Here is a 54,016-nt window from a genome sequence, read left to right on the forward strand (position 1 = left end):
TTTACCCACTGTTGCTACTGTGCCAACTAGTCATGAAAAATGCTGTATTTAGAGCAGAAATGTTGAAAGCTTCAATAAAACTTTACAATTCAAGAGACGAGAATCTCTGGTTGCCAATCAAAGCTCCAATGAACGACCGAGCAATGACGGCTCAGTTCGAGTTGCAAATAACGTAGCTTATCTAACATTGTTCGAGCATATAAAATTGGTACATCTATTAACTCCAAAATTAAGTATGCAATCAGAATCATATAAATTTGCGTGTTGACTCCGTTGAGATTCTTAGTGATGAGTTGTTCTAACGATAAATGCATCTTCTGCGAACGAGCTTTGCCCTATAGTAATTTCCATAGATTTTCAATTCCCCAGCGATGCCGATACAATTCACTAATTTCTTCATTCTCAGGTTTGAAATATTCGTAGCCAGACGAAACTCGGCATCATTGTAAATATCATAGAATCGAATGACTCGATAGCAATTGTGATTTAGTTCCGTCTTCATATTGTTTTTAATTCGCACTAGAAATAGATGCTTTAGATGACTCAATTCATCCAGAAATTTCTAATCTGCAAACCCTCTATCCATTATGGTAACTATGTTTTTCGGAATCATCGTCAGGATTTGCTCGATAAATTTAATATCATTTTCTTGACCGAAGTTAATCACACAGTCACTCCTGACATTTTGAGTCAGGTTAAATCCATTCAGGAGCTTGACTTGATGATATCCTTGCGACCAAAAGAGTTGACTGGTTAGAGTAACTACGGTTGAGTCAATCGGGAATAACATCCACTTTGAATGTGAGTTTTTTCGCCTAACTCGCTGTATTAGTTGAGCATAAATTCGCCGAAATAGGCCATCATCACGAGTTTTATTTGCTTTTGAAAAGGTGGATATATCAACCTCAATTCCTGATTTATTTAAACGGTAAAATAAGGCTCGCATACTTGTTAAGCTTTGGTCTAAGATGTAGGTTAACCAGATTTTGAAAAATAGTTGAGAGTTGAGAACGGGGTAATCGTGACCGCTGAGTTGCTTGAGAATCGATTTGACAATGTTTGTAAATGATGCCATGATGAACTCACTATTTTTTGTTTATCTAAAGGGATAATACTTGATTTCTGCCCCTTTTTTTGTACTTTACTAACTTTCAACACTTCTGCCGGCCGCTATATCTCGCTCAATCTCACTGGCTTTAATTTGGACTATGCCCCTGCCAATTGCATCATCCCGAACGCCTAAAGATAGAGTGTGACGCTTACCAGAATGATGCCACCGTAACCGTAATAAACCTCGGTGATGCTCAATCGTAACTTTACTCATGGGAAACCTACGGGGGTAAAAATGGGGGTAAACTCAACGCCCAAATAACCCTTAAAAACCTTCTTTCGTTGGCTTATTGACAATGAAAAGTAGCCTTCAGAAGTGTCTTAAAACTCCCAAAAGCCTTATCTGTTATAGGTTCCCCAACCTATCGGGATGACAGGATTTGAACCTGCGACCCCTTCGTCCCGAACGAAGAGACATTAATTGCTAGAACCAATACCAGATAAGACTTATGAGCATTTTCAATAAAGCATCGGGGTAAATTTCGGGGTAAATCTTCAATCCCTACTGAACAATGTGGGTTTATTTCCAGGCCGGCCTGGAGGTATCAACTAAATCAGTTGTCGCACCCATAACAATCGAGCCAGGCCCGTCAACAGACTGCCACCTAGTAATGTCACCAGGCCAGCGACAAAGACCCATAACCTCCCATCAGTAGAGCGTTGCTGAGTCCGAAGCTCGTTAAGGTCATCTCGCAATCCTTTCAATTCCGCTTGCATCACCTTGACCTCTACGGTTAATGACTGAACATCAGACTTAACCGACTTCATATCGCCTTGGACTTCCTTCAGAACATCAAGAATCTGTCTGGCTTCACTGGCTGTTATCGGTTCACTCATTAGCCTTCTCCCTTGGGTTTTCGCCCGCGCTTAGGTTTTGTCTCAACATCCCCAGGCCCGCTAGTTGCTCCCAAATTGAGAACATCATCACCAGACCCATTAGTGGTATCCAGGCCAGGAGTCGGTGACACCACGCTAGTGGCCTGGGGAGCATTGCCCATCAATTCCCGCTGTGCAGCTTCAGCGATGACACGCCGTACCCACGGAACGCGTTCTTTAGGCGGAAGATTGAACACCGCTTTATCAATGTCTATAGGGAGCTTAACCCCCAGTACCCTACTGGATAGAGGTTGAGACACTTCCCCAAACGCCTTAAACTGCTTTGCCTTAAATTCTGGGGTCTGAACCGGATTAGGATTACCCTTCATTCTTCCCTGTTAACTCTACATCTTAAAACTATATCACGGGGTTAACTGGGATAAGAGAAACTTATTAAGGTTCACGGTTAACTGGGTATATTAAAATCATAGAGGGAGGGCACTACCGCCAAGTCTCACCTTCCCAGGCGTTGGATAATAGGGGGATGAACTGTCCAGATTGCAAATCCACCCAAATCAGTAAATGCCTTAACTGTGGCCGTCAGTTTATCGACTCCTACTCTCCCAAAGGCTATCCCAATACTGTTAAAGAACACCGCTTAAAACTCTATGTCAATGGTCTGGGGTTTCGAGCAATTGAGTGATGCACCGGTGTCAATCATAATACTGTCATTGATTGGGTGAGAACGCTGGGACAAATCCTTCCTAACGCACCGGAGAGTGAGGACTGTCCAGTCATTGCCCAAGTAGATGAATTAGAAACATTTGTGGGTTCAAAAAAAACAAAATTTGGCTATGGACGGCAGTAAATGCCGATGAAGCTGGGATTTTGGCCCGGGTCTTAGCTCGTCTTAATGCTGAGACGTTTTGGAAATTATGGTTAGTACTCCGGTGTTGGCAGTGTTTCTTATACATTACCGATCGGTATCCCGTTCATCCTGGTAGTGGGTCAGTTTGAATGTAACGAATTATTGCAATCAAGCCAGAGTGCTTATGATAATCTGGCAATATGCCAAAACGCTCAAGCAACCCTCGTGACTTAAATCAATTAGCTGCCTACATCGTAGAGCAAGCTACATCCGATACTGCCCCAGAATTGCCACAAACAGAACAGCCACAAGAATCAGATAAGAATCCTGCTGCTGTAGCACTGGGTCGGCTGGGTGGTCTAAAAGGTGGCAAAGCCAGGGCAGAAAAGCTTAATCCAGAAGAAAGAAGTGCAATTGCGAAAAAAGCTGCTGAGGCTAGGTGGAACAAAAGCAAGGAATAGCAATTTATGTCTTTTGTGCAAATGCATCTAAAAAGCTATAAACATTAGTCTTTCTGTTTGATACATTTTTTGTTTCTTCGTAATCAAAATCAACCGGATCATCTATGTCAATAGTATTCCTGGTTTTGAATTCATCTTTCAGATCGATTACTTTTGATTTCTCTTGTTCAAAAGAACTTAAATACCCATCAGGCAGCCCTGCAATCTGTTCAATATCAGAAAAATGTAAGCAAAAGTTATTGTAAACATCTTGTGGAGACTGAGTTCTTGTTTCTAAGACAATTTTGAACGCATCCTTGATTAAGCGCGGCTCTTCACAGATAAGTTCATTATCAAGAGGCTCATTTTTTCTCCATCCATTTCGACTAATAGTTCTTTGTAGAGGAGCCATTTCTACTACACCAGCAATGTCTGGTTTGCTTGCCCTTTGCACTTGAGAAGCAACTGAAACCTTCCATTTTCTCTTAAGATTAATAAATTCGCCAATGCTATATCTCTTTACTTCATTTTTAAATGCAGGCGTAGGGAACAAAAATTCAAAAGCAAACTGATTTGCTTGATATTCGAGCAAGCCATGAAAAACTTCACTTTTAACAATTTCTTTAGGTATCTTCCTATGAAGAACAATATGCCCTAATTCATGAGCAGCATCAAATCTTTGCCTAACAGCAGAGCCTTTGTCCGACCCTATGATGATTTGAAAATAACGCCCTTCAATATTTTGAGAAAAAGCGTCTAATTTATCGCAACCAAAAGGGAATTTTCCTACAAATATTCCATTGTTTTCTAACAAATAAATGACATTACTAATTGGGCCTAAATTCAGTCCCCAATATTTTCTAGTTTTTTGAGAAATTTCCTCTATTTGCTTTTCATCTATTTCTGTCGGATCTGATGGAACGTCAAATAATGGAATATTTGAGGGAGGAAAACTAACAAAACGATCAAGATAAAAAACCATAGAAGAAAAAATTCTATGCTTTTCCTCTGCTGCTTCACGAGCCATCTTTAACTTAGAAAAATAAGATCGATAAAATAATGGACTGTTCGATTTAGGTAAATATATTGAGTTGTTAACAAAAAAGCTCAAAGGCAAATTTAATACTTGGCATATTTGTCCCATAATCTCAGGGCTAGGCGATCTTAAATTCTTTTCATATGCAGAAATTGATGACCTAGTAACTCCTATTTCATTCGCCAAGGTAATAGGCTTAATTCTTCTCAATCTTAGTGCTTGTGAAAGCTTCTCCCCCATGAATCCTGGCGTTCCTTTACTCATAATGCCCCCTTGCAATACATTGATTTTTAGCTGCTTTCACTAATATTATCGTCTTCTTTCTTTTCTTGTATTTCTGCTTTTATTATCTCATTTGTGTTGTCTTTCTTCAATATGATTTGTGTTGGATCGATAGTATTTTCTGAATACAAGTTTATTGATATATCTTTTGACTCAGAAACCCTGATATCTAGAAATTCACATTCAAATATAAAACCGGAATACATTAAATCAGGTAAAATAAGTTTTGTTTGATTTCTGAGGTTTAAAAAGCGAGGTATGCATAACGTCGCATAAAGTCTTTTATCAACAAAAGTACTATCTGGAAAGAGACTTGGTAATCCAATATCAATGTCTCTAAATAAACTTCCTTGACAAATCAGTTCCGTGATGTTCTTCGATGATTTATATTTATACATGGGATTCGATTTGGAGTAAAACTGTTTGTATTGAGTAAATCGGGACATTTCTCCATCTCTATCTCCAAAAGTATGCACAGTAAGAATTAAATTATCTGTAGATATTTTCATGTGATGGGAACCACCCTTTGTTTTGAATATTCCTGTCTTTAATCCTAGGTTTTGAGCAAGTGAAAAAATATCTGCTTCAATCAAGATTCTGCTGAGATTCCCTTGGGTAGCATTAATAACAAACTCCCGCCTTAAGCCAAGATTCTTCATAACGTCACTCCATCTTGATTTAGATGAATCAAGAATCCTTTTGACCCCTAGATCAAACTCAACTGGAAGTGACTGTTTATAAATTTCTAAAAACTGAGATGCCTCATCAATACTTTCTTCTTGTCCATTATTCTCAAACATAGTCATAAGCTAATCCCATATCCGCAAAGTATTGCCTACAACGCGCACCCAAAAACTACTGTTGACAAACCAAGTATGGTTGACTGCGCTATATGTCAACTATATTGGTACTTATTTAAGATTTTGTCAACTATGTACTTGACTTTACTTAACCAGTCAAGCAAAATGGTCAGTATGAATCAATTAGATACTAAGAAACGAGTTCAAGTGATTGCCTGTTTGGTAGAAGGCAACTCAATCCGTTCAACTGTTCGGATGACCGGAGTAGCAAAGAATACAGTAACTAAGTTGCTTGTAGATATTGGCAAGGTTTGTGCAGAGTACCAAGATGCCAATGTGAGACACCTAACCTGCAAACGTATTCGGTGTGATGAGATTTGGGCATTTGTTTATTCAAAGCAGAAAAACGTCCCAGAGGATAAGAAGGGTGAATTTGGCTATGGCGATGTTTATACCTGGACAGGTTTAGATGCTGATACAAAATTGATGGTTAGCTGGCTTGTCGGAAAGCGTGATGCCGCCTATGGAGAAGTTTTTATGCACGATTTGGCAGACCGTTTAACTCATAAAGTCCAACTCACTACAGATGGACATAAAGCTTATCTGGAAGCGGTAGAAAGTGCCTTTGGTGGCTCAATTGATTACGCCATGCTAATTAAGCTTTTTGGAACGCCGACAGAGGGTGATGTACGGTATAGCCCTAGTGTCTGCACAGGCACAAGAACTCAAGTGATTGTTGGACAGCCTGATGCCAAGTATATTGGCACTTCTTATGTAGAACGGCAAAATCTAACTATGAGAATGGGAATGCGGCGATTTACCCGCCTTACCAATGCTTTTTCAAAGAAAGTAGAAAATCTCGAACACGCTGTAGCTTTACACTTTATGTATTACAACTTTGTGCGGGTTCATCAAACCCTTAAGACAACTCCCGCTGTGGCGGCTGGTATCGCAGATTATGTCTGGTCAATCGCAGAGATTGTCTCTCTCCTTGAGAAATAGTCAAACTGACCCACTACCTTCATCCTTGCTGTATTGACGATTGTGACCATTTAGTGAGCAAAACCGCAATGACACGAGTGGAGGGAGAAAATAGTCGTTTAAGACATGACTTAGCCCGATTTCACCGCAAGACATTTTGTTACTCCAAGTCAGAAACACTACTAAAAGCATCTATCAGACTTTTACTTCACTACCTCAAGTTTGGCAGGATTCCAATATTCGGTTCCATCATCCCATGATTGTGCAACGCCGACTTTAAGCAGTTAGCCTCAGAAATAACATGAGCAAACAAGTTGATGAGTATCAAGATAGCATCTTACTTTATAAAGATGTACTTATCGTGCGGCATTTTAACCATGGGAAAAAACAACCTTGCACCTGTCTCCAATGCACATATAGCAATCCGTCTTCATTTGTGAGACTATGTGATCATCACTGCCCTTGATAAGGAGTAGCCCTTCTTTAAGCCTAGGGATAATTCAAAATTTATCAGACGCAAATAATCTTGGGCTAATCTCACGAATCATTACTGTTTACTATATAACCCGAAGGTCATGGGAAGCAGAATGTTCTCGAGCAGTCATTAAACCAACTTAACTCAGTTCAAAAATGTGTCGACAATACTCTTCCCGATAGTTCAATACTTATCAAGTAATAATATAATTATCGAGATGGCTCTTGCTTGGTTGAGAGACTATGGTAGTGATTGCTTGGCCGGGGAGGAATCAGAGAACTCCACCCGTTCAATTTTCAACTCCCGGCCTGAGCGAATATCCTCCATTGGTTGCCCACAATTTAGACAGGCATAGCGTTGACCCATTTCAGGAAAATATTCCTCCTGGCAGCGATGACAAAAAGCAATTAAGGGTGTTTCCATAATCACCAACTCAGCCCCAGCCAAGAAGGTATTTTCGGTCTGCACCTTAAAGGCAAATTGCAAACCCACTGGCTCAACACAGGTAAACTGACCCACGGTTAAATGGACTTTTGTAATTTTTGGTTGCCCAGGTTGTGCATCCCACCAATCTTTGACCGTCATGATCAAGGCTTTGGTCATATCTGTTTCATGCATGGGTCAACTATTCCCCGCAATTTGAGCCAGGATTTACGCCCAAGGCACATCCACATTCATATTGGCCTGAGCATAAATATAATCCGGCTTGGCCTGGCGTGGCAATTGTCCTGAAACCACCAAATGGGCCATGGCATCACAAATCACCCGCGTTGCCATCAAGGAGGTCATATCACTAATGTCATAGGGGGGCGAAACTTCGACCACTTCCATCCCACAAACTGGCGCATTCCGAATAATTTTACCCAGCAAATACAGGGCCTCTCGGGGTAATAAACCACCTGGTTCCGGCCAGCCCGTCCCAGGGACAAAACCAGCATCAATGCAATCAATATCAAAGCTAATCCAAACACAATCTGTGCCATCCAAGGCCCGTTCCAAGGCAAAATCGGCGGCGGCATCCAGGCCCATTTCCGTAATATCCGTTACCGTCAGGATATTTGTTGCCCGTTCTCGACAGACCTTGACCCCTTGCCGCGGCACTTGCCACCCGCCAATTCCCAACTGGACGAGATTCTTGGCCGGAGCATTAGCCATATTGGTGGCATGGAACCAAGGACAGGTATGCATCCGTTCATCCAGGTCGGTTTCTTGGGTATCCACATGGCGGTCAAAGTGAATAATGCCAATTTTCTTATCCCCTAAATGCCGACACACACCCCGCACTGTGGGAAAGCCAATGGAGTGATCGCCGCCCAAAATAATCGGAAACGCCCCAGAGGCAAAAATATGGGCGATGCCTTTGGAAATTTGGTCAAAGGATTTTTCATTATTGGCCGGAATTGTAAAAATATCGCCAACATCACAGAGGGTAATTTGCTCCCGCAGGTCAACCCCAAATTCAAAGTTGTAGGGCGTATAAAGGGCAGAAATCCGGCGAATCCCTTGGGGGCCAAACCGTGTTCCCGGCCGGTAGGTGGTGCCAGAATCGTGCGGGACACCCACAATCGCCACATCATAGTTACCAACTTGACGCACATCTTCTAAGTAGGGAGCTTTCAGAAAGGTGTTAATCCCGGCGAAGTGAGGCAGTTCCCCCCGGGAAAAGGTGGAAATGGTTCGGTCTTTAATACTTTCTGCGGCTTCCAGGCCAAACGCTAACCCCTGGGATACTTCCTGCTGCCAACCGGTCAGGGGTAAATGTCGTTCTTTTTCTAGGGCCTGTTGAGCCTCGGTTGGGGGATTAAACAGGGGAGATTCGCTACTCGAAGAAGTCATAGAAAGCAGTTGCCAGATCGAGGATAAGAAATTTTGTCTAGTGTTAAGAGCTACACTAGCAGCAATTTAGCAAATCGTGATTGATTAAGGCCAGACTCTCTTTGAGATTGGTATCTTGTTAGTGAATCTACCCTTTGACCACCCCCTAATTCTATGGCGTTACAGCATATTGTCTATGAAGAGGTCTTAGTCCGCTATACCGACCCTAACCAAGCAACCCATCTTTTGCGGCAATATCGCCCCTACTTGGAAACCATCCCCAGTATGCGCCGGCCAACGGAAAGCCTGATTACGATTCCCTTACCCATCGCCCAAATCCAACGCCAGAACCCCAATCAAAATGGCCAACGCCAGCAAAGTGTCACCGCCGTGCAACTCCCCTGTGAGCTGGTCTTTCTCATGTGTGACCCAGAGTGGCGAGTGAAGACCGATGTTGAGATTTTAATTTTCATCCATCGGCCTGGTGAACATTTTCCCGACCTGCTCAATCGCTGGCGACAAACCCAAGTTCTTTTACAGCGGGGGTATCACTGGGAAATGCCCCAACATCATCAGGATATTTTTAGTGAAGGAGCCGAGCGGCGATTACCCCTGTTTGTCTTGCTAGATTACAGCAGTGGCCGAATGCGGCGGGGAATGCAGGCGGCCCAGTTACCCTATGTTTGTTTACATCTGACCCAGTCCGACTTAGAGCAGGCCAAAAGCAAAGCAACCCAGGGATAGATGCTGCTTAAATCATTATTGTTGAGGTGGGGGATGCGGAACCGGGGACTTGAACCCCGAAGTCCTTTCGGACACTAGAACCTGAATCTAGCGCGTCTACCAATTCCGCCAGTTCCGCATAAGTTCATTGTTTTGCCCAGTCAGACACCAGGCCCCGTTTCATAGGCGGGATTACTATCTTCTCCCAGAAACAGGAACCACGTCAACTGTAAATTTACAGACTCCAGTAAAAACGAACATGACTATGCGGCTCTCAATCTGCTAGAATAAGCTTTGCTCAGTTGGAGAGATGGCTGAGTGGTCGAAAGCGGCAGATTGCTAATCTGTTGTACGGATCGAAAGGCCGTACCGAGGGTTCGAATCCCTCTCTCTCCGTTTTTCAGGGTTATCCGAGGTGGAGGAAATCTCCAAGTGGTGATTTGGGGTGGCGATTTTGGGCGTTGATCTACGGAGTTATGTCTATCTTGATTCCCTCCAATCTCAACACGCTGCCTACTTAGGAACCGTTGCTCAGGGGTATTTGCCGTTGCCAGGCGAAGCTTCATTATGGGTAGAAATTTCCCCAGGAATTGATATTAATCGGTTATTGGACATTGCCTTAAAAGCTGCAGTTGTCCGTCCAGGGGTGCTATTCATCGAACGGTTATATGGCCTGTTGGAAGTTCATGCCAGCAGTCAGGGGGAGGTGAAGGCCGCCGGTCAAGCCATTTTAGATGCCATTGGTGCTAGGCCGAGGGACTCCTTGCGCCCTAGGATCATCTCTAGTCAAGTGATTCGGAATCTTGATGCCCACCACACCCAACTGATTAACCGTTCCCGGCGGGGGAATATGATTCTTTCTGGACAAACTCTCTATGTTTTTGAAGTTGAACCGGCGGCCTATGCGGCCCTGGCGGCCAATGAAGCTGAAAAAGCAGCCCTGATTAATATTTTGCAAGTCTCTGCGGTCGGAAGTTTTGGGCGATTATTTTTAGGTGGGGCAGAACGGGATATTTTAGCGGCACAGCGGGCCGTCCAGGCCGTGATGGAGTCATTACCGGGGCGAGATTTACTATTGCCTGGCCGACAGGAGTAACTATGGCCAATTCAGAACACCTGGCCCTGCTCCAATATGGGGTTAAGGCTTGGCAGGCCTGGCGGGTTCGTTGTCCTCAAGTGATTCCTGATTTGTCTCAGGCCAATCTTCAAGGACTGGATTTGCGGGGGATTGATTTTTCCCAGGCCCAACTACAGCGAACAAAATTTAACCAGGCCAAGTTAATCGGCTGTAATTTTCAGGCAGCCAACCTCAACCAGGCTAGTTTCTATCGGGCCAATCTCCAACAGGCCAACCTGAGTGAAGCGAGACTAACAGGGGCCTATTTCCTCGGGGCTAATTTAACAGAAACCAACCTCACCAAAGCCGATGTATGCCTGGGGGATTTACGGGAGGTGATCGCTGTAGGAGCAGATTTTAGTTGGGCAACCTTAACCCAATGTGATGGCCGCAATGGCAATTTTGATCAGGCGGATTTTAGCCAGGCCCAGGCTCCCCAGGCCAACTTTAGTCACGCTCGATTACTCCATGCCCACCTGAATTATGGGAACTTTAACCAGGCCATCTTGCACCAAACCGAATTGAGTCAGGCCCAACTGTTTCGCTGTAATTTCTACTGTGCTGATTTAACCGCAGCTTCATTGACCAGTGCTTACGGCGCCGAAACAATTTTCGTCAAGGCTAATTTAACAGCAGCAAACTTATCCTGGGGCTATTGGGGTAAGGCTAATTTCTCGGAAGCTAATTTAATGAACACAAATCTGTCCCGGGCTAAACTGCGAGGTGCTAATTTCAACCGGGCCAACCTGACAACAGCGATCCTTGAGCAGGCTTGGCCACCGCCCTAAACGCCCTGTTTTAACCAGCATCATTATAAGTAGCGAATATCTAAGGCTCGCGAGGGAATAGTTAAGTTACACTCTGCGGTGACTGGATATCCCCCTGCATTCACCCCCCGTAAAACTACTGTGGCTCCACCTTTGCCAGAATAGGAATCAACCAGGCCGGTAACTCGGACTCCATAGCGGGCTAATTCTTTTGAGCAAGTCTGGTAAGCATCATCCACAACGGAATAAGCTAACCACGGCTGGTTGCTGCCCAAAGATTTTCTCGGACTCGGGATCAGAGCTTCTGCGCTTGCCATCATCAAGACAGCACCCGTTACAGTTCCAATCGTCAGCATGAACCGAGCCACAATCGTCATCCAAAATCTAGTCCTTTAATATAAATAATTTCAGGAAATAGGGGAAACTGCCTGAATAAGTACACCCTATCTCAGGTGAATCGTCGTTGGGATAGTGGATAAAAAAACTTGGCCTGGGGCGCAAGATGCTTGCAGGAGGCTAGGAAGAAGATTTTCCACATGGTTCACTCCGACAGGATTTTTCCAGGCCTTGACCACTGAACCATCTCGCAGTTTAAAAATTGGCATTGCTCTTTTGAAATCTCGGCTATGAGCTTGAATCATGCCTGGGACACGATTTAAGAACTCTACAACTTGCTCTGAGACCTTTGAGATTTCATTTGATACAGAGGCTGGATTATTCCAATCTTCTACAGAATCGTGAATTTTTGGGTAAATATTGGAGGCCATTCCGGCAAGTTTGGAGACCGCATCAAACGGATCCATAGCTAAAACCTCGTAGATTTTTTTCAAATATACTCAACAGTCCCCAGGCCTGGCCCCTAAAATCTTTAGTTGTTCTAAAGGCTGACAAACTTCTAAAGAATAATATCTAGGATTGTGATGAACCCTCAGCTTTTGGGATGGGATCATGTCCAGCGACTACCTCACGACCCAGGCCCAGCTTGAATCCCTAGCCGACTTTATCTTTGATTTTAATGAATTATTATGATCTCCAGGCCTGGAACAATAACCAAGAAACATGAAAACCCTTTACTATGGCGACAATTTAGAAGTTTTACGGGCCAGCATTGCCGATGAAAGTGTTGATTTAATTTATCTGGATCCACCATTTAATTCCCAGGCCGGGTACAACATCCTTTTCAAATCTCCCAAAGGTGAAGACTCCCAGGCCCAGATCACCGCGTTTGAAGATACTTGGCAATGGGGCGAAGAATCAGTGCGGGCCTTAGAACAACTGAAATTTAAGCGGGGAGAATTGGCTGAACTGCTGGATTTATTAGTCCGTACTTTGGGTCAAAATTCATTATCGGCTTATTTGGTGATGATGGCAATTCGGCTAGTGGAATTACATCGGGTTTTGAAATCAACAGGCAGCCTTTATTTACACTGTGACCCCACCGCCAGCCATTACCTCAAGATGATTCTGGATTTAATCTTTGAACCAAAAAACTTCAGAAATGAGATTATTTGGAAACGTCAATCCGCTCATAGTGATGCAAAAATAAGATTTTCAAACATTTCAGACACTATCCTTTTCTATGCGAAATCACAGGATACAAAATTTCAAGTTAACTTCATAGCACACGACTCTAACTATATTAAACGGTTCAATCTTGATGATAATGACGGGAAAGGACTATATCAAACCCATGATATGACTGCTCCTGAAGGTGGCGGAATGGCTGCAATCAATAAAGAGACTGGTAAACCTAATGGTTGGTATGAGTGGATGAATTTTCCGCCCCCACCTAGAGGCTGGAGATATAAACTAGACACAATGCAGCGTTTAGATGAAGAAGGAAAAATTTGGTATCCAAAACACGCTGATGGAAGTTTTGACTTTAGTAAAAGACCTCGCCTCAAAAAGTATTTATCTGAACACGAAGGTGCGGTAACTACAAATATTTGGACTGATATTCCCCCAATTAACTCCCAGGCCAAAGAACGATTAGGATACCCAACCCAAAAACCCTTAGCCTTGTTAGAGCGAATTATTCAAGCCAGTAGCAACCCCGGCGATTTAGTTTTAGACCCGTTTTGTGGATGTGGGACAGCAGTTCATGCAGCGGAAAAACTCGGCCGAAATTGGATCGGGATTGATATTACCCACCTCGCCATTAGTTTGATTGAAAAGCGGTTAAAAGATGCATTTCCGGGGATTGAATTTACAGTTGAAGGCACACCCCAAGACCTCGCCGCTGCCCAAGACCTTGCCCAACGGGATAAATATCAATTTCAATGGTGGGCCTGTTCCTTAGTGAATGCTCAACCCTACAAAGGCAAAAGGAAAGGGGCTGATGGCGGCATTGATGGGCAAATCTTTTTTACGGATTTTGTCAATGGTAAGCCGGAGATTAGAAAAATTATTGTCTCAGTTAAAGGCGGGGAAAATGTCTCTCTCACGATGCTTAAGGATTTAATTGCCACCGTTGCCAGTAACAAAGCTGAATTAGGACTTTTTATCACCTTAGCTAATCCCACCAAACCGATGCTGAAAGAGGCAGCCAATGCCGGATTTTATCAAGCCGGAAATGGTAAGGCCTATCCTAAAATTCAAGTCCTGACGATTGCCGGTTTATTGGATGGTTCACAACGGGCTGAATATTTTGATCTAACTATGGGTAGCCTCAACTTTAAAAAAGCAACCATCGAAGATACTGGCCTGGCGAGTCAACCATCTTTATTTTAAGAATAATAATGTCTTCATCTGACACACCACCCCAAACAGACAGTGACTCCCCCTGGAAAGAACTGATTGAAGCCTTTTTCCCTGAATTTATCGAATTTTTCCTGCCCGAAGCCTTCCCTGAAATTGACTGGAACCAAGGCTATGAGTTTTTAGATAACGAGCTCCAGCAAATTACCGCCGATGCCGAACTGGGCCGCCGCACCACCGATAAGCTGATTAAAGTTTGGACAATGGCACAGACCGAGGCCTGGGTTTTGGTTCATGTGGAAGTTCAAAGCACATCAAACGCAAACTTTGCCGAGCGGATGTTTGTCTATCGTTATCGAATTTATGATCGTTTTCGGAAACCCGTCGCAAGTGTGGCAATTTTAGCCGATGAAACAGCCAATTGGCGACCGTCTGAATTTCGAGAAACCCTATGGGGCAGTGAAAATTACACTCGTTTTCAAAGTATCAAGCTGCTGGACTATCAATCCCAGGCCAACACACTCCTAACTTCGACTAATCCGTTTGCCATTGCCGTTGTTGCCCATCTCCGGGCCTTAGCCACCAAAAAAGACCGTCTGCTCCGAAAGCAGTGGAAATTAGAACTGGTAAAACTTCTTTATGAGAAAAACTATGACTCAGCCAAAATTATTAACTTATTTCGCTTTATTGATTGGTTACTCAGCTTGCCCCAAGAACTTACGCTAGACTTTTGGCAGGAGTTAGCAGCCCATGAACGGGAGAAACGTATGCCTTATATTACTAGTGTGGAACGCATTGGCTTAGAGAAAGGGTTACAACAAGGCCTACAACAAGGCCTACAACAAGGCTTGGAGCAAGAGGCTTCTCTTATTATTCGACAATTAGGATTACGCGTTGGACATTTATCAGAAGAAAAAATTGCTCAGATTCGTTCACTCCCGCAGCCACAATTAGAAGACCTTGGCCTGGCACTCTTAAACTTTGAAGATATTAATGATTTCCAGGCCTGGTTAGAGTCTCATTCCTAATCAAATTCTGGTCTGTTATGTTGGGATTTACAATCAGTGAATTGAAAGAAAGTCGCTTTTACCAAGAAGCCAAACAAGATGGAGAGCTAGAAATCCTCACGCGGCAGTTGTAACGGCGTTTTGGTGCTTTGTCCCTGTCCCTAGAATCCCAACTTCAGAGCTTATCCCAGGCCCAGCTTGAATCCTTGGCCGAATCTATTTTTGACTTTAATCAGTTATCCGATGTCCAGGCCTGGATCAATCACCTAGAAAACGGCGGTTAGTGATCAATCTTTAACAAGCCCAAGCTGCCTTGAAAGCCCCAGGCCTGGAGTTCAAACGAAGAATACCAAGACCTTATCATCATAAATTTACAGATATAGTAAAAGCTGATGGACGGATTGGATAAGGATTACATTGATGAAACCCTATCCCATCAAGACCGCTTAAGAGTTAGGCTTAGAACCCATCCTTCAGATCGTCCCAGTTATGCAATTATGTTGGAGTGCCAATTCGGTGACGATAGTAGGTGGGTGCAAGTAATTCGGGCTGATGACTGGGATGACGGCCCCCATCTTGATATTTGCTCTCCCGATGGCTCAATTCAAAAGCAATGGTTGGTGGATACAGGCAATAATGCGCAAAACTGTCTTAATTCTCTAAGATGGATGAAAGAGAACTGGGAGGCTCAAAGATTGCGTTATGAAGTTGAACTTAACACCAGATGAGTACCGAGAACTGGTTAACACTAATTTTGACGCAGCCATTTCTCATATTGAATTGCTCATGAACAATCCCCAGGAACTCGAAAAAATTCCTCAAGGGGCGGCTATTATTCACGAAACATCTAATGACTGGGTGAATCAGCAAAACCAAAAAATTGCAGAGTTACTCCAGGCCACGGGGACTCACATTCACACTGCCATTGAACAAACCCAACCCAACGCAACACTGTAAAAGGCAGGGGAGATTATCACCTCAGCAACTCAAACTCACATCAGCACCAAATAAACTTTAGGTAGGTTTTAAGTAAATTTTGCCCGAATTTGCTGAAGGGCCTGGTGTAATCCTTCTGCGTGAATCCAGCCAACAAAACCACCAAAAACCATTTCCCCCTTTTTATTAGCGATGAATACATGATTCACTCCCACCGGATTTTTCCAGGTCTTAAGCACTGAGCCATCTCGCAACGTAAAAATAGGTGTCGCTCTTTTGAAATCTCGGCTATGAGCTTGAGTCATGCCTGGGACACGGTTTAAGAACTCTACAACTTGCTCTGAGACTTTAGAGATGTCATTTGATACAGACGCAGGATTATTCCAATCCTCCACAGAATCATGAATTTTGGGGTAAATATTCGAAGCCATTCCGGCAAGTTTGGAGACTGCATCAAACGGATCCATCGCTACAACCTCGTAGATTTTTTTTCAAATATACCCAACATCAACCCAGGCCTGGCTTCCAAAATCTTTAGTTGTTGTAAAGACTGAGAAACTCCTGAAAAATAATATCTAGGATGGTGGTGAACCCCCAACTTTTGGGATGGCATCATGTCCAGTGAAAACCTCACGACCCAGGCCCCGCTCGATACTGACCCCACGTTAGACCGGGATTGCACCACTCTTTCCCGCCATGTGCTCCAACAGCTTAAAAGCTACGATGCTGCCGCCCAAGACCTGAGCGCGATCATGAATCGGATTGCCTTGGCCGGAAAATTGATTGCGCGGCAGTTAAGTCGGGCCGGGTTAATGGCCAACGTTCTCGGATTTACAGGCGAAACAAATGTCCAGGGTGAAGATGTCAAAAAAATGGATGTCTTTGCCAACGAGGTGTTTATTGCGGTTTTCAAGCAAAGTGGCCTGGTCTGTCGGCTCGCTTCCGAGGAAATGGAAAAGCCCTACTACATTCCTGAGAACTGCCCGATTGGTCGCTATACCCTGCTCTATGACCCGATTGATGGCTCCTCCAATGTGGATATAAACCTGAGTGTGGGGTCAATTTTTTCGATTCGGCAGCAGGAAGGGGATGATCTCGATGGTGAAGCCAAAGATTTACTCCAGGCCGGGCGGAAGCAAGTGGCAGCCGGATACATTCTCTACGGGCCCAGTACGATGCTGGTTTATTCCATTGGGCAGGGGGTGCATGTGTTTACCCTGGATCCGAGCTTAGGGGAATTTATTCTTTCGACTGAGAACCTCCAAATTCCTACCCACGGCCCCGTATATAGTGTCAATGAAGGCAACTTCTGGGAATGGGACGAACCGTTTCGCGAATTTACCCGCTATGTCCATCGCCATCCTGGCTATACAGCCCGGTACAGTGGCGCGCTTGTGGGGGATATGCACCGAATTTTGATGCAGGGCGGTGTGTTTCTCTATCCGGGAACCGTGAACAAACCGGAAGGCAAGCTGAGAGTTTTATACGAATCGGCCCCCCTAGCATTTTTAGTCGAACAGGCCGGGGGAAAAGCCAGTACCGGCAAGGAACCACTTTTAGATGTAACTCCGACTAAACTCCATGCCCGCAGCCCCCTGGTAATTGGCAGTCCGGAAGATGTCGCCCTCGTTGAATCCTTTGTTAACCGCCCTCAGCCCACGCCCCCCCTCGCCCAAGTTTGAAATCAAGAAGGAACGCAAACCATGGTCGCCGTAATGGAAAACCCGCTGCGAGTTGGTCTCCGGCAAGAACGTACCCCTGAACCTTTAATTCTGGTTATTTTTGGGGCTTCGGGAGACTTAACCCAACGCAAATTAATCCCCTCCATTTATCAACTCAAACTCGAGCGGCGATTGCCCCCCGAAATTACGGTGGTTGGAGTGGCCCGGCGGGATTGGAGTCATGAGTTTTTCCGGGAGCACCTCAAGCAAGGCGTGGAAGAATTTGGCGGCGGTATCCAGGCCGAGCCGGTGTGGAATGAATTTGCCCAGGGTTTATATTACTGCTCCGGCAATATGGACGATCCCGCTGCTTACTTAAAGCTGAAAAATTTACTGGATGAATTGGATCAAACTCGGCGAACCAGGGGCAATCGGGTTTTTTATTTGGCCGTCTCACCCAACTTTTTTGTCGAAGCGATTGAACAACTGGGGGGCGCGGGCCTGTTAGCGGATCCCCATAAATCTCGCCTGGTGATTGAAAAACCCTTTGGCCGGGATCTCACCTCAGCCCAATCCCTCAACCAAGTCGTCCAAAAAGTTTGCAAAGAAGAACAGGTCTATCGGATTGATCACTATTTAGGCAAAGAAACTGTTCAGAACTTGATGGTGTTTCGCTTTGCCAATGCCATTTTTGAACCCCTCTGGAACCGGCAATTTGTTGACCACATTCAAATCACCGTGGCGGAAACCGTCGGCGTGGAGGATCGGGCCGGCTATTACGAAAGCTCCGGGGCCTTGCGGGATATGGTCCAAAACCACATTCTCCAACTCCTGGCCCTCACGGCAATGGAACCGCCCAACTCCCTTGATGCCGATAGTTTACGGAATGAAAAAGTCAAAGTCCTCCAGGCCTGTCGCTTGGCCGATCTGAATAATCTGGACAACTGTGCAATTCGGGGCCAATATGCGACTGGGTGGATGAAAGGGCAACAAGTCCCTGGCTATCGGGATGAACCGGGGGTCAGTCCAACAACCTTAACACCCACGTTTGTCGGGATGAAGCTATTGATTGATAACTGGCGCTGGCAAGGGGTTCCTTTCTATTTACGGACAGGCAAGCGACTCCCGAAAAAAGTCACCGAAATCTCGATCCAGTTTCGGGATGTCCCCCTGCTCATTTTCCAATCCGCCGCCCAACAGGCCAACGCTAATGTCTTAACGATGCGGATTCAGCCCAACGAGGGAATTTCGCTCCGGTTTGAAGCCAAAATGCCAGGGCCCGATTTGCGTTCCCGTTCCGTGGATATGGACTTTAGCTATGGGTCGTCCTTTGGAATGGCCACCGCTGATGCCTACACCCGCTTGTTGCTCGATTGTATGTTGGGGGATCAAACCCTATTCACACGGGCCGATGAAGTCGAAGCGGCCTGGCGGGTGGTGATGCCGGCCCTCGCGGCCTGGGAGTCCCCCAGTGACCCAAGTAAAATTCCCACCTATGAAGCCGGCACCTGGCAACCGGAAGCAGCGGAACTGATGCTTAACAACGATGGCCGACGCTGGCGACGACTTTAAGGGCTGTCATATTTTCGTCTTGATGATGCAATTTGGTATTTAGACCTATGGCGACTCAATCTACTTCCCTCGTGTCCCTCCAAGACCCGATTGATGTTTCCCTCAGCGATATTGAATCGGAATTACAAAAAATTTGGCTGGCCCAAAGCCCCAATGGCGATAGTCAGGCCGTGCCTGTAGCCACTCGGGCCGCAACCTTTTCTCTCGTTGTGTATGACTCCGATGACACGCAACAACTCCTGTCTCGGCTGGGATTTTACAGTGGCCCGATTGATGGCATTGCTGGCCCCCGGATGACGGCTGCCTTGAAAGCGGCCCAGGCCCACTATGGCTTACCAGTGACGGGAGAACGGGATGCCGCCACCTTAGACCATCTGCGTCAAGAATATGCCCGCAAACAGGCCGGGGATTTTGAAGGCATTGGGGAACGCTATGCGGCCGATATTCGGAGTGGGGGCGTGGCGGATGTCATTGCTAGCCAAAACCCCTGTCGCGTCATTGCCCTTTGTCCCACCCTTGGCCCCGATACGGGAGTTACGGCCCAAGTGGCTGCCTATTGCCCCATCAAAAAACAAAGCCGGAGTTCACTCATCTGCTGTGAGTACATCACTCTCCAGGGAACCACCGAAGCCTTAGGCCGTGTGACCGAGTTAATCCCCTCCTTAGCCATTGGCGATTTACCGAAGTTTTTGTGGTGGAAGGGAGGACTGGACAGTAACCCGGAGCTTTTAACTACGATTGCACCCCTGTTTGACAGCATTATTGTTGACTCCAGTGAATTTACTCAACCCATTACGGATTTACGGCAAGTCGCAGAGTTAATGGCTAAGGGCCTACCGATTGCAGATTTGAACTGGCGACGACTCGGGGCCTGGCAAGAACTCAGTGCTGAGGCCTTTGATCCCCCAGAACGGCGGGCAGCAATTCATGAAATTGATCGGGTAACAGTGGATTACGAAAAAGGAAATCCGACCCAGGCCCTGCTGTTTTTAGGCTGGTTAGCGAGTCGGCTAAAGTGGCAGCCCACTGAATTTAAGGTGGAGTCAGGAGATTATGAGATTTACCAGATTCAACTCCTTGGAGCAGATCAACGGGTGATTGAAGCGGAATTGGCGGGCATTCCGACTGGAGATCGGGGTGAGATCCTTGGGGATTTAATTGATCTGAAGCTCGCTTCCACCAATTTGAAGGCTGACTGCTCCACAATTATTTGTTCTGAAACCCGCGGCTGTATGCGGATGGAGTCGGGCGGTGGGGCGCAAGTGGCCAAAACCTATCAGGTCAATCCCTTGAGTGAACAAACGGCGGAACTGCTGCTGAGTCAACAACTGCAACGCTGGGGACAAGATCTGCTCTATGAAGAGAGTTTTTTGATTGTCCAGCAAATCCTTGATCTAATTGAAAGTTAATCAAGATGAGTGATGACCTGATCGGTGAGTCATTCCAGAATGCCTAAAATCTCGCTGCTTGAGCCTAGTGATGGTTTCCTGATACCAAAGCACTAAATCCTGATCATACAGATCATCAGTAAGGTCAGTCGGAGAAAGAGTTATAGGGCCAGGCCTGGCTTCAGCGTAAAATCAACCTAGTGGCGATTGAAAATAATATCGCCAGCATTAGTGAGGTATGGATTTTATGGGATTTGTGGTTCGGCAAATGCAGCCAGAAGAAATTCAGCTTGCGGTGCGTTGGGCGGCGGTGGAAGGTTGGAACCCCGGCCAGTTTGATGCCACCACGTTTTACAATACCGACCCCACTGGCTTTTTTATAGGCGAGTTAGACGGTGAACCGATTGCCTGTATTTCCGGGGTTGCCTATGGCGATCACTATGGCTTTGTTGGGTTCTATATCGTCAAACCGGAATTTCGCGGACAGGGCTATGGCCTGCAAACCTGGAATGGAGCGATTACCTACTTAAGGTCACAATCGGGGCGGATCCTTGGCCTGGATGGGGTGGTCGAGCAGCAACATAACTATGAACGTTCCGGGTTTCGGCTGGCCCATCGCAATAGTCGATTTCAGGGGCAGTTTTTCGAGAATTTTGCGATTGATCCACATTTAGTACCGATTCAAGAGGTGGCCTGGGCGGAGTTATTAGGGTTTGACCGGCAATTTTTTCCAGGAGCGCGCGAGAAGTTTCTCCAGGCCTGGTTCCAGCAACCCCACACCCTCAGTTATGCCTATGTTGATTCTGTACTCAAAGGCTATGGCGCAATTCGACCGGCTGAGACGGGTTGGCGGATTGGGCCGTTGTTTGCCGTGAATTATTCAGTCGCAGAAACAATTTTTCGGGGCCTGGTTGCCCACGCGCAAGGGGCAGCTTGTTTTCTCGATATCCCCCTGGTTAATCCTGATGCCGTGAAATTAGTCGAGGCTTACCAAATGACCCCAATGTTTGAAACTGGGCGGATGTACCTGCCCCAGGCCCCCGAAATCAATCTCAATGGTCTTTACGGGATTACCAGCCTAGAGTTGGGTTAGGTTCACCATTTTCATCAAAAATAGAGGTCAGCTAAGAATTTTGCAATCCCCAAGGGCTAAGTTTGTTCACACTTAAACATCGGATCACTCAAGCTGGGCGTTGGTTGCGCTGGCTTGGCCTGGGGCTGTTGTGCCTGATGCTCTGGGGCTGTGGGGCTGCACCAAAGTCGGATGTGATTCAGCTCACATTTTGGCAAGGCGTTAATCCTCCCCCCAACCGAGAAGTCCTCCAAAAGCTGGTGGATCGATTTAACCAGGCCCACCCTCATATCCAGGTTGAGAGCATTTATGTCGGTCAACCCGATCAACAATTGCCAAAAATCCTGGCGGCGGTCGTGGGTAATGCCCCTCCAGATCTGCTTTGGTACAATCCAACCATTACCGGGCAACTGGTGGAGCTAGGGGCAATTCGGAATTTGGATGATTGGTGGCAAACCTCTCCCCTGCGCCCAGAACTCGAACCTGCCCTCCAGGCCACAATGACCTTTGAAAACCAGATTTGGTCAGTCCCCTTTGCCACCAATAATTTGGCTGTCTTTTACCGTCCGAGCTTATTCAAGGCCGCCGGGATCACAACCCTCCCCCAAACTTGGTCAGAATTTCGCCAAGTCGCCCGCCAACTGACCCAAGACACCAATGGAGATGGGCGAGTGGATCAACATGGGATCATGCTGGCCTTAGGACAGGGGGATTTTGCCGTTTTTACTTGGCTACCTTTTTTATGGAGTGCAGGCGGGGGCCTGGGGACAGCCGTTAATAATGCCACATTGAATAGCCCTGGAGCGGCGGTTGCTTTGCAATTTTGGGCCGATTTAATCCAAGATGGTTCAGCAATTTTGTCCCTCCCCGAGCGGGGTTATGAGCTAGATAACTTTTTAACGGCAAAAGTGGCGATGCAAATTACTGGCCCCTGGACGCTTGGCCAACTCCAACAGGCCAAAACTGACTTTGCCGTGATGCCCATCCCCAGAGATGTCCAGGCCGCCACTGCCTTGGGGGGAGAAAACCTCTTTATCTTCAAAACCACACCAGCCCGAGAAAAAGCCGCCTGGGTCTTTGCGGAATATGTCATGAGTCAGGATTTTCAAACCGAGTTTGCTTTGGGAACGGGGTATTTACCTGTGAATCGCTTTGTCCAAAATCGCCCCCAATATCAGTCCTTCCTGGCCGAGCAACCCGCGTTGAACGTCTTTCTTGAGCAGATGCCCCAGGCCCAGGCCCGCCCCTTATTTCCTGGTTATGCCCGCTTTTCCGAAAGTTTAGGCCGGGCCTTGGAATCGGTCTTACTCGGCCAAGAGAGTCCCACTGTGGCCCTCAACCAAGCCCAAGCCCGCTGGCAACTCCTGCAACCCCGTGCCCCAACAAACGCTCCCTAGGCCGGGGCAATATCGGTTCAAGGTTTACTCAAAAAAATCCAGGCCCCCAGATTTGGGTTGGCGCAGTTGCGGTTCCGGGGCAAAACCCAATAGGAGCGGAAACTGTAACATGGATAAATTCACCGATTCCTGGGAATCATCAATCAAAATTAGGGGTAAATAGTCATCCTGTTCCAAGCGATCGGCGCGAAAGGCCAGGGCATCGGCGGACTCAAATAAGGCCACCCCCCGATCTGGGCCAAAGTCAGTCCGAGTAATGCCCAAGCAATCCTGTAAACCGCGCCGCCAGTCCCCCAGTCGTTCCGGTGAATCGGCCAAAATCAGCACCCGCAGCGTATCGTCATAAAAGTCTCGCAGGATCGAAATAATTGCCGCGGCCACCAAAATGTTTTGCAGGCGACTATTCATGGAACGCAACGCCCCCCGCCCCCCGAGATCAAAAAACCAGGTCTCTACTCGCTCGGCATGGATGGGTTCAAAGGTGCGGCGCAGTTGCCAGGCCGGGCCATAGTAATTGGGGTTTTGGCGATATTGCTCAATTAACTTCTGGATCCGCTTGGCTTCTTCTTGAAAACTTTCCTCCGCCAAATGGAGTTTAGCCGTCCCCTTGGTTTCCGGAGCCGCAGTTGGGGTGGCCGGCGTTGGCGGAATCGTAGGGATCAATTCTAATTGCTCAGCGGTGGTGGCCAAATCCTGCAAACTATTGACCAAATAATCCTTAAACCCCTGAATCCGGATCGCCAGGTCTTGGGAGGCCCCGACAAAGTTTTGCTTCAATTCTTTTTGAATCCGTTCGCGGCGGCGTTCGAGTTTTTCAATTTCTCTGATCAGACCGGCCCGTTGAGCTTCTAAATCTGCCAGAGATGTGGCCACGAGTTGCTGAAGCTGGGTCTGGGTGGCAGTTATATCTGGGGAGGAGAGGAGGGGAGGGGAATTTTCACCTTTGATCAGGAATTCCGTTGGCTCATCTAAGGAAGGCAGCTCTGGCATTTCTTGATATTCCGGCCGCAGATCCAGGGGTTCCGGTAAGGCAATCTCCTCTGAGGCCTGGGAATTATTTTCCGATGCTGGTTGGGCATCATCTGGCCAGTTTTCATTCATCATGACCACTCACCGCCGTTGCAGAGGTTATCCGAGGGCAGCGCGCTTCTAGGCAGGCCTGGAGTTGTTTGGGATCAAAAAGGATGGGTAGGAAATGGATACTATTGACTTCTCGAAAATAGAACAAAATTTGTAAGTCAGACCAGTAAATTTCCCAATGTAACCAGTCTTGATAGGGGAAGGGTCGAATTTGTTTTTCACCGCGATACACATCCAGGCCCTGATCCGTAAACTGAAGCCTTAAGGTGGCCGCTTGAATTGCCAAAAATAGGGCAAAGGCTTCAAAAGGCAACGGCAGCCAGGGATTGACTGTAAACAGAGGCAATGCCAACGTGGCTAAACCAAAGGGGAGGCGGTAACTTGGTCGGAGGGTAATTGTTCCTAGGGAAGGAGGTGCTTGAGAAGTCATGTAGCCCAAAATTAACCAGCAAAGGTTCACTTGCCCATTGTAGGCTATAGCTGATTGACGCTGATCGTCCCTGTCCCTCCAAACAAGACCCAAGAGAGGAAGAAATTAATAATAAAGATCGCTAAAAGGGAGATCACCACTGCGGCCGTTGTGGATTGTCCAACTCCCTTGGCCCCACCCGTGGTCGTTAAACCCCAATGGCAGCCAATAATTGAAACTAACCCGCCAAAAATAACCGCCTTAATCATCGCCGCCCAAATATCCCAGGTACCGAGGAAGTTACGAATAGAATCCAAGTAGATAGGTCGGGGAATATCATATAAATTCGCGGCGATCATCATTCCCCCAATTAACCCTGTCACCAGGCCCAGCACCGTTAATATCGGCATCATCACACAACAGGCCAAGACCCGTGGAATGACCAAATAGTTAATCGGATTCGCCCCCAACATCTGCAAGGCATCAATTTGTTCCGTGACCCGCATCGTGCCAATTTCCGCCGCAAAGGCCGAACCCACCCGCCCCGCTAAAACCACCGCCGTTAAGACTGGCCCCAATTCCCGAGTTAAGGCAATGGCCAAGACCCCCCCCACCGCCGAAGCTGCCCCAAAATTGATAAATTCCCGCGCCACCTGAATCGTGAACACCATGCCGACAAACATGGAAGTAATCAGGGCTACCCCCAAGGACTCAGGCCCGACGGCTGCTAGTTGCTCTAGGGTATTGCGGCGATGAATTTTACCTTGCAAGATGTGGTAGGCAACTCGCCCAGCTAATAAAAAGGCAGAACAATAGCGCAGAAATTTTGGCGATGACCAGTCAAAGCCCCAAAACCGCCTTAACTTGAAGTTGCCTTGTGCCATTTCTGCCCAACCGAAATAGGTTTTCAGGTTTTTTGGAGTTAATCTTTAGAGAGTATAGCGTTACAGAGCCAAACCCACCCATTAAACATCAGTCCAGAGTTAGCTTTTTCTGATATCAGCTGGCCCTGCCCAAATCACAAGCTAAAGTAGGGGGGTGATGGGTAGAGTTTGGCGCACGGAAGAATGATGAAAGTAACGGGCCTGGGCAAAACACCTGTGGAAGTGGGGGCGTTCTTCAGCGATACTTGGCGCACCTATCAAAAAATTCTCCAGCATAACCACATGCACCACCGGGAACTATACCACCTGGTTCACCAAGAACTCCTGAATGCCCCCCCAGGCCTGGAGATTCTCGACTTAGGGTGTGGCGATGCCTCCTATACAGCCCAGGCCTTGGCAGGGATTTCCTTTAGTCACTATATCGGGGTGGATCTCTCAACGGTGGCCCTCGGGATTGCCGCGGAGAATTTTGCCCAGTTGCCGGGTCGGGCTGAATTTATTACGGCTAATTTTGTGGACTATGTGCAGGCCTGCTCCCATCAATTTGACTTAATTTTGATGTCTTTTTCCCTGCATCACCTCACCTATGGAGACAAGGATCAGTTTCTGGGGCAGTTAAGGCGTGTCTTGCGGCCTGGGGGCATCTTTTTGATGATTGATGTCTTGCGGGAGGAAGGGGAAAGTTTAGCTGACTATTACCAGCGATACATCGGCCAGGCCCACCGCAATCAATGGAAACTCAATCCTGAAGAATTTGTCGCCATGTCAGAGCATATTACCACCAGTGATTTACCGGATTCCGCCGCCGCGATCATTGGCTTAGGTCAGTCCCACGGCTTCAAGGAGATTAATTGCTTATTTCTCCATCCCGACACCACCATTGGCTTAATCAAGTTCCAAGGGTAAGTGCCGCAAAATCTCACACCGGCCCCAGCTATGCCAGTCACCAAACCGATTTATTTAGATCACCAGGCCACAACCCCTTTAGACCCCGACGTTTTGACGGCCATGTGGCCCTACTTTATCGAAAAGGCCGGAAATCCCTCCAGTCAAGGACACCTTTATGGTTGGGAAGCCGCCGCCGCGGTTAAAAAAGCTCGGGAAACTATCGCCAGCGCCATCAATGCCTCACCCGAGTCCATTATTTTTACCAGTGGGGCCACGGAAGCCAATAACTTAGTCATCAAGGGGATTGCCGAAGCCTACTTTGCCAAGGGCCGCCATCTTGTCACCGTCCAAACCGAACACGCGGCGGTTTTAGCTCCTTGTCGCTATTTAGAGCAGCATGGGTTTGAGATCACCTATTTACCCGTCCAGGCCGATGGCTTAGTGGATCTTGATCAACTTACCCCGGCCTTGCGGGAGGATACGATTCTCGTCTCGGTGATGGCGGCCAATAATGAAATCGGTGTACTTCAGCCCATCGAAAAAATTAGTGCGCTCTGTCAGTCACGGGGGATTCTTTGCCATACGGATGCCGCCCAGGCCTTAGGGAAAATTCCCCTCGATGTCCAGGCCTTGGGGGTGGATTTTATGTCTTTAACGGCGCACAAACTCTATGGACCAAAGGGCATTGGTGGACTCTATCGCAAACCCCAAACCCCACCCCTAAAGCTCATTCCCCAACTCCACGGCGGCGGCCAAGAACAAAATTTACGCTCTGGAACCTTGCCTACACCCCAAATTGTCGGATTTGCCCAGGCCGTGACCTTAGCCCATCAATCCCTAGACACTGAATCTGTTCGATTAGCCGGATTGCGGGAAAAACTCTGGCAAGGCCTGGAAAAAATGGGTGATGTCATTCGCAATGGCCATCGGACTGAGACCTTACCCGGATGCTTAAATGTCAGTTTTTGGGGCCTGGATGGTGCCCAATTACAAACCGCGATTCAAGGGAAAATAGCCCTCTCCTCTGGGTCTGCCTGTAGTTCCGCTAAACCTGAGCCTTCCCATGTCCTAGTGGCCTTGGGCCGGACTTTAGCTGAATGTCGGGCGACTCTCCGCTTTGGCCTGGGGCGATCCACAACCGAAGCAGAGATTGAACAAACCCTAGAGATTCTGATCAAGGCCATTCAAAGGATCAGAGGGTAATTATCCCCCACATCACAAGCCAAGTCAGTTAGGAAATAGGGACAAGGTGATCTCTGGAATTCTCGGCTCAGAACTGGGAGGATGGGAGGGATAGGGCGTTAAAGCACTGAACTTAATCTTGTATCCTGGCAATTCAGGGACAGCTTGGGGTTCGTTATTTAGGGTCAGCGTTATGGGAGTCAGTGGCTGGGTTGGGTTTTGGAGGGCCAGATTGATCACCGCTTGCCCGGCCCAAACACATTGCGCCCCCCTAGGACAGCGACTATCCTGAACCACAGCCACAAAGGTGATTCCTAATTGCCCAGAGTTCAGGCTAATGGTTTCCCCTTGTTTGATCCGCAACGGCTGGCCAAATTCTCCGGTTGCCAGGCCACGGGTTTTCGCCAACAACTGAGTCATAATTCCTAAACCATTGACGGGATTTAAGTTTAACCCCAGGCCCACCCCAAACAACAGGACAGCAAATAGCGGCTTCAGTCCAAAACCCATGATTGTTAAATAACTCGCAAACAGCAATAACCTCAGATTTTTTTCTCAGGTTGGGTTTAGGGTAGCACTGGGCGGGTCAGACCGTTGGTTAACTTTGATACGGGGATCAGGCTTTGTTGATCAGTTTGGGGTTGATCTGGCCTGGATTTAAGACGGGATCGATAGGGCTACTGGAGACTGGGCCTTTAAGGCAAAAATCCGCTCCAAAACATCCGCCACGACTTTATCGGGAGTTGAAGCCCCAGAAGTAATCCCAATTGTCAGGGGGCCTGGGGGCAGCCAGTTTTCGGTCACTTCCAAATCCTGTTTCAGGGGCTTATGTTCAACCCGATTCCCCGGCCCGATCCGTTCAGCCGCATCAATGTGATAAGAGGGAATATTCCATTCCACGGCAATTTCTTGGAGGTGGGTTGTATTAGAGGAGTTATAGCCACCAATGACCACAATCAAATCTAAAGGCTCCTCCACCAGCTTGAACATCGCGTCTTGGCGTTCTTGGGTGGCATCACAGATGGTATTGAAACTGAGGAAATGATGATTGATTTGGTCAGGGCCATATTTGCGGATCAGGGTATGTTCAAACAATTTACCCATTTGCTCCGTTTCCCCTTTCAGCATCGTGGTTTGATTGGCAATCCCCAACCGGACTAAATCCCGATCTGGGTCAAATCCGAGCGAATAAGCATTCTGGAATTTCTCTAAAAATTCAACTCGGTCGCCGCCATTGAGGATGTAATCACAGACATATTCCGCCTCAGCCATGTTCAACAAAATCAGATAAGTCCCGGCAAAGGAACTAGTAGCAATGGTTTCCTCGTGATTGTACTTGCCATGAATGATGGAGGTGTAGCTGCCTTTTTTATGTTTTTCGACACTGTTCCAGACTTTCGATACCCAAGGGCAAGTCGTATCAACAATCGTGCAGCCCCGTTCATTCAAGAGTTGCATTTCTTGGACACTGGCCCCAAAGGCGGGCAAAATCACCACATCCCCAGGCCCGACCTCGGAAAAATCTTTCCCTTCGGGGACAACGGGGATAAATTCGACCGCCATATCTCGCAAGCGTTGATTCACCGAGGGGTTATGGATAATCTCATTGGTAATCCAAATGCGCTGAGTGGGAAAATGCTGACGAGTTTCATAGGCTAAGGCCACAGCCCGCTCCACGCCCCAACAAAAGCCAAAGGCCTCCGCTAACCGAATTGTCACCTCCCCCTCTTGCCAGACATAGCCATTATTGCGAATGTTTTGAATCAGGCTGCTTTGATATTCTCCCTGGAGACGCTCGTTAACATCGGCTTCATGGCCAAATCCTTTGCGGTGGTATTGAGTAGATTGATGCAGTGAACGCTTAAAGGCTTTGGTATCCATAATTGACCTAGAGCAAAGTCTATAACTGAGGTGAGATGTAGGCTTGGGGTTTTGGCCGAATTGTCTGAAGCAGTTGATTCCTACTGTACCGGATGGAGTCAGTTTTAACGATACTGTTGGACGGGTTCAAGCCAGTGAAGAATTTCCTGTTCTAGCTGTTGCAACTCCGTAAAGAGGGTTTGCCGTAGCCATTGCCCAACTGCATCGAGGGGGGAAAAGTCCTGGCCGGGTTGCCAACTCCAATCTTGGCCCAGGGGTGTAAGGTGATTTCCGGCTAACCGTTTGCTGGTGATCAAAAAGTCGGGGCGTTGCTCCAGGATGTGAATCAGGCGGGGGGTTTGGTCAATATCATCGTTTTGGAAGCGGATTAAGAGGTTGCGGCGGATCCGGTAGCCTTCATGGATCATCCGTTCCGTTTCCCGCGGACTGGGACTAAATTCTGTGGTGCTGAAACTCTCCCGCAACCCCCGCAGGTTTTCTGATTTCAGGACGGACTCCATAAAGGGGATGGATTGACTGGCACTGTAGTTATTAAAGGCTAAAAAAATATTTCCGGCCCGCTCGGCCCCATAGAGACTGGTGATGAGCAGATGGAGTTTGCAGCCCATACTGTGCCCCAGGCCATAGATCGGTAAAAATCGCTTCAGACGGTGACGTTGCTCGAGATAATTTAGGCCGGTGTTAAATTGCCGCAGGGCCTGGGCTGCCAAGGTGGTGTGATCCAAGGTACTCAGAAACGGGGTGGCAATGACAACATAGTTATGCTTGGCTAAAAATTCCAATAACCGCCGATAGGTTACCTGGGGAGCCGCCGCCACAAAGGCCCCACCAACAAAGTGAATCACCCCCAAGGCCCGGCTGGGAGTTAAAATCCAGGCCCCCTTATGTTCTTGCCACTCCATCCCCGTTGTACTTTCCTTGATTTTAATTGCCCGGTATGTCCATGCTTAGTCTAATCAAGGTTGATGGGGTGAAACCAAAGAGTAGATCATCCCTAAAGCAGAGAAATTACCTCAAAATGTTTCCTGACCTGGGTTATGGGTCAATTTACTACTGCGCGCCTGGACACTGCAAAAGCTAAAAATCTCCTGAAGTTTGGTCAATCTGGGAAATTTGGCCCCTTAGCATTATTTCTGAGCTTGTTCCAAAATGGAAGCTGCATTCTCCACAGAAATATTTGGCTGACTGACCATGCACCACAACCCCATCTGGATAAAAAATCTCAGCTATGTCTATCCCGATGGCACCCAGGCCCTGCACCATATTTCGATCTCCATTGCCGCAACAGAACGGGTGGCGATTGTCGGGGCCAATGGATCGGGAAAATCCACCCTCCTGCTGCATCTGAATGGGATTTTTTTGCCCCAGGCCGGGGAAGTTCGGGTGGGCGAGATGCTCGTGACTCACCAAAATTTACGGGCGATTCGCAACTTTGTTGGCCTGGTGTTTCAGAATCCCGATGATCAGTTATTCATGCCCACGGTGGGGGATGATGTCGCCTTTGGTCCGAAAAATCTCGGCTTAACAGGAACAGCCTTGGGGCAACGGGTGTATCAATCTTTGTACGCAGTGGGGATTGATCCAGACACCTACGGGCCACGGAATCCCCAAAACTTATCGGGTGGTGAAAAAAAACGAATTGCCATTGCCGGCGTGTTAGCGATGCAGCCCCAAGTCCTTGGCCTGGATGAACCCACCGCCCAACTGGATCCCCGCTCCCGCCGCCAACTGATTGAACTGTTGCATCGCCTCCCCTTGACCCAAGTGATTGTTACCCATGATTTAGACCTGGCCCTAGAGCTTTGCCCCCGCACAATTGTTTTAAGCCAAGGAAAAATTGTCTTTGATGGCGGCACGGCCCAGGCCCTAGGTGATGTTAATTTTCTCCAGGCCCATGCCCTTGAATCCCCTCTGAGTTATGCCCGTCCCTACTGTAATCTCCGCGATGCTCCAGCCCTATTATGAAAGGTAATTGACACAGGTACAATCTTAAGCATCCAGGCCAGCCTAGCAACTATGAAAGATATTCTGATTGGGTTGAGTGGAATTTGGAGGGCTTTTGTCTTTGCTGATTCTGAATTAACTGGAGGCATTGATGTTGCAACCTGGGGATAGGGTTGAATTTAGTTTCTGGGAAGCGGGCTGCATGATTTGGCTCGGCTCCTTAGATGTTTATGAGTCCTTTTGCCAGGCCTGGTTTAGCCTCGAAGATAATGTGATCAAAACGGATGCGGCGGCGATTCAAGACCTGATTCTTAATCAACGAGCAATTATGCCCATGGAGTTATACCAAGATGATGGGTTTCGGACTCGGGTGATTCTCCGGGAACTGAATCAGCGGGAACAGGAGGATTGGACGGCACGCGTGGCCGGGCAACTGAATTTACCCACGGGGCAGATGGTGGTGTCGGGAATTGTAGATCGCAATCAAGAGGTTCCTGCTTTGGCTGATATTGACCCTGAGGATGGGCTGCAACTGTATGTAAACGTAACCCCCGGCGAATATGCGGTCACGGTCTATGCCTATCCCCCCGGAGACCTATCCACGGGTTGGGGGCAGATCGCTGATCCAGATTTATTTAAACCCACAGCAGGCATCGAACCCGAAAATCCCCTCGACTATTTTTTACGCACGCGCCCCGGTGAAGCCATGCCAGATTGGTTAGGGGCAGAGTATGGGGCTACAGCAGCAGAACGAGACGAGTTTAACCAAGCCTGTGAAGAGAGTCCGGGGTTTATTGATTTTGTCGTCCAACTATTGCCCTTAAAAGAGCCGCTGCCCAGTCCCTGGCTAGATGGTGAGATGTTTATCCCCTGGGAATTTCGTAAGCCCCAACGGTTTCCCTTAGGTGTGCCAGCTCAGGCCTGAAAACGTTCAGCTTGTCGAGTTAATTGCGTTACTGTGAGGGGTGAAGTTAATCTTTTTTGCAGATTTCCAATGGCTTCTGTGCTCCAGGCCCCCCAACGGCAAAAATTAGACCCTAGTAGTGATGATCGCCTGTTCTATGATGTTCCCCGCTTTGTCACCCATGTGGATGCTGGATTTATTGCCCAACTGACTAACCTCTATCGGCAACGACTACGCCCAGAGATGCGGATTTTGGATTTAATGAGCAGTTGGGTCTCCCATTTACCGCCGGAAATGCGCTTTATGGAAGTGGTCGGCCATGGGTTGAATGGGGCGGAACTGGCTAAAAATCCCCGCTTGGATCAGCATTTTGTCCAGAATCTCAATCAAGAATTAGCCTTACCGTTGCCCGATGCCAGCTTTGATGCGGTGTTGAATACGGTTTCGGTTCAATATCTCCAATACCCAGAAGCCATTTTCGCGGAAATTTATCGAGTTTTGCGGCCAGGTGGGATCATTATTGTTAGTTTTTCCAACCGAATGTTTTATCAAAAAGCAATCCAGGCCTGGCGAGATGGAGATGACCAGGATCATGTGGAATTAGTGAAGTCCTACGTTCAGGCCATACCAGGATTTATCCCACCAGAGGTGATCGCCAATGGGGGCCTGGGAAAATTTCTGCCTTGGCTTTCTTTAGGCGATCCCTTTTATGCCGTGATCAGCCAGCGAGCAATTTAGAGCAAAGGTTAGAGAGACCACAATCCTACTGGTTCGGTTCTAAGGGTAAAGTGGGCAAACTTGGGCTAGGCAAGGGTGTGGGGATGGCATTGGGAGTAATTGGATTTGTGGGGGACGTATTTAGGGGAGGAATGTTAAAAAGTTCTGAACTGGAGTTATTGAGCGTGGGTTGGTCAGTGGGTTGAGTGGCCAAGGCGACCCGATTCCCCCCCACAGACCGGAGTAAGTCCAAAACTTGAATGACTTCGTTATAGCTAACTAACTGTGAGGCTCTTAAAACAACCAGGCCCTGCGGATTTGTCCGTAAATAGGTCAACAGCCGCTCATACAACTGATCCCGATTAACTGGATCCTGCTCCACATAGGTTTGCCCCGTCGGATCAATACTAACCACGAGCAATTTTTGGGACTGGGCCTGACTGGTACTGGCTTTGGGGAGGTCTAAGCTGATGGCCTGTTGGCGGGTGAGGGCGACTGCGGCCAGGATAAAAAAGGTCAAAATGCAAAACACCACGTCGATCAAGGGCAGCATCTCAATCCGAGCATTGTCCCCTTCATTGGGCAGATGGACTTTCATGGGTGCAGTTTCCTAAGGATAAGCGGACTCGACTGGGCTGATACCGGCTTGTTGTTGTAACCAGGCCTGGCGATAGGTCAATTCCAACTCATTACCCGTGCGGCGAAAAATTTGGGCTTGTTGAAACAGCAGGGCCTGGAAAAATCGCTGAAAGGCCAAGGTGACAATTGCGACCACTAAGCCCGTTGCCGTACTGATCAAGGCCTCACTAATCCCAATGCTCACCCCAGTAGTAGCCGGTGTGCCCAAATCCCCCAAACGAACTTGCCCCAGAGCATTAATCAGACCCAAGACGGTTCCCAACAGACCCAGGAGGGGAGCCATCGTAATTGTGGCCTCTAAAACTTTTTCCCCCCGCCGCATGGCCGAGAGTTCTTCATCTGCTGCTGCTTCCAGAGCTAAACGAAAAATTTCCGGTTCCGTATTCACCAGTTGTAACGGTGTCGCTAAAAATCTGCCCATGGGTTGTTCACTGGCCTGGATCGCAATAGTTAGAGCCGCTTGCCAGTTTTGTTGGGCAGCGATCAGAATTTGTTCCGCTAGTTTACGCTCCCCCCGAAAAACAAGGCTCCAAAACCAAAGGCGTTCAAAAATTGTTCCCAAGGCCAAAATTGATAGGACTAACAGGGGCCACATGGCCAGGCCACCACGGTTAAATGCCTCAGCAATATTCACAGTTTGTTCCCTAAATGCAGACGTTCCCATTCCCAGGTTAGATTAGCAAAAATCTCGCGGGTGGATTTCCACACCTGTAGCATAGATTTTTTCATGGCACAATCTTAGGTAATGATGAGGGTTGATTCATGGCCGCCTTTTACAACTGGTATCGCAACACCTTACGCCATCCCAAGTATCGCTGGTTAGTGATTGGCGCTAGTTTACTGTACCTGTTTAGTCCCCTGGATATTTCCCCCGATTTAATCCCCATTGTTGGCCAAGTAGATGATGTTGCCGTAATCATGTTATTGGCCAGTGAAGTGACGCAAATGCTAGTGGAACGGATTCGTTCTCGGAAGCAACAGACCGCCGCCCCCGCCGCAGAACAAACCGTTGACGTTTCCGCTGAGTCCTTTTAAGGGGTTGGTTGGCCGCGGCAGCTTCGAGCTTGGGATAGCAGAAACATATTGGTTTTAATTTCCAGGCCAGGTTGAGGTTAATAATTTTGCTTCCTACCAGACAGGGTAGTGGTTCCATAAAGTTCCCTCGCCCGATCTCGCTCCCCATGACTAATTTTCAACTGATTCCAATAGTTACCCCAGGAGTGATGGAGATTGCCGTGTCTGAGCCTGTGATCCTGAAGGCAACTTTTAGCTAGCACCAAACCAAAGTTTAAGGAATTAAAAATTTCCTTCAGCTGCTTGGATGTGATCTGGACAACATGATGGAGCACCATTCACTTCCGCGGCCGCGGCGCGCCAGCCCATAAGTCCCCAACAAAAACCCAGGATAGGATAAAGGTTCACAAAACTTCATTACGTTTATCTGGTTTACCTAGAGAATAGTAAATATTGATTAATATTATCTGACTACTTCTTTTCAAATTGTGACGGAATCCGGCTCTATCGCTGATTTTGCGGCAATTCTTTGCTACAAGGTGATAGAAGGCTTGTTTGTTCACGCCCTTAACAATTCTTCACATTTGTGAATTTTTAGTTACTCAAGGAGTTAGAACGCATGTTCACCCACGTCAAGTCCACAATTCGCCATTTGGCCCCAGAATCCTTAAACGGGCGGTCGCTGATGCGAGTGGTCTATGTGGTGTTAGAGGCCCAATACCAAAGTGCTTTGTCTGGAGCCGTAAAAGCAATTAATGCGAAAAACCCCGGCCTGGCGATTGAAATCAGTGGCTATCTTCTGGAAGAACTGCGGAATCCCGAAAACTACCAGGCCTTTTGTGAAGATGTGGCTCGGGCCAATGTCTTTATTGCTTCCTTGATTTTTATTGAAGACCTGGCCGATAAAGTCGTGGCGGCTGTGGAACCCTACAAAGAACGCTTAGATGTGGCCGTGGTTTTTCCGTCCATGCCCCAGGTAATGCGCCTGAACAAAATGGGCAGTTTTTCCATGTCCCAACTCGGTCAGTCCAAGAGCATGATTGGCCAGTTCATGAAAAAGCGGAAAGAAAAGGCCGGTTCTAGTTTCCAAGATGGAATGCTGAAGCTGCTACAAACTTTACCAAAAGTCCTCAAATATCTCCCGATTGACAAAGCCCAGGATGCCCGCAACTTCATGCTCAGTTTCCAATATTGGCTGGGTGGCTCCCCGGAAAACCTGGAAAACTTTTTGTTGATGCTCGGGGATCGCTATGTCTTCAAAGGCGAACTGAACATTGCCGAGCAAACCTATCAAGACCCGGTTACCTATCCCGACACCGGCATTTGGCATCCCCTCGCCCCGCAGATGTTCGAGGACTTAAAAGAATATTGCAACTGGTTCAACAGCCGCCGGGATATTTCCGATGATCTCAAGGATCCACTGGTTCCGACGGTCGGACTGATTCTCCAACGGACTCACCTAGTTACCGGGGATGATGCCCATTATGTGGCGGTTGTTCAAGAACTTGAATCCTCTGGAGCGCGGGTGATTCCAGTATTTTCAGGGGGCCTGGATTTCTCGAAGCCAATGGATTTGTTTTTCTATGATCCGCTCCAGCCGGAAAAAGCAATTGTCGATTGTGTCCTCAACCTGACTGGATTTGCTCTAGTCGGTGGCCCGGCCAAACAGGATCATCCCAAGGCGATTGCCGCGCTGAAGAAACTGAATCGTCCCTACATGGTGTCGTTGCCCCTTGTCTTTCAAACTACGGAAGAATGGGAAGACAGTGATCTCGGCCTGCATCCGATCCAAGTGGCACTGCAAATTGCCTTACCGGAGCTAGATGGGGCGATTGAACCGATTATTCTCTCAGGCCGGGATGGTGCGACAGGAAAAGCCATTGCCCTGCAAGATCGGGTGGAAACCATTGCTCAACGGGCGATGAACTGGGCCAACCTCCGCCGCAAACCCAAGGTGAACAAAAAAGTTGCGATCACGATTTTTAGCTTCCCCCCCGACAAAGGCAATATTGGTACGGCCGCCTATTTGGATGTGTTTGGCTCCATTTATAAAGTCATGGAGGGACTAAAAAACAACGGCTACGATGTCGAGAATATGCCGGCCAATGCCGAAACCTTGATGCAGGAAATTCTCCACGATGCCCAGGCCCGGTATAGCAGCCCCGAACTCAACATCGCCTATCGGATGCCGGTGAACGAATACGAAAAACTCACCCCCTTTGCTAAACGCCTGGAAGAAAACTGGGGCAAAGCACCGGGAGAACTCAACAGCGATGGCCAAAATCTCCTCGTCTTTGGGAAAGAATACGGCAACGTCTTTATTGGGGTGCAGCCCACCTTTGGCTATGAAGGCGACCCGATGCGGTTGCTGTTTTCTCGCTCAGCTAGTCCCCACCACGGCTTTGCGGCTTACTATACCTATCTGAATAAAATCTGGAAAGCCGATGCAGTCTTGCATTTTGGTACCCACGGCTCCTTGGAATTTATGCCCGGCAAACAAATGGGGATGTCCGGTGACTGTTACCCCGATAACCTGATTGGCAACATTCCTAACCTTTACTACTACGCCGCTAATAACCCCTCGGAAGCCACCATTGCCAAACGCCGCAGTTACGCCAACACGATTAGTTACCTCACGCCCCCGGCGGAAAATGCGGGATTGTATAAGGGCCTGCGGGAACTGAGCGAGTTAATTGCCTCCTATCAAACCCTGAAAGAAAGTGGGCGGGGGATTCAGATTGTCAACACGATCATGGATAAATGTCGCTTGGTCAATTTGGATCAGGATGTCAATCTGCCGGATCAAGATGCCGCGGATATGTCGGCTGAACAACGGGATGGGATTGTCGGCAAAATCTACATCAAATTGATGGAAATTGAGGCCCGCTTACTGCCCTGTGGTTTGCATGTGATTGGGAAGCCCCCCAGCACTGAAGAAGCCGCCGCCACGTTGGTGAATATTGCCAGCTTGGATCGCCCGGAAGATGAGATTCTTAGCCTGCCCCGAATTATTGCCCAAAGCATTGGCCGGGAGATGGAGGAAATTTACAAAAACAGTGATGCCGGGGTTTTGGCCGATGTCGAACTCTTGCAAGCGATCACCCAGGCTACCCGTGCCGCTGTGGATGCCCTAGTCCAGGCCCAGGCCGATGCCGATGGTCGGATTTCGAAGGTATCGAAACTGAATTTCTTTAACATGGGCCGGAAAGAACCCTGGATTGAAGCCCTGTGCAATGCCGGATATCCCCAAGTCAATGCCGCTGACCTCAAGCCCTTGATGGAATATCTGGAATTCTGTTTGCAGCAGATTGTCGCCGATAACGAATTGGGGGCCTTGCTCCAAGCCTTAGAAGGGGAATATATCTTGCCGGGGCCTGGTGGGGATCCGATTCGGAATCCGGATGTGCTACCCACTGGGAAAAATATCCATGCCTTGGATCCCCAGGCCATCCCGACAGCCGCCGCGGTGCAATCGGCCAAAGTGGTTGTGGATCGGTTACTGGCTCGGCAAAAAGCAGAAAACAATAATCAATGGCCGGAAACCATTGCCTTAGTGCTCTGGGGAACGGATAACATCAAAACCTATGGCGAATCCTTGGCTCAAGTTCTCTGGATGGTGGGGGTGCGGCCGTTGCCGGATTCCTTGGGGCGGATGAACAAGTTGGAGTTAATTTCACTGGAAGAACTGGGCCGGCCCCGGATTGATGTGGTCGTCAACTGTTCCGGTGTGTTTCGGGATTTGTTTATTAATCAAATGGACTTAATCGACCGAGCTGTAAAAATGGCCGCTGAAGCCGATGAACCCGCCGAGATGAACTTTATCCGCAAGCACGCCCTGAAACAGGCCGAGGAATTAGGCGTGAATATTCGCCAGGCCGCGACCAGGGTATTTACCAATGCGTCCGGTTCCTATGCCGCTAATGTCAACTTGGCCGTGGAAAACAGCAGTTGGGAGCAAGAGTCGGAATTGCAGGATATGTATTTATCCCGGAAGTCGTTCGCGTTTTCGGCAGATTCTCCGGGGACGATGGAGCAATCTCGGCAGATTTTCGAGTCGGCCCTGAAAACCGTAGATGCCACGTTCCAAAACCTGGATTCGGCGGAAATCAGCTTGACCGATGTGAGCCACTATTTTGATTCGGATCCGACCAAAGTTGTTAGTAGTCTGCGGAAGGATGGCAAGCAACCCCTGTCCTATATTGCGGATACGACCACGGCTAATGCTCAAGTCCGGTCACTTTCGGAAACGGTGCGCTTAGACAGCCGGACGAAACTCCTCAATCCCAAGTGGTATGAAGGAATGCTCTCCCACGGTTATGAAGGGGTGCGGGAAATCTCAAAACGCTTGGTAAATACAATGGGCTGGTCGGCAACGGCGGGCGCAGTGGATAACTGGGTTTATGAGGATGTCAACACGACTTTTATTCACGATGAGGAAATGCGGCAACGGATGCTGAATCTGAATCCCCACTCCTTCCGCAAGATTGTCAGCACGTTGTTGGAAGTCAATGGCCGGGGCTATTGGGAAACCAGCGAAGAAAACCTAGACTTGTTACGGCAACTCTATCAAGAGGTGGAGGATAAAATCGAAGGGGTAGAATAATACGTTTGTTGTGCTTGGGGGGTAATATTAATCACCCCTTGAGTAGTATCAAAACACCATTAATCCGTTTGAGTAATCAGATATTTAAGTTACAGGGAATTAATCTCCTTGTTTGACTTGGCTCTGATAATTTAGCAGTTTTATTATGTGTCAATAAAATATTTCTATAGTCTGCTTTATGAATGTAGAAACAAGAATGGAAAGCTTTAGCTACGCCTATATTTATGCATTAGCTTCACAAGCAGGCTTTACCTTTAATCAGGAACCCAAAGGATTAGACAATATTGGAATAGATATATGTGTAAAAGACCCACTCAGATTATATAATCTGCCGCCCTGTCAGTTTTATGCACAGGTGAAGTGTGTAAGAAAAACGAAATTAATAAGGAATAAAAACGGAATTTTTTATGGAATCAAAAAGAAGTACTATGACAGTCTGACCAAGTCGAGACCTTATAATACCATTCTACTCTTTGTTGTAGTCGTACCAGATGACCCAAGGAACTGGATAGATATTGACGAGCTTAGTATAATTGTGAAACATAATTGTTACTGGTTTTGTTTTCAAGATCATCCCCTATCAAATCACAATCATAAGGATAGCAAGAAGAATATTCAGCTTTTTGAGACGAATTTACTTACACCTGAGTCCTTTCCCCTTCTGATGCAGAAAATTGCAGATGGAGAGATGTAAATGAAAACTTATGATCTGAGTAAATATAGATTCATTGAACCAGATGCAGTAACTCATTTTTTGCTTGGTCAGGGATGGGAAGAATTCAATAAAAAAGATGGAATAGTTTCAATTTGGGGAATTGAAAAAGCAGGTGATATTTTTAAAATTCTCCTCCCTCTAAATCCTGAATCACCTGACTATCCAAATAGAATGCTTGAAGCAGTAAAAATAATTGGACTTGTAGAGTCACGAGAAGAAAGTGATCTGCTAAAAAGCTTTCTAAATAATTCCATTTTCGCAAGAGAATCAAATCGAGAATTAATGGATTTGCGACTTTTGCCTGAATTAGAAAGTGTAGAAAAAAATGAGTTTCCTGCTAAAATGCTGGGCTATATATTGTCTTCTTTGCAGAATTTGATAGATGCAATTGGTCAAGCTGAAGAGGGATATAGATCGAGTATTACTGGTGTAATTTCAAAGACAATAACCGATAGAACAAGACTTTCTGTAATTGGAACTGCTCCAGGGTCATTTATCGTGAAACTTGCAGGGCCAACTGCCCCTACTCAAACAAACTTATTTGACGAAGTGGATGGATCTCTAGAGCAAAGAGCTTTAAATTCATTCTTGACATTAATAAGAGTTAGCCATGAGGGAAAAATGGATGATTTGAGAGAACTCCTTATTAAGTTGGAAAGACGTACAGTAGTAACGTATAAAAAATTTCTTAGTAATGTATCTTCGGCAAATTCTGGTTTTGATATTAAATTAGGATCTACCAACCCTAATATTGGAGGTGAGGCTCGCCTTAATTCTTCTGAAATCCTTGGCTTAATAGATTTTTTAAGTCGTATTGAAAGTCAAACACCAGAAATTATTAAGGTTGATGGAACTCTAAAGCTAGTTGGGGAAAAGGATAGTAAAAACAATTTTACTTTTAAAATGGAAAGACTTGGAGATGGCAAGATTTTTCATGGAAAGATAGCTTCTTCAGTAATTGAGAACGGTGTAGAATTGACACTCAACAGAAAATACTCTGCTTTCATTGAAGAAACTGAATCAATTAACGTCATCACAAATGAGTCTGTAAAAAATTGGAAATTAGTTGATATTCATTATCTAGAAGAAACCTCTCGCTCCGAGGACAATATTCTTTCTGATATTCCACACTAGTCAAAGAGAGAAATATATTTTATTGAAAATAATCTGCTAAATTTATATATCCAGGCTAAAAATTTAGAACAATTCTTCTTGCATTAACGGTAACTGCTACTTTGCTGGCCCAATGACACAAGTATTGCCGAGGAATTTAACCAGAATTACAAAGAAGGAATTCTTGAGGTGGCGATTAGTGGTCAAGGCATATTGCCGCAAATATAGAGCTACGATGATATTGTCACATAGGGTATCTCAGAGGTCATGGATATGACTACAGTATCCAACCATCAACCCAAGATTATTCGCACAGAGCGAGGATTAACCATTTCTGGCACTCGCATCACCCTCTACGATGTTATGGACTATGTAACGGCTCAGTATCCCCCAAAATTTATTCGCTCCTTGTTTGATCTCACGGAGGCAGAGATTAGTACTGCTTTGTCCTACATTGAAGCCAATCGCCCTGAGGTTGAAGCCGAGTATCAACAGGTTCTTAAACAAGCTGAGGAAAATCGGCAATATTGGGAAGAGCGCAGTCATCAACATCTTGCTCACGTTGTCAAGAGACCACCCAGGCCTGATCAAGAAGCTCTTTGGGCAAAACTGCAAGCACAGAAAGCAAGACATGATCTAGATGCATGAACTTTTTGGTCGATCACAACCTGGGGGGACATGCAGAAATTTTATTAGGCAATATCGCCAGTCAAGGGTGGCTAGAACTACTTCCGATCCGCTTTGTCACCTTCAAGGAGATGAATTTATCAATCAACAGTAATGATCGTATGGTTTGGCGGACTGCTCAGGCAAATCGGATGATTCTGCTGACTGCTAACCGAAGTATGAAAGGTCAAGACTCCCTAGAACAGGTTATTCAAGAGGAGAATTCAGTCGATTCCCTTCCTGTTATTACCATCGCAGATGCAGATCGTTTCTTAGCTGATCGAGTTTATCGAAATCGTTGTGCTGACCGTCTTCTCGAAATTATGTTGGAAATCGAAACTTGGATCGGGGTTGGTCGCCTTTTTATTCCTTAATGGGTTTGAACCAATTTAACGATTTCTCCACAGCGCAGTCTATCCCAGGCCAACATTCCACCACAAGATTGATAGTATTTAGTACTTAAGACAGAACTGGAGTTTTCAAGGGCGTTGTCAGTTGCAACCAATAGACTGTTTTTCCTTCAGATTCCGCTTTTTTTGCTAATTTTTGATTTTGCTCATTAATCCAGGCATCTTCAGTCATCGGCAAAACAACCGCACTGGCAGGAACACCAGGAATATTGCCCCCATGCTGCTTCAAAAGATCGCGAAACTCAAATGCCGCTTGGATATTGGCAGCCGCTAATCGCTTTTGTTCAGAGTCGGTTAAGTTCAGCTTCATTTTGAAATGACCAAACCCATGCCAAGGCCCCTACCTTTGAACCCTTTATCTAAATCCTAGCAGTCAAAGTAAGATCGATGTTTTTAATTAATGATAAGGCTGTCAGTCTTTGACGGAAACTGCTACTTTGCTGGCCCTCTGGATAGAAGCATTGCTGAAGAGTTTAACCAGAGTTACAAAGAAGGAATTCTTAAAGTGACAACTGATCAAGAAAGTTATGAGAAATATTTCCAGCCCCTTGAGCATCGCTATGATGAAAAGGGAAATCGTAGCCGGATTGAGGTCGTTGTGCCTCAGAGCTTTTTTCTATACTCAATAAATTTCCACGAGTCCTAAAGCCACGGTGAGCAGAATGGATAGTAAAAATTGGGAACAAATAAAATCTCAGTCTAAGCTCGGTCAGTTTGTTCAAGGCACAGTGGAGTTTCATGCACCTTTTGGAGTTTTTCTAACAATTGATGAACCTTTAGTTAAAGGGTTAATCAAAATTCCCGACTTTTTAGACGAGGGAGAAATGACTGAAGCCATGTATCCCGAAATTGGTACAACATTAGGCGCAGTTGTAGTTGGTTATAACGAGAGTAATTGTCGCGAAATTTACTTAAGTGCAAGACCCAGTGTTCTTCATAAAGCGCTTGTCCCCCTAAGCTTTCCTACTTTGGCTGTATAAAATTTCTCTCTATATAATGAAGCAATCAATTTTAGCTTGGAGTTAGCCTATGCTGCGAGAAGAACTTAAAAAAGAATTAGATAAACTCAACGATGAGCAACTTAAACAAATTGCTGATTTTATTGCTTTAGTTGAACAACAGCCACAACAAATTACCCGATCGCAACCATTTTGGCAAACAGCGATACCTTTAGACAGGGCTACAGAATTTCAGCGATGGGTGTCACAACTTCCTAAGAGTAACTCAAGCTTAAATGACTCAGCCTTTAATCGCGATAGCATTTATGAATAATGACAAAATATCTCCTTGATACGAATGTTGTCATGCGCTTTTGTAATCCTTCTGATACCCAACATCAGCTTGCAACAGAAGCAGTCTTTCACATACTCATGCAGTCAGATGAATGTTTACTGATTCCGCAAGTTATTATTGAGTTTTGGGTCGTTGCCACAAGACCAATTCAAGCAAATGGCCTGGCCTGGACTGTAGAACGGACTAGAAATATGATTGATCAACTTCTTGATCGTTTTCCAGTTTTAGATGAAAATCCAGAGATTTTCCCAAATTGGTTGAACCTAGTCACCACTCACAAAGTAATGGGTAAGCGCACTCATGATGCTCGTATCATTGCTGCCATGCTTTCACATGAAATTACACATCTCTTGACCTTCAATCCAAGCGACTTTACTGGTCTATCAAGTATTAAAATCGTTCATCCACAAGACTTGATTTTGTTTGAGGCTCAGTAGTCGTAGGCATTGATAATGCAATATCTTATTCTAATTGAAAAAACAGTCACAGGATATTCTGCCTATTCTCCTGATCTGCCAGGGTGTGTTTCAACTGGGGCAACTCGTGAGGAAGTTGAACACAATATGCAAGAAGCTGTGGAGTTTCATCTGGAAGGATTAAAACTAGAGGGATTAGAGATTCCTTCTCCCACGACTTTATCGGCCTATGTTGAAGTTGCTGCCTAGCGCAGTGTCTTTTTAGTGCATCCATGAAATCCTAAAAGCCTTGATATTAAATAGATTCAATATTGGAATAATCTTGATGATTTTATGGATAACGGACGAAACAAATGAAAATCATCATTGACCTACCAGCAGATATTGAACAAGACCTAACACGTCAAGCAGCCCAGGCCAAGATTCCACTTCAAGCCTTAATTTTGTAAACCTTACGCCAATTAGCCCAATCAAAATCTAATTCTATTTCCCAATGGTCAGATATTGTCTTATCTTACGAAGGAAGCCCTGACTTTCCTGCTTTTGAATCCTACCGTGACGAACTCGTAGAACCCCATGAGCCAGAGTTATTCTAATGCGCTATCTTCTTGGCTCTTGCCTTATCATTGACTTTATCAAACCTGAGTAACTGACTCACCTGCTTCATTCAAAACATCTATATAAAGCTGACTGTTGATTCGGAAATTCGCTTCACTTTTCAATTCATCCACTATGGGTTTAACTGCCCTGATTAAATTTTGACGTTTTGCCAATAACAGAATTCCCAATACACCCGTAATCTTTAATTCAAAGTCTTTTGCAGCTTGTCTACCCAGGCGTTCATTAATTAACAGTCGGTTTGCTTTAACCTCAACTGCCAGTGCAATTGCCTCTACCTCCCCAATATTTATATATGTTCTTAACTCAGCAACCAATTTCTGATTTTGTACTGAACAAACTTCTAGGAAACTTGCTGACTGTACTGCTGTAACTATTTTTTCACCCGCTCTCTCATCTAATAACTCCTCATACACTGCGGTAGAAATTAAAATACTTCCATAAATCTCTTGTATGAGGCTTAGCTTCCCCACTTTTGCCAAATTTGAAATGGGTGAAGTATTACTGACAATGATCATCGCTATTTTATTTCTCTAATATTGTCGAGATCATCCTGAAAGTCATTAACATCATAGTGAACACAAATTTCCCGATCCGCTAATAGTTTCTGAAATTGCATTCGATGTAATCCAACTAGTTCACTTGCTTTTCCCAAGCTAATTTTGTTTTGTTGAAACAGCATTAGAACAATTTCCAAAAATAGCTCATTTTCTGAAAAGCCACTTGCTTTAGCAAGGTCTTCTGAAATTACCAAACTCATGCCCAGGCCCCTACCTTTGAACCCTTTATCTAAATCCTAGCAATCAAAGTAAGACTGAGGTTTTTAACTGATGATACTATAGTGAACAGTAATGATTCGTGAGAATAGCCCAGAATTATCTATCCCTGCAAAGTTTTGGTTTCATCCTAGGCTCAACGAGGGGGGATTCTTTACCAAGGCTTCTGATGATCAGTCATTCTCACAAATCAAGACGGACTGCTATAGTGTATATGCGGCAAAAAGCCAGATAACTCTCTGCATAGTCTACTTATCATGCAATTTACTTGAAAGTCTTCCAATTTTTCTAATGATTTAATATTTTGGGGAAAATAATTCATATTGCTTGTTTGTTGTATTGATGTAAATAACTTCCAGCCATTAAGCTCCAAGAACCCTTAGGCAGTAATCTTCTTGAAATCAAGCATGAACCTTATCAACATTGAGAATTCGGCCCATTAATGTCCGAGTTTTAGCAGAAATGACTATAACCCTTGCTTACTGAGCCTCAGGAGATTTCAAGGTATGGCATTGGGCTTGATTTCGCAGGAGATGATCGCACAAAACTAAAGCTACCATCGCTTCCACCATTGGGACGGCCCGCGGCAAAACACAGGGATCATGACGACCTTTAGCGGCTAAAACCGTTGCTTCTCCGGCCTGGTTGACGGTGTTTTGAGGTTTACCGATAGTCGCTGTAGGCTTAAAGGCAACCCGGATAATGATATTTTCACCGTTAGAAATACCCCCTTGTACTCCTCCAGAGCGATTAGTGACCGTGCGAATTTGCCCTTGATCATCGGTATAAAACTCGTCATTATGCTCCAGGCCTGTTAACAGAGTTCCAGCAAATCCTGAGCCAATTTCAAACCCTTTGGTTGCGGGCAGAGACATCACAGCCTTGGCTAAATCCGCCTCTAATTTGTCAAAGACGGGTTCACCCAGGCCCCGCGGCACATGACGGGCCACACATTCGATCACGCCACCCACAGAATTAGCCTGCCGCCGAATCTGATCAATCAACTCAATCATTTTTTCGGCCGCAACAGCATCGGGACAACGGAGAATATTGCTTTCAATTTGCTCAAGGGTCACAGTGGCCGGATCAACGTGGGCTTCTAACTCCTTAATCCGGCAAACATAGGCCAAGACCTCTACTCCCGCCACTTGTTTGAGAATTTTCTTGGCAATTGCCCCCGCAGCCACCCGCCCAATGGTTTCCCGCGCCGAAGACCGGCCACCCCCCTGCCAGTTGCGAATCCCATATTTAGCGTCATAGGTGGCATCGGCATGGGACGGGCGATAGACTTCGGCCATCTCGGCATAGTCTTGGGGCCTGGTATCTTTATTTCGTACCAGGATCGTAATCGGGGTTCCCAGGGTTTGCCCTTGAAAAACACCGGAGAGAATTTCACAGGTATCGGCTTCTTGGCGCGGGGTGGTAATCCGGCTCTGGCCTGGCCGGCGGCGATCTAACTCGAACTGAATATCAGTCACATCTAGGGCTAGTTTTGGTGGACAGCCATCTATGACAACACCCACGCCTCCCCCGTGTGATTCGCCAAAGGTGGTGATCCGAAATAGATGTCCAAAGGTGTTGCCCATGATAGATAAAGATGCGTCAGGATAAATGACTGGAATATTGTGCTTTTCTAGCTTCTCAGATTGAGGGATAATGCTTAACAGGTTCTAGCCAATTTGGGTTAGATTACCCATCCCCTTGGATACCGCTGGTTTTATTGCTACCGAAGTTTAGGAGATTGACGGAGTTATAATTATGTCTATTTTGTTTCAACTGGCTTTAGCGGCGTTAGTCATTTTGTCCTTTGTCATGGTGGTGGGTGTGCCGGTAGCCTATGCTTCACCTCAAGATTGGGATCGGTCTAAACAGTTACTCTACATTGGCTCCGGGGCCTGGATTATCTTAGTGCTTTTGGTCGGTGCCCTTAACTTTTTAGTGGTTTAAGCGTTCATGGCTGTTTTTGAGGGGACATTCCATCAACTCAGTGGCTCTCGGTTTGCCATTATTATTGCCCGGTTTAATGATCTAATCAGTGCCAAGTTACTGGAAGGCTGTCAGGATTGTTTACGGCGGCATGGGGTCGATCCAGATCCAAATGGGACTCAGGTGGACTACATTTGGGTTCCAGGAAGTTTTGAAGTGCCCCTCGTTGCAGCCCAAACCGCAGCTAGTCGCCGCTATGCCGCTGTCATTTGTTTGGGAGCCGTGATTCGCGGGCAAACCCCCCACTTTGATTATGTTGCGGCAGAAGTCACCAAAGGGATTGCCACGGCCAGTATGCAAACCGGGGTTCCAATTATTTATGGGATTTTGACGGCGGATACGATGCAGCAGGCCTTAGAGCGGGCTGGAATTAAGAGCAATAAAGGCTGGGATTATGCCCTGAATGCCTTGGAAATGGCCAGCTTAATGAAACAACTCCAACCGGGACTGGCTGGAACGACGGCAAATTTACCCCCCAATCGGGAACACGCGCCCCAATTACCCTCTAGCTAGACCAAGGGATTAACTGCCCGGTGTGAGAGGGTTGTGAGGAGAGATATTCCAATTAAGTGGTGGGAATTTATTGCCGAGGCTTAGCCTTGTTCACTTTCAGCGTCCGTCCTAACCACATCGCCCCGTCAAATTCGGCAATAGCGGCTTCTTCTTCCGCATCGGCTGCGAGTTCGACAAAGGCAAATCCACGCCGCTTTCCAGTTTCCCGATCGACAGGTAGAACAACCCGCTTAACCGTACCGTGCTTGGCAAAGATTTCCCGTAAGTTTTCTTCGGTTGCATCGTATGATAAATTGCCTACATAAAGAGTCATAGCCTAGACCAGAAGCATCCTTGAAGAAGATCATAGCTTGACCATTTTGATTACCGTGCGTTCCATGCTACAAAATCAGCTTCTTGGAACAGAGTTTTAGTTTAGGATCATTCATTCTTAATTTATTCTTAATTATAAAATCTTAGAGACAGTAGCTTGTGCGGGCCGGCGTTCACCCCTGCTGAAACGGGCTGGATCACTCTAGCTTTCTAATTGTTGCAGTAAATCTCGAGCGATGGCCTGAGACCCCCCAGAGTGACCAACTCGTTCTCGCCCATTCACCTGACAGGCCTGGAGATAGGTGGGGTTATTCCAGGTTGCTTTGACCCAGGCCCCAACCTGCTGAATTTGCTCATCCCGATCTAAATTCGGAGCTAGGGTTTGGACGGAGGAGCCAAGAAGTCGGTTTTGAGCCTCAGCAAAGCGATAAGTGAATTGCGGCCCAGGCCCAGGAATTTGTAACACAGGTTTCCCCAGGCCAACGGCTTGTTCAACGGCTGTCCCCGCCATCCCCCAGACGAGATCACAGGATTGGAGAATATCGGCAAAGGCCTGGTAGTAGCAATGAACCGTGACGTTGCTTTTAGAGAGTCGCAGATGGTGGGGATTCTTGAGATCCAACTGTAGATGCCATCCTTCAAGTTGACTGATCTCCTCCAGCATTTGCGGGGTTAGTACGGCAACTAGAGCGACTAGAAACTGCGCCGGAGTCATGCTGCCCACACCAAAACATAAACTCAATAGTTGTTTCAAATTATGAGCCGCTTCGGGGACACGACTGCCCGGAAAGAGGGCAATCAGGGGTGGACTGTTGGCCTGATCCTTCGGGGTAACAACCAGGCCCTGGGGTTGAATTGCATCCATAATCGGATACCCCAAGAATTTAGCTTTGGTAATTCCTTTGCCTTGTAATTCCTGAGCGGTAAAGGCATCACGGGTATAAACAGCTTGACAACGCCGAGAACGCAAGCAGGCCCAGGCCAAGGCGGGAATTTTTAGATGTCCTTCATAATAGCTAGAGGTTGAGACAATAAACCCACAAAAGGGTCGCCCCGTTAACCAGGCCAAGCCCAAGACCACAATATCCCCCGTCGCTAAAATCAAGTCGCAAGTAGGTGCAATTTTTAACGTGGCCTGGAGTTGTTGCCAAGTCAGGAGGATTAAACCTGAAAAAACATCTCGCAGGAAAAAGAGCGGATTCATATAAAAAATTCCGCCCGATGGCATGGTTTGGGTTGGGCCAATGATCGGAATTTGCCGATTTTTATAGGCTGTTCCAGCTCCGGCGATGGGCATGGCTAACACGTCAATTTCGGAAGCCACTTTCTGGAGCGCATCAATAATCAAGCCGGTGTTCAAGTCTTCACCGTGACCATTACTCAAGCACAACAAACGGATCATGGAGAGAGACTATCCTGAAGAACATCAGATCCATAGGGACTTGGCCAATAAAAAAGGGCAGAGCCATAACCCCACCCCGTTAAGTTTTAGATTTAATCTGATAATTGTCAGATCACTGTTTGCTCAAGATATTAGCGATGACTGAGTTTGAAATGCCCCAAGCCAGCGACAGAAATTACCTAGAGGGGATGAAACAGTAAATCGGGGAAAAAGCGATTAAATTCAATTAACAAACCAGCGGTAAAGGCCATCCAAACCGCAGCCAAAACTGGAGCCGTGGAAAGATAGGTAAGCAAATATTTCACTTGCATGGGTGTTTGTCCTTATAGTCGGAATACGTGAGAGATTAACGCGGAGAAACCGTAATGTCGCTGTCAGCTGCAGTTAGTTCCCCAGATAAGAGTTCTTTGACGGACAAGAGGGGCCAGAGAACGCCGGGTAACATACATTTGATTGCTAAAGGGACATCAATGACGATTTCTTTTTGAGTTGCTTCTCCACTCTTCCGGGCGGCGATCAGATAAGCTCGTCCAACCCAGCCAATCCAACCGGCAATATACAAGAACAGAGCACTGGGAATTAAAAAGTCACCCGCCCGATCTAACCGACCATCAACGATTAAATGGGGTAAGCCGTCTTCGCCACAGAGGGCCTGGCTATAGCGTTCAAAACGTTGCTGCCCAGAGGTGGGATCAGCGGTGGTGTTGCGAGCAGTCGCGGCCCGCTTTTGGAAGGCCGGTGAATCTTTGCACGGCACTAAACCAGCGACATCAGCAGACGCAATCGGAGTAAAGCCAATCCAGAGGCAAAGAACCAGCACAAGGGCAAACAATCGGTGCATGAAATTGTTTTCCTCAATTCAATACAGAACATGGGGTGCATCAAAGTAACGGTTAGACTTGACAAAGGGAACGGCTATATCAGTTTCAGCCTGTGATTCTCTGCCAATGAGTTTACTCTGAGGCAATAACTGTTTAGAACCTTAGCAGCTAATGGCGATTATTTTAGGAATTGAAACGAGTTGTGATGAAACTGCGGCGGCTGTCGTAAACAATCGTTACATTCTCAGCAATGTCGTGGCCTCCCAAGTTCTCGCCCACCAACCCTATGGGGGAGTTGTACCAGAGGTGGCGTCGCGCTGTCATTTAGAAACCATCAACCTAGTCATTGAAGAAGCCCTCAATAAGGCCGGACTGACTTGGGCAGAACTCGATGGGATTGGGGTTACTTGCGCCCCTGGCCTGGTGGGTTCTTTGCTGATTGGGGTGATGGCGGCCAAAACTTTAGCCCTTGTCCATCACAAACCCTTGATTGGGGTGCATCATCTTGAGGGTCATATTTACGCGTCTTATTTGGCGAACCCAGGCCTGGAGCCACCCTTTTTATGTCTTTTGGTTTCTGGCGGTCATACTAGCTTGATCCATGTCCAGGCCTGTGGGAAGTATGAAATCTTGGGACAGACGCGGGATGATGCGGCGGGGGAAGCCTTTGATAAGGTGGCCCGCCTTTTACAGTTGGGTTATCCGGGTGGGCCTGCCATGGATCGGGCTGCCAAGGAGGGAAATCCCCATGCTTTTGTCCTTCCCGAAGGGAATGTATCCACCCCAGAGGGCAAAATTCATCCCTATGACACCAGCTTTAGTGGTCTCAAAACTGCCATGGCTCGCTTAATAACCAAACTTCAGGCAGACAAAGGTTCATTACCAACGGCTGACTTGGCGGCCAGTTTTCAAGCAACTGTGGCCCGAGCTTTAACCAAACGGGTGATCAAGGCTGCGTTGGATCGGGGCCTGGGGCATATCGTAATTGGGGGGGGAGTGGCAGCTAACTCAGAACTGCGGCGGCAATTGATGGCGGCAACCACGGCCCATGGCCTGGACGTTACTTTTCCCCCTTTAGCCCTCTGTACAGATAATGCAGCGATGATTGCAGCCGCAGGGGCCGAACACTACCAAAACAATCAAGTCTCTGGGGTAAACTTGGCCACTCACTCTCGCCTAGCCTTAACCCAAGTCAATTCTCTCTACTCAGCGAGCCGATCTGGTTAAGATTTGTTTGTCGTTGGGCCTAATCTCGAGATAAACTTAAAAACGGTGGACGCATAGCTCAGTTGGTTAGAGCACCACGTTGACATCGTGGGGGTCACTGGTTCGAGTCCAGTTGTGTCCATAAGGGTTTCAGGGTTTGGTGGTTAGTGCCTTGCACGTAACTTGCACGTAATCCATATCTAAAAATAGCTAATGGGGTTAAAGATACCACCGGGATTTATTGCCCTGTCTTAGGTGTTTCATCTGCCAGCCCCAGAACTGGTATGGACAGTAAGATGTCAGCTTGTTATTTAGTTGTGGTTAAGCCTTTTTCAAGTCATGTCATGATTACCAATAAAGAAATTGAAATAATTTCAACTCACCCAGGCCCGACAGCTTGGGTATTTTTTTAGGCACGGTCAAACCATAGGACTTTAATCACCCCACTACCGACCAACGTCACCAGGCCCACAATGAAGGCCCATAGCCGCCCATCGGTAGAGCGTTGCTGAGTGCGTAACTCGGTGATGTTGTCATTGATGGCTTTTATCTGTATCTGCACAGCCTCAAATTTCATATCTACCTTGTCATTGAGAGCCTTAAATTGCTCATCATTCTTAGCCTGGTTAACTCGCACTTCCAGGGTTAAGGCTTGCATATCATTCCGCATGGCTTGGATAGCTCCCAAGATGGCTTGGGTATCCGATGCTGTTAACTCACTCATTAGCTTTCTCCCTTGGTTAGCGGTGAATCCTTGAAAGTTTCATGGATAGGGATATTACTACTATCCGGGGTTAAATCCTTCAGGCTAAGTATGAAACTTTCATACTTAGGCATTATTCTCTCCCTTGGGTTTACGCCCGCGCCGTTTAGGAGCTGCTACAGCTGCGGCTACATCCCCAGGCCTGGTATCTGCAACATCTACAGCTGCGGGTTCATTGCCCATCAGTTCACGCTGTGCAGCTTCAGTGATGACTCTACGAAGCCAGATAGAGCGATTTTTAAGCCGCCTTACTTCTGTATCAATCGGCAATGGCAAGGCCACGGCCACAGGTTCGCCTAGCTTCACATTGGAAGGAACATCTGGGGCCGGGGGGAATTGCTTGGCTAAAAATTCTGGGGTCTGTATTGGATTTGGGTTACCACCTATGCTCCCTTTTCTTTTCATGACTACATCTCAAGACATAGCCCAAATTATAGCGGGTTATACCTGGATATAACGGGAAAGATTAGCTTGACTTATGAAGTATCCAGTTATAACGGGATAATTGTTATCATTTATCTATTGATGTTCCCGTTATAACGGGTTATATTAGAAATTGTAGAGGGAAGGGCAACCACCAAGTTAACTCCTTCCCACACTCTCTAGGAGCATCCCTATTATGACCACCAAATCTGCTACCAACCTCATCTACACCGCCGCCAATGCTGCCCGCATCTTGGGCAAACGGTTTTCTGGGTTGAACATCCAAGTCTGGTTTAACTGCGTTTACGTCCACGCTAAAGGGCAATTCTCCCGCTTCATTTCTAAAGCATCCTTTAAGCAAATGTTTGTAGATTTCCGCAAAGCTGGGGCCAAAGCCTTAACCGTCACCGCTAACTTATTCGTTCCTAACACTTTCAAAGTTCGCAATGAAACTAAAGACACTGCCTACGATGTCTTGATTATTGAAAAGCACATCACCTGTGGCTGTGAAGATTACAACCATCAATTTGAAGCAATGGGGAAAGGGGTTTGTAAGCATGGCTACGCTGTCCTAAACCATCTCGGTTATAACTCCTTAGCGGCTTACATCAATGGCTAAGAGGAGCCGAAAGGGGGAGAAAGCCCCCGCCTACACCCAAGAGGCTGTGAGCAAACTTCTAGGACTTTACTACTTAACTCATCGCATCCAAATCCAAGAGTTTAATCATGTTGTCTTAGTCGTTATTCCTGGTATTTATTCCCGCTTTTTGAGCAAGTCTAAATTCCGTTAAAGCCTCTCTTGGTAAGCTATACAGCCTTGAGCAACTAACAGTAAAATATAGAAAGAATGGTGACACAAATGACTTACGAACAATACATCAACCGGCTTCGTGAACAGCAAGATGAAGAACGCGCCGCCGCTGAATTAGACCGTGAACAGTTCATGTTTGATGATGCCCATGAATCTGAGTACTGGGACTGTCTTGAATGTGCCGCCCCGCCTGAAGTTTTAGAAGACACACCGCAATAGATTCATCCAGGCCTGGGGGAGCCTTAATCCCCCGCTAGATTGCCCCCGTAACCAATGGAGAAAACGACATGAACGCAACCGTAGCCACCGCCCCGATTCACGCCCGTGTAGCTTATATTTCTGAGCCTAAGCCATCAAAATATGGCGATGGCTATTATTGCAGCATTTTGTTTAGAGACCTATCCAAATCTGATGATGATGAATCAGGGAAAATTTGGAAAAATCTGGATACTAACGCCGCCTGTGATTACCTGATTGATGACATAGTGGCTCTCCATCCAGAGACCGATGACAAAGGCAAAACTCATCACCGCATTGAGCTAATCCAACAAGCCACTGGAGAGGCCCAGCCAGGCCCTAAGCCCATAGCGGTAAAGAATCATCCCGTTAACGCTGTCATCTCTACAGAGCCCAACCCAGAGCCGCCATCTAAGCCTGGTGAATGGAG

At 46.8% G+C, this 54,016-nt stretch carries 63 protein-coding genes, 3 tRNA genes and 4 pseudogenes (1 of these 70 cut by a window edge); 40 read left to right on the forward strand and 30 right to left on the reverse strand.

Going from position 1 to position 54,016, the window contains the following annotated elements:
- Positions 1–89: 89 nt before the first annotated feature.
- The 4 genes and pseudogenes from RIF25_RS04615 to RIF25_RS04630 form a co-directional block, all read right to left on the reverse strand.
- Positions 90–1,075, reverse strand: a pseudogene (locus RIF25_RS04615) (transposase).
- 69 nt (positions 1,076–1,144) lie between these two features.
- Positions 1,145–1,324 (reverse strand): hypothetical protein, encoded by a 180-nt coding sequence (locus tag RIF25_RS04620; protein WP_322877380.1) that lies wholly within the window; start codon positions 1,322–1,324, stop codon positions 1,145–1,147.
- A 335-nt stretch (positions 1,325–1,659) separates the two neighbouring features.
- Complete coding sequence (locus tag RIF25_RS04625; protein ID WP_322877381.1) at positions 1,660–1,947, reverse strand: hypothetical protein; 288 nt, start codon at positions 1,945–1,947, stop codon at positions 1,660–1,662.
- A complete protein-coding gene (locus tag RIF25_RS04630; RefSeq protein WP_322877382.1) occupies positions 1,947–2,315 on the reverse strand; it encodes a hypothetical protein in 369 nt (122 codons plus the stop codon). The genes RIF25_RS04625 and RIF25_RS04630 overlap by 1 nt, the downstream gene beginning before the upstream one ends.
- Positions 2,316–2,994: 679 nt before the next feature.
- On the opposite strand from RIF25_RS04630, the gene RIF25_RS04635 reads away from it, so the two are divergent.
- Positions 2,995–3,255, forward strand: coding sequence for a hypothetical protein (locus tag RIF25_RS04635; protein WP_322877383.1), 261 nt, complete (start codon positions 2,995–2,997; stop codon positions 3,253–3,255).
- 4 nt (positions 3,256–3,259) lie between these two features.
- Here RIF25_RS04635 and RIF25_RS04640 read toward each other — a convergent pair whose 3' ends face one another.
- Positions 3,260–4,534, reverse strand: coding sequence for a helix-turn-helix domain-containing protein (locus RIF25_RS04640; protein WP_322877384.1), 1,275 nt, complete (start codon positions 4,532–4,534; stop codon positions 3,260–3,262).
- Positions 4,535–4,560: 26 nt separating this feature from the next.
- Positions 4,561–5,358, reverse strand: a complete 798-nt coding sequence (locus RIF25_RS04645) for a hypothetical protein (RefSeq protein WP_322877385.1) — start codon at positions 5,356–5,358, stop codon at positions 4,561–4,563.
- 168 nt (positions 5,359–5,526) lie between these two features.
- Here RIF25_RS04645 and RIF25_RS04650 point away from each other — a divergent pair, with 168 nt between their 5' ends.
- Positions 5,527–6,354 (forward strand): IS1 family transposase, encoded by an 828-nt coding sequence (locus RIF25_RS04650; RefSeq protein ID WP_322877386.1) that lies wholly within the window; start codon positions 5,527–5,529, stop codon positions 6,352–6,354.
- Between the two features lie 17 nt (positions 6,355–6,371).
- Positions 6,372–6,593, forward strand: a pseudogene (locus RIF25_RS04655) (IS1 family transposase); the annotation flags it as partial.
- Positions 6,594–7,048: 455 nt separating this feature from the next.
- On the opposite strand, the gene hypA reads toward RIF25_RS04655, so the two are convergent.
- Positions 7,049–7,426 carry a hydrogenase maturation nickel metallochaperone HypA gene (gene hypA / locus RIF25_RS04660; RefSeq protein ID WP_322877387.1) on the reverse strand — a complete coding sequence of 126 codons (378 nt, stop codon included), beginning with the start codon at positions 7,424–7,426 and terminating at the stop codon, positions 7,049–7,051.
- Between the two features lie 33 nt (positions 7,427–7,459).
- Positions 7,460–8,644, reverse strand: coding sequence for an agmatinase family protein (locus tag RIF25_RS04665; protein WP_322877388.1), 1,185 nt, complete (start codon positions 8,642–8,644; stop codon positions 7,460–7,462).
- Between the two features lie 153 nt (positions 8,645–8,797).
- Here RIF25_RS04665 and RIF25_RS04670 point away from each other — a divergent pair, with 153 nt between their 5' ends.
- Positions 8,798–9,367 (forward strand): hypothetical protein, encoded by a 570-nt coding sequence (locus RIF25_RS04670; RefSeq protein ID WP_322877389.1) that lies wholly within the window; start codon positions 8,798–8,800, stop codon positions 9,365–9,367.
- Positions 9,368–9,401: 34 nt separating this feature from the next.
- Here RIF25_RS04670 and RIF25_RS04675 read toward each other — a convergent pair.
- Positions 9,402–9,485, reverse strand: a tRNA-Leu gene (locus RIF25_RS04675).
- A 165-nt stretch (positions 9,486–9,650) separates the two neighbouring features.
- Between RIF25_RS04675 and RIF25_RS04680 the strand changes: the two genes are divergently transcribed.
- The 3 genes from RIF25_RS04680 to RIF25_RS04690 all read left to right on the forward strand — a co-directional run bounded on the left by RIF25_RS04680 (position 9,651) and on the right by RIF25_RS04690 (position 11,251).
- Positions 9,651–9,742 (forward strand) — tRNA-Ser (locus tag RIF25_RS04680).
- A gap of 58 nt (positions 9,743–9,800) precedes the next feature.
- Positions 9,801–10,442 carry a hypothetical protein gene (locus tag RIF25_RS04685; protein ID WP_407682330.1) on the forward strand — a complete coding sequence of 214 codons (642 nt, stop codon included), beginning with the start codon at positions 9,801–9,803 and terminating at the stop codon, positions 10,440–10,442.
- A 2-nt stretch (positions 10,443–10,444) separates the two neighbouring features.
- Positions 10,445–11,251: a pentapeptide repeat-containing protein gene (locus RIF25_RS04690; RefSeq protein ID WP_322877391.1), complete on the forward strand. Its 807-nt coding sequence runs from the start codon at positions 10,445–10,447 to the stop codon at positions 11,249–11,251.
- Positions 11,252–11,274: 23 nt separating this feature from the next.
- Here the strand turns inward: RIF25_RS04690 and RIF25_RS04695 are convergent, their stop codons facing one another.
- Both RIF25_RS04695 and RIF25_RS04700 read right to left on the reverse strand, forming a co-directional pair.
- Positions 11,275–11,607, reverse strand: coding sequence for a hypothetical protein (locus RIF25_RS04695; protein ID WP_322877392.1), 333 nt, complete (start codon positions 11,605–11,607; stop codon positions 11,275–11,277).
- Positions 11,608–11,673: 66 nt separating this feature from the next.
- Complete coding sequence (locus tag RIF25_RS04700; RefSeq protein WP_322877393.1) at positions 11,674–12,033, reverse strand: hypothetical protein; 360 nt, start codon at positions 12,031–12,033, stop codon at positions 11,674–11,676.
- A 256-nt stretch (positions 12,034–12,289) separates the two neighbouring features.
- Here RIF25_RS04700 and RIF25_RS04705 point away from each other — a divergent pair, with 256 nt between their 5' ends.
- The 5 genes and pseudogenes from RIF25_RS04705 to RIF25_RS04720 all read left to right on the forward strand — a co-directional run bounded on the left by RIF25_RS04705 (position 12,290) and on the right by RIF25_RS04720 (position 15,891).
- Positions 12,290–13,960 carry a DNA methyltransferase gene (locus RIF25_RS04705; protein ID WP_322877394.1) on the forward strand — a complete coding sequence of 557 codons (1,671 nt, stop codon included), beginning with the start codon at positions 12,290–12,292 and terminating at the stop codon, positions 13,958–13,960.
- Positions 13,961–13,968: 8 nt separating this feature from the next.
- Positions 13,969–14,955, forward strand: coding sequence for a DUF4351 domain-containing protein (locus RIF25_RS04710; RefSeq protein WP_322877395.1), 987 nt, complete (start codon positions 13,969–13,971; stop codon positions 14,953–14,955).
- A 125-nt stretch (positions 14,956–15,080) separates the two neighbouring features.
- Positions 15,081–15,218: pseudogene (locus RIF25_RS04715) on the forward strand (DUF4351 domain-containing protein); the annotation flags it as partial.
- Positions 15,219–15,326: 108 nt separating this feature from the next.
- Positions 15,327–15,662, forward strand: a complete 336-nt coding sequence (locus RIF25_RS17485) for a DUF7718 family protein (protein ID WP_456154078.1) — start codon at positions 15,327–15,329, stop codon at positions 15,660–15,662.
- Entirely contained in the window at positions 15,637–15,891 is a 255-nt protein-coding gene (locus RIF25_RS04720) for a hypothetical protein (RefSeq protein ID WP_322877396.1), read from the forward strand. Before RIF25_RS17485 ends, RIF25_RS04720 begins: the two co-directional genes overlap by 26 nt.
- A 68-nt stretch (positions 15,892–15,959) precedes the next feature.
- Here RIF25_RS04720 and RIF25_RS04725 read toward each other — a convergent pair whose 3' ends face one another.
- Complete coding sequence (locus tag RIF25_RS04725) at positions 15,960–16,337, reverse strand: hypothetical protein (RefSeq protein ID WP_322877397.1); 378 nt, start codon at positions 16,335–16,337, stop codon at positions 15,960–15,962.
- A gap of 147 nt (positions 16,338–16,484) precedes the next feature.
- Here RIF25_RS04725 and fbp point away from each other — a divergent pair, with 147 nt between their 5' ends.
- The 5 genes from fbp to RIF25_RS04750 all read left to right on the forward strand — a co-directional run bounded on the left by fbp (position 16,485) and on the right by RIF25_RS04750 (position 22,960).
- Complete coding sequence (gene fbp, locus RIF25_RS04730) at positions 16,485–17,552, forward strand: class 1 fructose-bisphosphatase (protein ID WP_322877398.1); 1,068 nt, start codon at positions 16,485–16,487, stop codon at positions 17,550–17,552.
- Positions 17,553–17,573: 21 nt separating this feature from the next.
- Positions 17,574–19,103 carry a glucose-6-phosphate dehydrogenase gene (gene zwf, locus RIF25_RS04735; RefSeq protein WP_322877399.1) on the forward strand — a complete coding sequence of 510 codons (1,530 nt, stop codon included), beginning with the start codon at positions 17,574–17,576 and terminating at the stop codon, positions 19,101–19,103.
- A gap of 47 nt (positions 19,104–19,150) precedes the next feature.
- Complete coding sequence (gene opcA / locus RIF25_RS04740; RefSeq protein ID WP_322877400.1) at positions 19,151–20,512, forward strand: glucose-6-phosphate dehydrogenase assembly protein OpcA; 1,362 nt, start codon at positions 19,151–19,153, stop codon at positions 20,510–20,512.
- Positions 20,513–20,738: 226 nt separating this feature from the next.
- Positions 20,739–21,584 carry a GNAT family N-acetyltransferase gene (locus tag RIF25_RS04745; protein WP_322877401.1) on the forward strand — a complete coding sequence of 282 codons (846 nt, stop codon included), beginning with the start codon at positions 20,739–20,741 and terminating at the stop codon, positions 21,582–21,584.
- Between the two features lie 62 nt (positions 21,585–21,646).
- A complete protein-coding gene (locus RIF25_RS04750) occupies positions 21,647–22,960 on the forward strand; it encodes an ABC transporter substrate-binding protein (RefSeq protein ID WP_322877402.1) in 1,314 nt (437 codons plus the stop codon).
- 24 nt (positions 22,961–22,984) lie between these two features.
- Here RIF25_RS04750 and RIF25_RS04755 read toward each other — a convergent pair whose 3' ends face one another.
- The 3 genes from RIF25_RS04755 to RIF25_RS04765 are packed head-to-tail and all read right to left on the reverse strand — an operon-like array spanning position 22,985 to position 25,333.
- Positions 22,985–24,064 carry a DUF3086 domain-containing protein gene (locus RIF25_RS04755; RefSeq protein ID WP_322877403.1) on the reverse strand — a complete coding sequence of 360 codons (1,080 nt, stop codon included), beginning with the start codon at positions 24,062–24,064 and terminating at the stop codon, positions 22,985–22,987.
- Complete coding sequence (locus RIF25_RS04760) at positions 24,054–24,470, reverse strand: DUF3119 family protein (protein WP_322877404.1); 417 nt, start codon at positions 24,468–24,470, stop codon at positions 24,054–24,056. The genes RIF25_RS04755 and RIF25_RS04760 overlap by 11 nt, the downstream gene beginning before the upstream one ends.
- 44 nt (positions 24,471–24,514) lie before the next feature.
- Positions 24,515–25,333 (reverse strand): MlaE family lipid ABC transporter permease subunit, encoded by an 819-nt coding sequence (locus RIF25_RS04765; RefSeq protein ID WP_322877405.1) that lies wholly within the window; start codon positions 25,331–25,333, stop codon positions 24,515–24,517.
- A gap of 183 nt (positions 25,334–25,516) precedes the next feature.
- Between RIF25_RS04765 and RIF25_RS04770 the strand changes: the two genes are divergently transcribed.
- Positions 25,517–26,239 carry a class I SAM-dependent methyltransferase gene (locus RIF25_RS04770; protein ID WP_322877406.1) on the forward strand — a complete coding sequence of 241 codons (723 nt, stop codon included), beginning with the start codon at positions 25,517–25,519 and terminating at the stop codon, positions 26,237–26,239.
- Between the two features lie 30 nt (positions 26,240–26,269).
- The gene (locus RIF25_RS04775; RefSeq protein WP_322877407.1) at positions 26,270–27,424 is read left to right on the forward strand and encodes a cysteine desulfurase family protein; all 1,155 of its coding nucleotides are present in this window, start codon (positions 26,270–26,272) and stop codon (positions 27,422–27,424) included.
- Between the two features lie 24 nt (positions 27,425–27,448).
- On the opposite strand, the gene RIF25_RS04780 is transcribed toward RIF25_RS04775, so the two are convergent.
- The 3 genes from RIF25_RS04780 to RIF25_RS04790 all read right to left on the reverse strand — a co-directional run bounded on the left by RIF25_RS04780 (position 27,449) and on the right by RIF25_RS04790 (position 30,186).
- Positions 27,449–27,913, reverse strand: coding sequence for a hypothetical protein (locus tag RIF25_RS04780; RefSeq protein WP_322877408.1), 465 nt, complete (start codon positions 27,911–27,913; stop codon positions 27,449–27,451).
- Between the two features lie 147 nt (positions 27,914–28,060).
- Entirely contained in the window at positions 28,061–29,284 is a 1,224-nt protein-coding gene (locus RIF25_RS04785) for a 4-hydroxy-3-methylbut-2-enyl diphosphate reductase (RefSeq protein WP_322877409.1), read from the reverse strand.
- Between the two features lie 104 nt (positions 29,285–29,388).
- Complete coding sequence (locus RIF25_RS04790; RefSeq protein WP_322877410.1) at positions 29,389–30,186, reverse strand: DUF1350 family protein; 798 nt, start codon at positions 30,184–30,186, stop codon at positions 29,389–29,391.
- Between the two features lie 289 nt (positions 30,187–30,475).
- Between RIF25_RS04790 and RIF25_RS04795 the strand changes: the two genes are divergently transcribed.
- From RIF25_RS04795 to RIF25_RS04805, 3 genes are all read left to right on the forward strand, one after another.
- The gene (locus RIF25_RS04795) at positions 30,476–31,249 is read left to right on the forward strand and encodes an energy-coupling factor ABC transporter ATP-binding protein (protein WP_322877411.1); all 774 of its coding nucleotides are present in this window, start codon (positions 30,476–30,478) and stop codon (positions 31,247–31,249) included.
- A gap of 130 nt (positions 31,250–31,379) precedes the next feature.
- The gene (locus tag RIF25_RS04800) at positions 31,380–32,153 is read left to right on the forward strand and encodes a hypothetical protein (RefSeq protein WP_322877412.1); all 774 of its coding nucleotides are present in this window, start codon (positions 31,380–31,382) and stop codon (positions 32,151–32,153) included.
- A 69-nt stretch (positions 32,154–32,222) separates the two neighbouring features.
- Entirely contained in the window at positions 32,223–32,870 is a 648-nt protein-coding gene (locus RIF25_RS04805) for a class I SAM-dependent methyltransferase (RefSeq protein WP_322877413.1), read from the forward strand.
- A 25-nt stretch (positions 32,871–32,895) separates the two neighbouring features.
- Here the strand turns inward: RIF25_RS04805 and RIF25_RS04810 are convergent, their stop codons facing one another.
- Together RIF25_RS04810 and RIF25_RS04815 are read right to left on the reverse strand one after the other, a co-directional pair.
- Positions 32,896–33,447 (reverse strand): ExbD/TolR family protein, encoded by a 552-nt coding sequence (locus RIF25_RS04810; RefSeq protein WP_322877414.1) that lies wholly within the window; start codon positions 33,445–33,447, stop codon positions 32,896–32,898.
- A gap of 12 nt (positions 33,448–33,459) precedes the next feature.
- Positions 33,460–34,122 carry a MotA/TolQ/ExbB proton channel family protein gene (locus RIF25_RS04815; RefSeq protein ID WP_322877415.1) on the reverse strand — a complete coding sequence of 221 codons (663 nt, stop codon included), beginning with the start codon at positions 34,120–34,122 and terminating at the stop codon, positions 33,460–33,462.
- Positions 34,123–34,250: 128 nt separating this feature from the next.
- On the opposite strand from RIF25_RS04815, the gene RIF25_RS04820 reads away from it, so the two are divergent.
- The 6 genes from RIF25_RS04820 to RIF25_RS04845 all read left to right on the forward strand — a co-directional run bounded on the left by RIF25_RS04820 (position 34,251) and on the right by RIF25_RS04845 (position 41,973).
- Positions 34,251–34,523, forward strand: a complete 273-nt coding sequence (locus tag RIF25_RS04820) for a YkvA family protein (RefSeq protein ID WP_322877416.1) — start codon at positions 34,251–34,253, stop codon at positions 34,521–34,523.
- Between the two features lie 598 nt (positions 34,524–35,121).
- The gene (locus RIF25_RS04825) at positions 35,122–39,105 is read left to right on the forward strand and encodes a magnesium chelatase subunit H (RefSeq protein WP_322877417.1); all 3,984 of its coding nucleotides are present in this window, start codon (positions 35,122–35,124) and stop codon (positions 39,103–39,105) included.
- 196 nt (positions 39,106–39,301) lie between these two features.
- The gene (locus RIF25_RS04830) at positions 39,302–39,799 is read left to right on the forward strand and encodes a DUF4365 domain-containing protein (protein ID WP_322877418.1); all 498 of its coding nucleotides are present in this window, start codon (positions 39,302–39,304) and stop codon (positions 39,797–39,799) included.
- Positions 39,800–40,954: a hypothetical protein gene (locus RIF25_RS04835; protein ID WP_322877419.1), complete on the forward strand. Its 1,155-nt coding sequence runs from the start codon at positions 39,800–39,802 to the stop codon at positions 40,952–40,954. It abuts the gene before it with no gap.
- Positions 40,955–41,206: 252 nt separating this feature from the next.
- Positions 41,207–41,581 carry a DUF433 domain-containing protein gene (locus tag RIF25_RS04840; RefSeq protein ID WP_322877420.1) on the forward strand — a complete coding sequence of 125 codons (375 nt, stop codon included), beginning with the start codon at positions 41,207–41,209 and terminating at the stop codon, positions 41,579–41,581.
- Positions 41,578–41,973: an ACP S-malonyltransferase gene (locus tag RIF25_RS04845; protein ID WP_322877421.1), complete on the forward strand. Its 396-nt coding sequence runs from the start codon at positions 41,578–41,580 to the stop codon at positions 41,971–41,973. Before RIF25_RS04840 ends, RIF25_RS04845 begins: the two co-directional genes overlap by 4 nt.
- Positions 41,974–42,058: 85 nt before the next feature.
- Here RIF25_RS04845 and RIF25_RS04850 read toward each other — a convergent pair whose 3' ends face one another.
- On the reverse strand, positions 42,059–42,319 hold the full coding sequence (locus RIF25_RS04850) for a hypothetical protein (RefSeq protein WP_322877422.1): 261 nt from the start codon (positions 42,317–42,319) through the stop codon (positions 42,059–42,061).
- A 352-nt stretch (positions 42,320–42,671) separates the two neighbouring features.
- Here RIF25_RS04850 and RIF25_RS04855 point away from each other — a divergent pair, with 352 nt between their 5' ends.
- The 5 genes and pseudogenes from RIF25_RS04855 to RIF25_RS17135 all read left to right on the forward strand — a co-directional run bounded on the left by RIF25_RS04855 (position 42,672) and on the right by RIF25_RS17135 (position 44,314).
- The gene (locus RIF25_RS04855) at positions 42,672–42,989 is read left to right on the forward strand and encodes a S1 domain-containing protein (protein WP_322877423.1); all 318 of its coding nucleotides are present in this window, start codon (positions 42,672–42,674) and stop codon (positions 42,987–42,989) included.
- Positions 42,990–43,038: 49 nt separating this feature from the next.
- Positions 43,039–43,281: a hypothetical protein gene (locus tag RIF25_RS04860; RefSeq protein WP_322877424.1), complete on the forward strand. Its 243-nt coding sequence runs from the start codon at positions 43,039–43,041 to the stop codon at positions 43,279–43,281.
- Entirely contained in the window at positions 43,281–43,739 is a 459-nt protein-coding gene (locus tag RIF25_RS04865; protein WP_322877425.1) for a type II toxin-antitoxin system VapC family toxin, read from the forward strand. The genes RIF25_RS04860 and RIF25_RS04865 overlap by 1 nt, the downstream gene beginning before the upstream one ends.
- Positions 43,740–43,754: 15 nt before the next feature.
- Positions 43,755–43,967, forward strand: coding sequence for a type II toxin-antitoxin system HicB family antitoxin (locus RIF25_RS04870; RefSeq protein ID WP_322877426.1), 213 nt, complete (start codon positions 43,755–43,757; stop codon positions 43,965–43,967).
- A 104-nt stretch (positions 43,968–44,071) separates the two neighbouring features.
- Positions 44,072–44,314, forward strand: a pseudogene (locus RIF25_RS17135) (hypothetical protein).
- 39 nt (positions 44,315–44,353) lie between these two features.
- Here RIF25_RS17135 and RIF25_RS04875 read toward each other — a convergent pair.
- The 3 genes from RIF25_RS04875 to aroC all read right to left on the reverse strand — a co-directional run bounded on the left by RIF25_RS04875 (position 44,354) and on the right by aroC (position 46,698).
- Positions 44,354–44,854, reverse strand: coding sequence for a DUF3368 domain-containing protein (locus RIF25_RS04875; protein ID WP_322877427.1), 501 nt, complete (start codon positions 44,852–44,854; stop codon positions 44,354–44,356).
- A 2-nt stretch (positions 44,855–44,856) separates the two neighbouring features.
- Entirely contained in the window at positions 44,857–45,096 is a 240-nt protein-coding gene (locus tag RIF25_RS04880) for a UPF0175 family protein (RefSeq protein ID WP_322877428.1), read from the reverse strand.
- Between the two features lie 495 nt (positions 45,097–45,591).
- Positions 45,592–46,698 carry a chorismate synthase gene (gene aroC / locus RIF25_RS04885; RefSeq protein WP_322877429.1) on the reverse strand — a complete coding sequence of 369 codons (1,107 nt, stop codon included), beginning with the start codon at positions 46,696–46,698 and terminating at the stop codon, positions 45,592–45,594.
- A 172-nt stretch (positions 46,699–46,870) separates the two neighbouring features.
- Between aroC and psbZ the strand changes: the two genes are divergently transcribed.
- Together psbZ and ribH are read left to right on the forward strand one after the other, a co-directional pair.
- A complete protein-coding gene (gene psbZ, locus RIF25_RS04890; protein ID WP_322877430.1) occupies positions 46,871–47,059 on the forward strand; it encodes a photosystem II reaction center protein PsbZ in 189 nt (62 codons plus the stop codon).
- A gap of 6 nt (positions 47,060–47,065) precedes the next feature.
- Positions 47,066–47,611, forward strand: coding sequence for a 6,7-dimethyl-8-ribityllumazine synthase (gene ribH / locus RIF25_RS04895; RefSeq protein WP_322877431.1), 546 nt, complete (start codon positions 47,066–47,068; stop codon positions 47,609–47,611).
- Positions 47,612–47,678: 67 nt separating this feature from the next.
- Here ribH and RIF25_RS04900 read toward each other — a convergent pair whose 3' ends face one another.
- From RIF25_RS04900 to RIF25_RS04915, 4 genes are all read right to left on the reverse strand, one after another.
- Entirely contained in the window at positions 47,679–47,924 is a 246-nt protein-coding gene (locus RIF25_RS04900) for an RNA recognition motif domain-containing protein (RefSeq protein WP_015123671.1), read from the reverse strand.
- Between the two features lie 201 nt (positions 47,925–48,125).
- A complete protein-coding gene (locus RIF25_RS04905; RefSeq protein WP_322877432.1) occupies positions 48,126–49,325 on the reverse strand; it encodes a lipid-A-disaccharide synthase-related protein in 1,200 nt (399 codons plus the stop codon).
- Between the two features lie 179 nt (positions 49,326–49,504).
- The gene (psaJ, locus tag RIF25_RS04910; protein ID WP_041431118.1) at positions 49,505–49,630 is read right to left on the reverse strand and encodes a photosystem I reaction center subunit IX; all 126 of its coding nucleotides are present in this window, start codon (positions 49,628–49,630) and stop codon (positions 49,505–49,507) included.
- 41 nt (positions 49,631–49,671) lie between these two features.
- Positions 49,672–50,166: a Photosystem I reaction center subunit III gene (locus tag RIF25_RS04915; RefSeq protein WP_322877433.1), complete on the reverse strand. Its 495-nt coding sequence runs from the start codon at positions 50,164–50,166 to the stop codon at positions 49,672–49,674.
- A gap of 151 nt (positions 50,167–50,317) precedes the next feature.
- Here RIF25_RS04915 and tsaD point away from each other — a divergent pair, with 151 nt between their 5' ends.
- Positions 50,318–51,373 carry a tRNA (adenosine(37)-N6)-threonylcarbamoyltransferase complex transferase subunit TsaD gene (tsaD, locus tag RIF25_RS04920; protein WP_322877434.1) on the forward strand — a complete coding sequence of 352 codons (1,056 nt, stop codon included), beginning with the start codon at positions 50,318–50,320 and terminating at the stop codon, positions 51,371–51,373.
- Positions 51,374–51,420: 47 nt separating this feature from the next.
- Positions 51,421–51,494: transfer RNA gene (locus RIF25_RS04925), tRNA-Val, on the forward strand.
- A gap of 267 nt (positions 51,495–51,761) precedes the next feature.
- Here the strand turns inward: RIF25_RS04925 and RIF25_RS04930 are convergent.
- Entirely contained in the window at positions 51,762–52,076 is a 315-nt protein-coding gene (locus tag RIF25_RS04930) for a hypothetical protein (protein ID WP_322877435.1), read from the reverse strand.
- A 105-nt stretch (positions 52,077–52,181) separates the two neighbouring features.
- A complete protein-coding gene (locus RIF25_RS04935) occupies positions 52,182–52,520 on the reverse strand; it encodes a hypothetical protein (RefSeq protein WP_322877436.1) in 339 nt (112 codons plus the stop codon).
- Between the two features lie 214 nt (positions 52,521–52,734).
- Here RIF25_RS04935 and RIF25_RS04940 point away from each other — a divergent pair, with 214 nt between their 5' ends.
- The 3 genes from RIF25_RS04940 to RIF25_RS04950 all read left to right on the forward strand — a co-directional run.
- Entirely contained in the window at positions 52,735–53,157 is a 423-nt protein-coding gene (locus RIF25_RS04940; RefSeq protein ID WP_322877437.1) for an SWIM zinc finger family protein, read from the forward strand.
- A gap of 240 nt (positions 53,158–53,397) precedes the next feature.
- Entirely contained in the window at positions 53,398–53,568 is a 171-nt protein-coding gene (locus RIF25_RS04945; protein WP_322877438.1) for a hypothetical protein, read from the forward strand.
- Positions 53,569–53,636: 68 nt separating this feature from the next.
- A protein-coding gene (locus RIF25_RS04950; protein ID WP_322877439.1) for a Rad52/Rad22 family DNA repair protein crosses the window boundary here: on the forward strand, positions 53,637–54,016 show its 5' portion. 358 nt of this gene lie beyond the right edge of the window; only the first 380 of its 738 coding nucleotides appear in the window; its start codon is at positions 53,637–53,639; the stop codon falls past the right edge of the window.

It is taken from the genome of Pseudocalidococcus azoricus BACA0444 (assembly GCF_031729055.1).
Lineage (GTDB): Bacteria > Cyanobacteriota > Cyanobacteriia > Thermosynechococcales > Thermosynechococcaceae > Pseudocalidococcus > Pseudocalidococcus azoricus.

Bases quoted from the DNA above. Each gene is read 5' to 3' on its own strand.
- RIF25_RS04755 (WP_322877403.1), bottom strand. From the start codon at position 24,064: ATGATGAATGAAAACTGGCCAGATGATGCCCAACCAGCATCGGAAAAT.
- RIF25_RS04870 (WP_322877426.1), top strand. From the start codon at position 43,755: ATGCAATATCTTATTCTAATTGAAAAAACAGTCACAGGATATTCTGCC.
- RIF25_RS04630 (WP_322877382.1), bottom strand. From the start codon at position 2,315: ATGAAGGGTAATCCTAATCCGGTTCAGACCCCAGAATTTAAGGCAAAG.
- RIF25_RS04725 (WP_322877397.1), bottom strand. From the start codon at position 16,337: ATGGATCCGTTTGATGCAGTCTCCAAACTTGCCGGAATGGCTTCGAAT.
- RIF25_RS04930 (WP_322877435.1), bottom strand. From the start codon at position 52,076: ATGAGTGAGTTAACAGCATCGGATACCCAAGCCATCTTGGGAGCTATC.
- RIF25_RS04640 (WP_322877384.1), bottom strand. From the start codon at position 4,534: ATGAGTAAAGGAACGCCAGGATTCATGGGGGAGAAGCTTTCACAAGCA.
- RIF25_RS04705 (WP_322877394.1), top strand. From the start codon at position 12,290: ATGAAAACCCTTTACTATGGCGACAATTTAGAAGTTTTACGGGCCAGC.
- RIF25_RS04820 (WP_322877416.1), top strand. From the start codon at position 34,251: ATGGCCGCCTTTTACAACTGGTATCGCAACACCTTACGCCATCCCAAG.
- RIF25_RS04810 (WP_322877414.1), bottom strand. From the start codon at position 33,447: ATGAAAGTCCATCTGCCCAATGAAGGGGACAATGCTCGGATTGAGATG.
- hypA (WP_322877387.1), bottom strand. From the start codon at position 7,426: ATGCATGAAACAGATATGACCAAAGCCTTGATCATGACGGTCAAAGAT.
- RIF25_RS04805 (WP_322877413.1), top strand. From the start codon at position 32,223: ATGGCTTCTGTGCTCCAGGCCCCCCAACGGCAAAAATTAGACCCTAGT.
- opcA (WP_322877400.1), top strand. From the start codon at position 19,151: ATGGCGACTCAATCTACTTCCCTCGTGTCCCTCCAAGACCCGATTGAT.
- RIF25_RS04835 (WP_322877419.1), top strand. From the start codon at position 39,800: ATGAAAACTTATGATCTGAGTAAATATAGATTCATTGAACCAGATGCA.
- RIF25_RS04690 (WP_322877391.1), top strand. From the start codon at position 10,445: ATGGCCAATTCAGAACACCTGGCCCTGCTCCAATATGGGGTTAAGGCT.
- RIF25_RS04940 (WP_322877437.1), top strand. From the start codon at position 52,735: ATGACCACCAAATCTGCTACCAACCTCATCTACACCGCCGCCAATGCT.
- fbp (WP_322877398.1), top strand. From the start codon at position 16,485: ATGTCCAGTGAAAACCTCACGACCCAGGCCCCGCTCGATACTGACCCC.
- RIF25_RS04695 (WP_322877392.1), bottom strand. From the start codon at position 11,607: ATGACGATTGTGGCTCGGTTCATGCTGACGATTGGAACTGTAACGGGT.
- RIF25_RS04850 (WP_322877422.1), bottom strand. From the start codon at position 42,319: ATGAAGCTGAACTTAACCGACTCTGAACAAAAGCGATTAGCGGCTGCC.
- RIF25_RS04770 (WP_322877406.1), top strand. From the start codon at position 25,517: ATGATGAAAGTAACGGGCCTGGGCAAAACACCTGTGGAAGTGGGGGCG.
- RIF25_RS04860 (WP_322877424.1), top strand. From the start codon at position 43,039: ATGCTGCGAGAAGAACTTAAAAAAGAATTAGATAAACTCAACGATGAG.
- tsaD (WP_322877434.1), top strand. From the start codon at position 50,318: ATGGCGATTATTTTAGGAATTGAAACGAGTTGTGATGAAACTGCGGCG.
- RIF25_RS04825 (WP_322877417.1), top strand. From the start codon at position 35,122: ATGTTCACCCACGTCAAGTCCACAATTCGCCATTTGGCCCCAGAATCC.
- RIF25_RS04780 (WP_322877408.1), bottom strand. From the start codon at position 27,913: ATGGGTTTTGGACTGAAGCCGCTATTTGCTGTCCTGTTGTTTGGGGTG.
- RIF25_RS04635 (WP_322877383.1), top strand. From the start codon at position 2,995: ATGCCAAAACGCTCAAGCAACCCTCGTGACTTAAATCAATTAGCTGCC.
- psbZ (WP_322877430.1), top strand. From the start codon at position 46,871: ATGTCTATTTTGTTTCAACTGGCTTTAGCGGCGTTAGTCATTTTGTCC.
- RIF25_RS04785 (WP_322877409.1), bottom strand. From the start codon at position 29,284: ATGGATACCAAAGCCTTTAAGCGTTCACTGCATCAATCTACTCAATAC.
- RIF25_RS04945 (WP_322877438.1), top strand. From the start codon at position 53,398: ATGACTTACGAACAATACATCAACCGGCTTCGTGAACAGCAAGATGAA.
- RIF25_RS04745 (WP_322877401.1), top strand. From the start codon at position 20,739: ATGGGATTTGTGGTTCGGCAAATGCAGCCAGAAGAAATTCAGCTTGCG.
- RIF25_RS04720 (WP_322877396.1), top strand. From the start codon at position 15,637: ATGAAGTTGAACTTAACACCAGATGAGTACCGAGAACTGGTTAACACT.
- RIF25_RS04875 (WP_322877427.1), bottom strand. From the start codon at position 44,854: ATGATCATTGTCAGTAATACTTCACCCATTTCAAATTTGGCAAAAGTG.
- aroC (WP_322877429.1), bottom strand. From the start codon at position 46,698: ATGGGCAACACCTTTGGACATCTATTTCGGATCACCACCTTTGGCGAA.
- RIF25_RS04915 (WP_322877433.1), bottom strand. From the start codon at position 50,166: ATGCACCGATTGTTTGCCCTTGTGCTGGTTCTTTGCCTCTGGATTGGC.
- RIF25_RS04845 (WP_322877421.1), top strand. From the start codon at position 41,578: ATGAACTTTTTGGTCGATCACAACCTGGGGGGACATGCAGAAATTTTA.
- RIF25_RS04665 (WP_322877388.1), bottom strand. From the start codon at position 8,644: ATGACTTCTTCGAGTAGCGAATCTCCCCTGTTTAATCCCCCAACCGAG.
- ribH (WP_322877431.1), top strand. From the start codon at position 47,066: ATGGCTGTTTTTGAGGGGACATTCCATCAACTCAGTGGCTCTCGGTTT.
- RIF25_RS04645 (WP_322877385.1), bottom strand. From the start codon at position 5,358: ATGACTATGTTTGAGAATAATGGACAAGAAGAAAGTATTGATGAGGCA.
- RIF25_RS04800 (WP_322877412.1), top strand. From the start codon at position 31,380: ATGTTGCAACCTGGGGATAGGGTTGAATTTAGTTTCTGGGAAGCGGGC.
- RIF25_RS04865 (WP_322877425.1), top strand. From the start codon at position 43,281: ATGACAAAATATCTCCTTGATACGAATGTTGTCATGCGCTTTTGTAAT.
- RIF25_RS04700 (WP_322877393.1), bottom strand. From the start codon at position 12,033: ATGGATCCGTTTGATGCGGTCTCCAAACTTGCCGGAATGGCCTCCAAT.
- RIF25_RS04670 (WP_322877389.1), top strand. From the start codon at position 8,798: ATGGCGTTACAGCATATTGTCTATGAAGAGGTCTTAGTCCGCTATACC.
- RIF25_RS04650 (WP_322877386.1), top strand. From the start codon at position 5,527: ATGAATCAATTAGATACTAAGAAACGAGTTCAAGTGATTGCCTGTTTG.
- RIF25_RS17485 (WP_456154078.1), top strand. From the start codon at position 15,327: ATGGACGGATTGGATAAGGATTACATTGATGAAACCCTATCCCATCAA.
- RIF25_RS04795 (WP_322877411.1), top strand. From the start codon at position 30,476: ATGCACCACAACCCCATCTGGATAAAAAATCTCAGCTATGTCTATCCC.
- RIF25_RS04790 (WP_322877410.1), bottom strand. From the start codon at position 30,186: ATGGAGTGGCAAGAACATAAGGGGGCCTGGATTTTAACTCCCAGCCGG.
- RIF25_RS04830 (WP_322877418.1), top strand. From the start codon at position 39,302: ATGGAAAGCTTTAGCTACGCCTATATTTATGCATTAGCTTCACAAGCA.
- RIF25_RS04620 (WP_322877380.1), bottom strand. From the start codon at position 1,324: ATGAGTAAAGTTACGATTGAGCATCACCGAGGTTTATTACGGTTACGG.
- RIF25_RS04625 (WP_322877381.1), bottom strand. From the start codon at position 1,947: ATGAGTGAACCGATAACAGCCAGTGAAGCCAGACAGATTCTTGATGTT.
- RIF25_RS04855 (WP_322877423.1), top strand. From the start codon at position 42,672: ATGGATAGTAAAAATTGGGAACAAATAAAATCTCAGTCTAAGCTCGGT.
- RIF25_RS04880 (WP_322877428.1), bottom strand. From the start codon at position 45,096: ATGAGTTTGGTAATTTCAGAAGACCTTGCTAAAGCAAGTGGCTTTTCA.
- RIF25_RS04900 (WP_015123671.1), bottom strand. From the start codon at position 47,924: ATGACTCTTTATGTAGGCAATTTATCATACGATGCAACCGAAGAAAAC.
- RIF25_RS04905 (WP_322877432.1), bottom strand. From the start codon at position 49,325: ATGATCCGTTTGTTGTGCTTGAGTAATGGTCACGGTGAAGACTTGAAC.
- RIF25_RS04935 (WP_322877436.1), bottom strand. From the start codon at position 52,520: ATGAAAAGAAAAGGGAGCATAGGTGGTAACCCAAATCCAATACAGACC.
- zwf (WP_322877399.1), top strand. From the start codon at position 17,574: ATGGTCGCCGTAATGGAAAACCCGCTGCGAGTTGGTCTCCGGCAAGAA.
- RIF25_RS04775 (WP_322877407.1), top strand. From the start codon at position 26,270: ATGCCAGTCACCAAACCGATTTATTTAGATCACCAGGCCACAACCCCT.
- RIF25_RS04765 (WP_322877405.1), bottom strand. From the start codon at position 25,333: ATGGCACAAGGCAACTTCAAGTTAAGGCGGTTTTGGGGCTTTGACTGG.
- RIF25_RS04760 (WP_322877404.1), bottom strand. From the start codon at position 24,470: ATGACTTCTCAAGCACCTCCTTCCCTAGGAACAATTACCCTCCGACCA.
- RIF25_RS04840 (WP_322877420.1), top strand. From the start codon at position 41,207: ATGACTACAGTATCCAACCATCAACCCAAGATTATTCGCACAGAGCGA.
- RIF25_RS04710 (WP_322877395.1), top strand. From the start codon at position 13,969: ATGTCTTCATCTGACACACCACCCCAAACAGACAGTGACTCCCCCTGG.